General features: G+C 63.0%; 50 protein-coding genes and 5 pseudogenes (1 of these 55 cut by a window edge). 29 read left to right on the top strand and 26 right to left on the bottom strand.

What is annotated here, in order from left to right; all coding sequences use genetic code 11:
- Positions 1-265, bottom strand: the beginning of a protein-coding gene (locus ABIE58_RS14750; protein WP_354545472.1) for an SDR family NAD(P)-dependent oxidoreductase. It extends 656 nt beyond the left edge of the window; the window shows 265 of its 921 coding nt (coding positions 1-265); it begins with the start codon at positions 263-265; the stop codon falls past the left edge of the window.
- Complete coding sequence (locus ABIE58_RS14745) at positions 262-1,086, bottom strand: IclR family transcriptional regulator (protein WP_354545471.1); 825 nt, start codon at positions 1,084-1,086, stop codon at positions 262-264. The genes ABIE58_RS14750 and ABIE58_RS14745 overlap by 4 nt, the downstream gene beginning before the upstream one ends.
- A gap of 90 nt (positions 1,087-1,176) precedes the next feature.
- Here ABIE58_RS14745 and ABIE58_RS14740 point away from each other — a divergent pair, with 90 nt between their 5' ends.
- The 14 genes from ABIE58_RS14740 (at position 1,177) to ABIE58_RS14675 (ending at position 16,513) form a co-directional block, all read left to right on the top strand.
- Complete coding sequence (locus ABIE58_RS14740; RefSeq protein WP_354545470.1) at positions 1,177-2,343, top strand: acyl-CoA dehydrogenase family protein; 1,167 nt, start codon at positions 1,177-1,179, stop codon at positions 2,341-2,343.
- Positions 2,344-2,345: 2 nt separating this feature from the next.
- Complete coding sequence (locus tag ABIE58_RS14735) at positions 2,346-2,777, top strand: PaaI family thioesterase (protein WP_354545469.1); 432 nt, start codon at positions 2,346-2,348, stop codon at positions 2,775-2,777.
- A gap of 14 nt (positions 2,778-2,791) precedes the next feature.
- Positions 2,792-3,172 (top strand): Zn-ribbon domain-containing OB-fold protein, encoded by a 381-nt coding sequence (locus ABIE58_RS14730; RefSeq protein WP_354545468.1) that lies wholly within the window; start codon positions 2,792-2,794, stop codon positions 3,170-3,172.
- Positions 3,169-4,329: a thiolase family protein gene (locus ABIE58_RS14725; RefSeq protein WP_354545467.1), complete on the top strand. Its 1,161-nt coding sequence runs from the start codon at positions 3,169-3,171 to the stop codon at positions 4,327-4,329. Before ABIE58_RS14730 ends, ABIE58_RS14725 begins: the two co-directional genes overlap by 4 nt.
- A 23-nt stretch (positions 4,330-4,352) precedes the next feature.
- Positions 4,353-6,434 (top strand): acetate--CoA ligase family protein, encoded by a 2,082-nt coding sequence (locus ABIE58_RS14720; protein WP_354545466.1) that lies wholly within the window; start codon positions 4,353-4,355, stop codon positions 6,432-6,434.
- Positions 6,424-7,290, top strand: a complete 867-nt coding sequence (locus ABIE58_RS14715; protein ID WP_354545465.1) for a MaoC/PaaZ C-terminal domain-containing protein — start codon at positions 6,424-6,426, stop codon at positions 7,288-7,290. Before ABIE58_RS14720 ends, ABIE58_RS14715 begins: the two co-directional genes overlap by 11 nt.
- Entirely contained in the window at positions 7,287-8,048 is a 762-nt protein-coding gene (locus ABIE58_RS14710; protein ID WP_354545464.1) for an enoyl-CoA hydratase/isomerase family protein, read from the top strand. Before ABIE58_RS14715 ends, ABIE58_RS14710 begins: the two co-directional genes overlap by 4 nt.
- Positions 8,049-8,244: 196 nt before the next feature.
- Positions 8,245-9,372 (top strand): TAXI family TRAP transporter solute-binding subunit, encoded by a 1,128-nt coding sequence (locus ABIE58_RS14705; protein WP_354545463.1) that lies wholly within the window; start codon positions 8,245-8,247, stop codon positions 9,370-9,372.
- Positions 9,373-9,455: 83 nt separating this feature from the next.
- On the top strand, positions 9,456-11,429 hold the full coding sequence (locus tag ABIE58_RS14700; RefSeq protein WP_354545462.1) for a TRAP transporter permease: 1,974 nt from the start codon (positions 9,456-9,458) through the stop codon (positions 11,427-11,429).
- A 10-nt stretch (positions 11,430-11,439) separates the two neighbouring features.
- Positions 11,440-12,105, top strand: a complete 666-nt coding sequence (locus tag ABIE58_RS14695) for a 3-oxoacid CoA-transferase subunit A (RefSeq protein WP_354545461.1) — start codon at positions 11,440-11,442, stop codon at positions 12,103-12,105.
- Positions 12,102-12,761 (top strand): 3-oxoacid CoA-transferase subunit B, encoded by a 660-nt coding sequence (locus ABIE58_RS14690; RefSeq protein ID WP_354545460.1) that lies wholly within the window; start codon positions 12,102-12,104, stop codon positions 12,759-12,761. Before ABIE58_RS14695 ends, ABIE58_RS14690 begins: the two co-directional genes overlap by 4 nt.
- 16 nt (positions 12,762-12,777) lie before the next feature.
- Positions 12,778-13,800, top strand: coding sequence for an NAD(P)H-dependent flavin oxidoreductase (locus ABIE58_RS14685; protein WP_354545459.1), 1,023 nt, complete (start codon positions 12,778-12,780; stop codon positions 13,798-13,800).
- The gene (locus ABIE58_RS14680; RefSeq protein ID WP_354545458.1) at positions 13,797-15,524 is read left to right on the top strand and encodes an acyl-CoA dehydrogenase family protein; all 1,728 of its coding nucleotides are present in this window, start codon (positions 13,797-13,799) and stop codon (positions 15,522-15,524) included. Before ABIE58_RS14685 ends, ABIE58_RS14680 begins: the two co-directional genes overlap by 4 nt.
- Positions 15,521-16,513 (top strand): aldo/keto reductase, encoded by a 993-nt coding sequence (locus ABIE58_RS14675; protein WP_354545457.1) that lies wholly within the window; start codon positions 15,521-15,523, stop codon positions 16,511-16,513. The genes ABIE58_RS14680 and ABIE58_RS14675 overlap by 4 nt, the downstream gene beginning before the upstream one ends.
- A 49-nt stretch (positions 16,514-16,562) precedes the next feature.
- Here the strand turns inward: ABIE58_RS14675 and ABIE58_RS14670 are convergent, their stop codons facing one another.
- The 10 genes and pseudogenes from ABIE58_RS14670 to ABIE58_RS14625 all read right to left on the bottom strand — a co-directional run.
- Complete coding sequence (locus tag ABIE58_RS14670) at positions 16,563-18,086, bottom strand: class I adenylate-forming enzyme family protein (protein WP_354545456.1); 1,524 nt, start codon at positions 18,084-18,086, stop codon at positions 16,563-16,565.
- A 49-nt stretch (positions 18,087-18,135) separates the two neighbouring features.
- Positions 18,136-19,266: an acyl-CoA dehydrogenase family protein gene (locus ABIE58_RS14665; protein ID WP_354545455.1), complete on the bottom strand. Its 1,131-nt coding sequence runs from the start codon at positions 19,264-19,266 to the stop codon at positions 18,136-18,138.
- A gap of 2 nt (positions 19,267-19,268) precedes the next feature.
- Positions 19,269-20,465, bottom strand: a complete 1,197-nt coding sequence (locus tag ABIE58_RS14660) for an acyl-CoA dehydrogenase family protein (protein ID WP_354545454.1) — start codon at positions 20,463-20,465, stop codon at positions 19,269-19,271.
- A 16-nt stretch (positions 20,466-20,481) separates the two neighbouring features.
- Positions 20,482-21,657, bottom strand: coding sequence for an acetyl-CoA C-acyltransferase (locus tag ABIE58_RS14655; protein ID WP_354545453.1), 1,176 nt, complete (start codon positions 21,655-21,657; stop codon positions 20,482-20,484).
- Positions 21,658-21,667: 10 nt separating this feature from the next.
- On the bottom strand, positions 21,668-23,761 hold the full coding sequence (locus ABIE58_RS14650) for a 3-hydroxyacyl-CoA dehydrogenase NAD-binding domain-containing protein (protein WP_354545452.1): 2,094 nt from the start codon (positions 23,759-23,761) through the stop codon (positions 21,668-21,670).
- Between the two features lie 26 nt (positions 23,762-23,787).
- Entirely contained in the window at positions 23,788-24,657 is an 870-nt protein-coding gene (locus tag ABIE58_RS14645) for an IclR family transcriptional regulator (RefSeq protein ID WP_354545451.1), read from the bottom strand.
- A gap of 7 nt (positions 24,658-24,664) precedes the next feature.
- Positions 24,665-26,002 carry a TRAP transporter large permease gene (locus ABIE58_RS14640; protein WP_354545450.1) on the bottom strand — a complete coding sequence of 446 codons (1,338 nt, stop codon included), beginning with the start codon at positions 26,000-26,002 and terminating at the stop codon, positions 24,665-24,667.
- 3 nt (positions 26,003-26,005) lie between these two features.
- On the bottom strand, positions 26,006-26,515 hold the full coding sequence (locus ABIE58_RS14635) for a TRAP transporter small permease (RefSeq protein WP_354545449.1): 510 nt from the start codon (positions 26,513-26,515) through the stop codon (positions 26,006-26,008).
- Positions 26,516-26,601: 86 nt separating this feature from the next.
- Positions 26,602-27,651 (bottom strand): C4-dicarboxylate TRAP transporter substrate-binding protein, encoded by a 1,050-nt coding sequence (locus ABIE58_RS14630; RefSeq protein WP_354545448.1) that lies wholly within the window; start codon positions 27,649-27,651, stop codon positions 26,602-26,604.
- 217 nt (positions 27,652-27,868) lie between these two features.
- Positions 27,869-28,138: pseudogene (locus tag ABIE58_RS14625) on the bottom strand (diguanylate cyclase); the annotation flags it as partial.
- A 103-nt stretch (positions 28,139-28,241) separates the two neighbouring features.
- On the opposite strand from ABIE58_RS14625, the pseudogene ABIE58_RS14620 reads away from it, so the two are divergent.
- Positions 28,242-28,741: pseudogene (locus tag ABIE58_RS14620) on the top strand (transposase); the annotation flags it as partial.
- A gap of 14 nt (positions 28,742-28,755) precedes the next feature.
- Here the strand turns inward: ABIE58_RS14620 and ABIE58_RS14615 are convergent.
- Positions 28,756-30,030: an IS256 family transposase gene (locus ABIE58_RS14615; RefSeq protein ID WP_502950108.1), complete on the bottom strand. Its 1,275-nt coding sequence runs from the start codon at positions 30,028-30,030 to the stop codon at positions 28,756-28,758.
- Between the two features lie 271 nt (positions 30,031-30,301).
- Between ABIE58_RS14615 and alaE the strand changes: the two genes are divergently transcribed.
- Positions 30,302-30,709: an L-alanine exporter AlaE gene (alaE, locus tag ABIE58_RS14610; RefSeq protein ID WP_354545447.1), complete on the top strand. Its 408-nt coding sequence runs from the start codon at positions 30,302-30,304 to the stop codon at positions 30,707-30,709.
- A gap of 95 nt (positions 30,710-30,804) precedes the next feature.
- Positions 30,805-30,948 carry a hypothetical protein gene (locus tag ABIE58_RS14605; RefSeq protein WP_502950107.1) on the top strand — a complete coding sequence of 48 codons (144 nt, stop codon included), beginning with the start codon at positions 30,805-30,807 and terminating at the stop codon, positions 30,946-30,948.
- On the opposite strand, the gene ABIE58_RS14600 is transcribed toward ABIE58_RS14605, so the two are convergent.
- The 6 genes from ABIE58_RS14600 to ABIE58_RS14575 form a co-directional block, all read right to left on the bottom strand.
- Positions 30,949-31,101 carry a hypothetical protein gene (locus tag ABIE58_RS14600; RefSeq protein WP_354545446.1) on the bottom strand — a complete coding sequence of 51 codons (153 nt, stop codon included), beginning with the start codon at positions 31,099-31,101 and terminating at the stop codon, positions 30,949-30,951.
- A 17-nt stretch (positions 31,102-31,118) separates the two neighbouring features.
- Positions 31,119-32,301, bottom strand: a protein-coding gene (locus ABIE58_RS14595) for an IS3 family transposase (protein ID WP_502950106.1) whose coding sequence is annotated in 2 segments (ribosomal slippage) — positions 31,119-32,036 and positions 32,038-32,301 — 1,182 coding nt in all. Because the reading frame shifts where the segments join, the coding sequence is not laid out codon by codon here.
- Positions 32,302-32,477: 176 nt separating this feature from the next.
- Entirely contained in the window at positions 32,478-33,521 is a 1,044-nt protein-coding gene (locus ABIE58_RS14590) for a LacI family DNA-binding transcriptional regulator (protein WP_354545444.1), read from the bottom strand.
- A 19-nt stretch (positions 33,522-33,540) separates the two neighbouring features.
- Complete coding sequence (locus tag ABIE58_RS14585) at positions 33,541-35,040, bottom strand: tripartite tricarboxylate transporter permease (RefSeq protein WP_354545443.1); 1,500 nt, start codon at positions 35,038-35,040, stop codon at positions 33,541-33,543.
- A 16-nt stretch (positions 35,041-35,056) separates the two neighbouring features.
- Entirely contained in the window at positions 35,057-35,476 is a 420-nt protein-coding gene (locus ABIE58_RS14580) for a tripartite tricarboxylate transporter TctB family protein (RefSeq protein ID WP_354545442.1), read from the bottom strand.
- 73 nt (positions 35,477-35,549) lie between these two features.
- Positions 35,550-36,593: a twin-arginine translocation signal domain-containing protein gene (locus ABIE58_RS14575; protein ID WP_354545441.1), complete on the bottom strand. Its 1,044-nt coding sequence runs from the start codon at positions 36,591-36,593 to the stop codon at positions 35,550-35,552.
- Positions 36,594-36,832: 239 nt separating this feature from the next.
- On the opposite strand from ABIE58_RS14575, the gene araD reads away from it, so the two are divergent.
- The 6 genes and pseudogenes from araD to ABIE58_RS14545 all read left to right on the top strand — a co-directional run bounded on the left by araD (position 36,833) and on the right by ABIE58_RS14545 (position 43,196).
- Entirely contained in the window at positions 36,833-38,575 is a 1,743-nt protein-coding gene (gene araD / locus ABIE58_RS14570; RefSeq protein ID WP_354545440.1) for an L-arabinonate dehydratase, read from the top strand.
- Entirely contained in the window at positions 38,575-39,474 is a 900-nt protein-coding gene (locus ABIE58_RS14565; RefSeq protein ID WP_354545439.1) for a dihydrodipicolinate synthase family protein, read from the top strand. The genes araD and ABIE58_RS14565 overlap by 1 nt, the downstream gene beginning before the upstream one ends.
- Positions 39,475-39,486: 12 nt before the next feature.
- Positions 39,487-40,215 carry a ribonuclease activity regulator RraA gene (locus ABIE58_RS14560; RefSeq protein WP_354545438.1) on the top strand — a complete coding sequence of 243 codons (729 nt, stop codon included), beginning with the start codon at positions 39,487-39,489 and terminating at the stop codon, positions 40,213-40,215.
- A gap of 17 nt (positions 40,216-40,232) precedes the next feature.
- Entirely contained in the window at positions 40,233-41,765 is a 1,533-nt protein-coding gene (locus ABIE58_RS14555) for an aldehyde dehydrogenase (NADP(+)) (RefSeq protein WP_354545437.1), read from the top strand.
- A 17-nt stretch (positions 41,766-41,782) separates the two neighbouring features.
- Positions 41,783-41,926 (top strand): annotated as a pseudogene (locus tag ABIE58_RS14550) (ATP-binding protein); the annotation flags it as partial.
- A 300-nt stretch (positions 41,927-42,226) separates the two neighbouring features.
- Positions 42,227-43,196, top strand: a pseudogene (locus ABIE58_RS14545) (IS5 family transposase).
- A gap of 483 nt (positions 43,197-43,679) precedes the next feature.
- Here ABIE58_RS14545 and ABIE58_RS14540 read toward each other — a convergent pair.
- From ABIE58_RS14540 to ABIE58_RS14515, 6 genes are all read right to left on the bottom strand, one after another.
- Entirely contained in the window at positions 43,680-44,831 is a 1,152-nt protein-coding gene (locus ABIE58_RS14540) for an alpha-hydroxy acid oxidase (protein WP_354545436.1), read from the bottom strand.
- Entirely contained in the window at positions 44,819-45,562 is a 744-nt protein-coding gene (locus tag ABIE58_RS14535) for an SDR family oxidoreductase (RefSeq protein ID WP_354545435.1), read from the bottom strand. Before ABIE58_RS14535 ends, ABIE58_RS14540 begins: the two co-directional genes overlap by 13 nt.
- Positions 45,563-45,575: 13 nt before the next feature.
- Positions 45,576-46,340 carry an SDR family oxidoreductase gene (locus ABIE58_RS14530; protein ID WP_354545434.1) on the bottom strand — a complete coding sequence of 255 codons (765 nt, stop codon included), beginning with the start codon at positions 46,338-46,340 and terminating at the stop codon, positions 45,576-45,578.
- 2 nt (positions 46,341-46,342) lie between these two features.
- A complete protein-coding gene (locus tag ABIE58_RS14525; protein ID WP_354545433.1) occupies positions 46,343-47,641 on the bottom strand; it encodes a M24 family metallopeptidase in 1,299 nt (432 codons plus the stop codon).
- 88 nt (positions 47,642-47,729) lie between these two features.
- Positions 47,730-48,539, bottom strand: a complete 810-nt coding sequence (locus ABIE58_RS14520; protein WP_354545432.1) for an SDR family NAD(P)-dependent oxidoreductase — start codon at positions 48,537-48,539, stop codon at positions 47,730-47,732.
- A gap of 19 nt (positions 48,540-48,558) precedes the next feature.
- Complete coding sequence (locus ABIE58_RS14515) at positions 48,559-50,274, bottom strand: extracellular solute-binding protein (protein ID WP_354545431.1); 1,716 nt, start codon at positions 50,272-50,274, stop codon at positions 48,559-48,561.
- Between the two features lie 334 nt (positions 50,275-50,608).
- Between ABIE58_RS14515 and ABIE58_RS14510 the strand changes: the two genes are divergently transcribed.
- From ABIE58_RS14510 to ABIE58_RS14490, 5 genes are all read left to right on the top strand, one after another.
- On the top strand, positions 50,609-51,559 hold the full coding sequence (locus ABIE58_RS14510; protein ID WP_354545430.1) for a sugar ABC transporter substrate-binding protein: 951 nt from the start codon (positions 50,609-50,611) through the stop codon (positions 51,557-51,559).
- A gap of 190 nt (positions 51,560-51,749) precedes the next feature.
- Entirely contained in the window at positions 51,750-52,724 is a 975-nt protein-coding gene (locus tag ABIE58_RS14505) for an ABC transporter permease (RefSeq protein ID WP_354545429.1), read from the top strand.
- A gap of 14 nt (positions 52,725-52,738) precedes the next feature.
- Positions 52,739-53,740, top strand: coding sequence for an ABC transporter permease (locus tag ABIE58_RS14500; RefSeq protein ID WP_354545428.1), 1,002 nt, complete (start codon positions 52,739-52,741; stop codon positions 53,738-53,740).
- Positions 53,737-55,248 carry a sugar ABC transporter ATP-binding protein gene (locus tag ABIE58_RS14495; protein ID WP_354545427.1) on the top strand — a complete coding sequence of 504 codons (1,512 nt, stop codon included), beginning with the start codon at positions 53,737-53,739 and terminating at the stop codon, positions 55,246-55,248. The genes ABIE58_RS14500 and ABIE58_RS14495 overlap by 4 nt, the downstream gene beginning before the upstream one ends.
- A 46-nt stretch (positions 55,249-55,294) precedes the next feature.
- Positions 55,295-56,152 (top strand): fumarylacetoacetate hydrolase family protein, encoded by an 858-nt coding sequence (locus ABIE58_RS14490; RefSeq protein ID WP_354545426.1) that lies wholly within the window; start codon positions 55,295-55,297, stop codon positions 56,150-56,152.
- 57 nt (positions 56,153-56,209) lie between these two features.
- Here the strand turns inward: ABIE58_RS14490 and ABIE58_RS14485 are convergent.
- A pseudogene (locus ABIE58_RS14485) lies at positions 56,210-56,434 on the bottom strand (IS5/IS1182 family transposase); the annotation flags it as partial.
- An 86-nt stretch (positions 56,435-56,520) separates the two neighbouring features.
- On the opposite strand from ABIE58_RS14485, the gene ABIE58_RS14480 reads away from it, so the two are divergent.
- Positions 56,521-56,878 (top strand): helix-turn-helix domain-containing protein (locus ABIE58_RS14480; protein ID WP_354545425.1); only part of this gene is annotated, 358 nt, incomplete at its 3' end.

Here is a 56,878-nt window from a genome sequence, read left to right as displayed (position 1 = left end):
TGGCCCGTGCCACCATGGCTTTCGCACCATCGGGATCGGACACGTCGTTGCCGTCGGCCACCGCATGGCCGCCCGCCGCCTCTATTTCGGCTACCACCTCATGCGCGGCACTCTGTTCCGACGCGCCCTTGAGCGACGCACCCAGATCGTTGACCACGACCCGTGCGCCCGCGTGCCCAGCCTGAATGGCAAGCGCGCGACCGATGCCGGCACCGGCGCCGGTCACGAGTATGACCTTTCCGTCGAGTTGTTGAGATTGTGTCATGTGTCCTCCCTGGGATGAAGCGACGACACCGGATCAACCAAGGTGCCGTCGCCGTGATGACGCCCGAAAATATTGCTTTCGATACGTTCCGCCGCGCCCGCGAGCTCTGTCCCCACGCATCGCAGGGCCTCTTGCGTATGCTGGCCCGCAATGGTGATGCTGCTCATGCCGAGCCGGGGCGTGCCGCCAACATCGCGCACCAGCGTCGCAACGATCTCCAACCCCTTGAAGAGGTTGCCATGATCAAAAGCGACGCCGCTTTCACGCGCGGCCTGCACATCTTTCCAATACGCCTCGAAGCCCGGCGCGGATTGCCATCGCACGCTTTCATATCCACGCGCCGCTGCGTTCCGGTCAAGGCCCAAAGCAGCAGAGTAACACCGTCCCATGGCTCCCGCGAAGACCGGAAGACGGCTGTTGCGCGAGATCACCGCCTGCACAATGTAGCGCGGCGTGAACCGGTCGATGAGTACGATACGCTCCGTCTCTGTGATCTGCCATAGCGCTATCATCACTTGGTTGCTCTTGGCGATCTCGTTCAGCAACGGGCGAATCAGGTCGGCGGGGTTCGCGCCGAGGATCGGTGCGACCACTTCCATCATTCCCATGCCGATGCGGTAGGTCTTGTCGCCCGGATCAAAACTCAGCAGCCCGCCCTGCGCCAGCGTCTTCAGGATGTTGAATGCCGAAGATACGTTCAGCCCGGCCTCGCGCGCGATCTGCGTCGCACCCATAGGTGCGCCACGCGCCGCAAGCAGGCGCAGAATCGTCATGGCATTCTGCACGGCGGGAACTGGTTTATGCAGTGACGCATCTTCCATCAGATTTTCCTTGCGAAATTGTATTTAATATAAAGAATGGCGTTGAAGGCGCAAGCGGTATCCGCGGCGGGATACATGGGAGGGGTTAGAATGGCAAAGGATGTCGATGCTGACGTGTTCGAACAGTTGGTCGAAACCGTCGACCGATTCGTGCGCGACCGGCTCATCCCGACCGAACGGCAGGTCGAGGAGGACAATGTCGTACCCGACAAGATTGTTCAGGACATGCGCGACATGGGCCTGTTCGGCCTCTCGACCCCCCAGAAATACGGGGGCATCGGCCTTGATGCCGCACAAGAGGCGCGGTTGATCGAGACGCTCTGCTACGCCTCCCTTTCGTTTCGATCTCTGATCGGCACCAATGTCGGGATCGGCTCGCAGGGCATCGTCATGGATGGCACTGACGCGCAGAAAGAGGCGTGGCTGCCAGGCATCGCTTCGGGAGAGACCGTGGCATCCTTCGCGCTGACCGAGCCGGACAACGGATCGGACGCGGGTGGCATCCGCACGGCGGCCCGTCGCGACGGCTCGGATTTCGTCATCAACGGGACCAAGCGCTATATCACCAACGCGGTTTTCGCCGGTGTCTTCACGGTTTTCGCACGCACCGATCCCGAAAGCCGCGACGGCAGTGGCGTAAGCGCCTTCCTCGTGCCGGCCGACACGCCCGGCATCACGGTTGCCGCGCCCGACCGCAAAATGGGTCAGCGCGGAACCAAGACATCGGACGTGATCTTTGACGACGTGCGCGTGCCCGAAACCGCGATCATCGGCGGGCCCGACAACCTCAACAAGGGGTTCCGCACCGCGATGAAAGTGCTCGACCGGGGCCGCATTCATATAGGGGCCATGGCCGTAGGTCAGGGACAGCGGATGCTCGACATCGCCACCGATTACGCTCTTGAGCGCAAGCAGTTCGGAAAGCCGATCGGAGAGCATCAGCTCGTGCAGGGTCTTATCGCCGATTGCCAGGCCGATCTTCACGCGGCGCGCGCGCTTGTTCGCGCCACCGCCGAGACGTTCGACCGCGAGGGCAAAGCGGTTCTCGAGGCCTCGTGCACCAAGTATTTCTGCACCGAGATGGTGGGCCGCATCGCCGATCGCGCGCTACAGGTGCATGGCGGCGCGGGCTATATGAGCGAATACGACATCGAACGGTTTTACCGCGATGTGCGGCTCCTGCGGATCTACGAGGGCACCAGCCAGATCCAGCAGATCATCATCGCGCGCCGCACCCTCGCCGCCAGGTCCGCCTGACCATGTCCGACACCGCCCCGAGACGCCCCGAGGAGATGCCGGCGCAGTCCGAGTTCGCCACGCTCGCCGGGATCGAGCTGGTCGAAGCCTCGGCTGACCGCGTCGTCTGTTCGATGGAGGTGACGCAAAGGCTCACCAATCGAAACGGCGCGCTGCATGGCGGTGCGGTGATGACGCTTGCCGACAATGTCGCCGGCACGATCGCCTTTTTGAATATCCCGGTGGCGAAGTCCAACACCACGATCGAGGCCAAGACCAACTTTCTGCGCGCTGTGCGCGTGGGAGACACGGTTCGGGCCACGGGCGTGCCGCTACACCGTGGAAGCACCACGATGGTTTTGCAGATCACCATGACTCGCGGCGACGGGAAAACCGTTGCCGTGGCCACCCAGACTCACCTCATCCTCGACTGGAACGGACCCGGTTCGCATTGAAGAGAAGGCAACACATGACACAGGCAGACGTCGCATCACCAGGCCCGGAGGCCGCCTATAACGCGCATCTGGCCTCGGGGCGGTTCATGATACAGCGCGCGCCGAGTACCGGAGAATACGTGTTTTATCCCCGCGTCGTCACCCCGCAGGGTGCGACCGATCTTGAATGGGTCGAGGCACAAGGCACCGGAACGGTTTATGCCATAACGGTCAACCGGTCCCGCGAGGGATCGCGGAACGTGGCGCTCGTCGATCTCGACGAGGGGGTCCGCATGATGTCGACATTGCCGACCGTGGAAACCGCGGCCGTCGGCACGCGCGTCGTTGCCCGGATAGAATACCTCGACGATGGCCCCCGTGTCGTCTTTGACCCGATCGAGGGGGGCGCGGCATGAGCGGCACCCCATCTGACCTGCGCGGCAAGGCGGCGATCGTCGGCATGGCCACCGCCGGCACCGGCGAGGCACCGGGCTTTTCGGCGATGGAATTGCTGGGACAGGCGGCGATCGCCGCGGTGCGCGATGCCGGGCTCACGTTGCCCGAGATCGACGGGGTGTTTGCCGCAACCTCGTCGCACGCGTTCCCGACGATGAGCGTCGCGGAATATCTCGGGCTGAGGCCGCGCTTCTTCGACGGCACAAATGTCGGCGGATCCAGCTTCGAGATGCACCTGTTGCAGGCCACGATGGCGCTCGATGCCGGGCTCTGCGATGCGGCGCTGGTCTGTTACGGATCGAACCAGCGCACCGCCGGTGGCAAGCTTGTCTCGATGTCCGAGCCGCAATGGCACGAAACGCCTTACGGCCCGCGCCATCCAATCACCGCCTACGGCCTTGCCGCCAGCCGACACATGGCCAGCTTCGGCACGACGCGCGAAGACCTGGCTGATGTGGCGCTGGCGGCGCGGGGCTGGGCCAATCTCAACCCCGATGCCTTCGCCCGCGGCCCGCTGACCCGTGACGAGGTGCTGGGCGCGCGGATGATCTCGGACCCTCTGACCAAGGCCGATTGCTGTCTTGTCACCGATGGCGCGGCCGCAGTCGTTCTGACCCGCGCCGATCGCGCGCGTGATCTGCATAAAACCCCCGTCTACGTGATGGGCGTCGGAGCGGCCAATTCCCACCGCTCGATCGCCGAGATGCCGGATCTGACAACCACCGCCGCCGCCGAGAGCGGACCGCGGGCGCTGGAAATGGCCGGGATCAGCCGCGAGGCGCTCGATCTTGTGATGCTTTATGACGCTTTCACCATCAACACGATCCTGTTTCTCGAGGACCTCGGCTTTTGCCCCAAGGGAGAGGGCGGACGGTTTGTTCAGGACGGACGCATCGCGCCGGGCGGAGACCTTGCCGTGAACACCAATGGCGGGGGTCTGTCCTGCGTGCATCCGGGCATGTATGGGCTGTTCCTGATTGCCGAGGCGGTGACGCAGATCCGTGGCACCGCAGGCGAGCGGCAACTTCCCGACTGCACGCTCGCGCTGTGCCATGGCAATGGTGGAACGCTGTCGAGTCAATGCACGGCAATCCTCGGCGGGGCGGCGGCACTGTGACGTCACTCCCTGATATAGACGGAATGCTTGCGCCGAAAAGCGTCGCGGTGATCGGGGCGTCTGACGATCCGACACGGATCGGCGGACGTCCCATCGCGGCCATGCTGGGCGCGGGCTATGCTGGACATATCCTTCCGGTGAACCCAAATCGCGATACCGTGCAAGGGCTTGCCTGCTATGCCACGGTCGCGGATCTGCCAATCGCGCCCGACGCCGCGTTGATCGCGGTGCCCGCCAGCCTTGTGCCCCAGACCATCTCGGCCCTTGGCGAACGCGGATGCCGGGCGGCCACCCTTTTCTCGTCCGGCTTCGCCGAGACCGGGGCCGAGGGTGCTACGACGCAGCGCCATATCGTGGAACTCGCGCGATCCTGGGGAATTCGCCTGCTCGGGCCGAACACGCTTGGCGTCTACAATGTCGCGTTGGGCTATTACGGCACATTCTCGTCATCACTCGACACCGGCTATCCGCGCGTGGGCAATATCGGCATTGCCAGCCAGTCCGGCGCGTTCGGGGCGCATCTCGGGGCGCTTGCCCGTGACCGGGGGCTTGGTGTTTCGGTGCTGGTGACGACCGGAAACGAAGCCGACATAACCGTGGCCGACGCGATCCGCTGGATGGCAGAAAACGACGAAACGGATGTCATCTGCGCCTATATGGAGGCCATCAATGATGCGCCCGCCTTGCTGTCGGCCCTGGACGCAGCGCGCGCAGCAGGCAAGCCTGTGTTCGCGCTGAAGGCGGGGCGATCCGCAGTGGGTGCGCGCGCGGCGACGTCACACACAGCCTCGCTGACCGGTGATGCCGCGGTCGCGGATGCCGTGTTCGAAGATCGGGGCGCGGTGATGGTACGTGATCCCGAGACATTGATGGACTTTGCCTATGTCGCATCGAAAAAGGTGTTTCCGGATCGTCATTCACTGGGGGTCATCACGGTTTCCGGCGGCGCCGGGATCGTCATCTCGGACGAGGCCGAGCGGATCGGCCTGCCGATGCCCTCAATGCCCGCAGACGCGCAGGCGGCGTTGACCAAGCTGTTGCCCTTTGCCGCGCCTGGCAACCCGCTGGACTGCACCGCGCAGGCGCTGAACGATCCATCGTTGCTGGAGAGTTTCACGCGGGCTGCGCTTGAAGATGGCGGATACGGCGCGGTCCTGTGCTTTCTCACCTATGTCGCGGGCAGCCCTGCCATGTGCGACCGGATACTCGCGACGCTCGGACCGCTGCGCGCGGCATATCCTGACCGGGTCGTTGCCTTCTGTGCGCTTGGCGACGCGGAGGTCTTGCGCCGCTACGACGACGCCGGCATCGTCGTTTTCGACGATCCTTGCCGGGCGGCGCGGGCGCTCGACATGGTCTGCCGCATCGGCACGATCCTGGCGACGCCGACACGTCCGCAGTCCACGCCGATTTCCGTGACCCTGCCCGACACGACACCCGACGAGGCCGGCGCAAAGCACCTGCTTGGCCGCGCCGGTATCGCGACCGCCCCCGAGGAAACGGTCACGACCGTGGATGACGCGGTCGCCGCAGCCGAGAGGCTGGGATTCCCCGTTGTGATGAAAATCCTGTCACCCGACATTTTTCACAAATCCGACATCGGTGCCGTGAAACTCGACCTCGACGGACCGCAGGCAGTGCGCAAGGCGTATGCGGATATAGAGAAGGCCGTCGCGCAACACGCATCCGGGGCGCGGCTGTCCGGCATGCTTGTGGCACGGCAGCTTTCCGGCGGGACCGAATGCCTGATCGGGATAAGCCGGGACCCGACCTTTGGGCCCGTCGCCGTGTTCGGCCTTGGCGGCATATTTGTGGAAGTCCTGAAAGACGTAGCGATGAAGCCATGCCCCTTTGATGTCGATACCGCGCGCGAAATGATCCTGTCGATCCGTGGTGCCGCGATATTGCAGGGCGCGCGTGGCAGGCCGCCGGTCGATATCGACGCATTGGCGCGGATGCTCTCGACACTGTCACGATTTGCTGCGGGTGCGGGCGAACGCCTTGTTTCTATCGACCTGAATCCGGTCGTTGCGATGCCCGATCACGGCGGGGCATTCGCACTCGACGCCGTGATGGAACTCGAGGACGTCCAACATGACGATTGACCACGATCACCTGATGACTTTCGACATCCCCGAAGTGACCCAGTCCTACGGCCCGAAAGACTGGGGCCTTTACGCGCTGTCCGTCGGCATGGGGCAGGATCCGACCTCGATGGACGAACTTGCCTATGTCGCCGCGCTTGAGGATCAAAAGCGCGTCATGCCCGCAATCGTCAACGTGCTCGGCCATCCCGGATTCTGGCTTGCGGATCCGCGCACCGGCGTAGATGCGCTTCGGCTCGTTCATGGCGAACAGGGCATGACACTGCATTCCGACCTGCCAGAAGAGGCGACGGTGATCGGCAAGACCCGTGTCACCGGGCTGGTGGACAAGGGCGAAGGTCGCGGTGCCTTGCTCTACCATGAAAAGACCCTGCACGATGCTCAGACCGGCATCCATCTCGCGACCTGCCGAGGCACCACGTTCTTGCGCGGCGATGGTGGGTTCGGCGGCCCGACCGGGCCAACCAAGGCGGTGCACACACTGCCAGATCGCGCGCCGGATCATGTCATCAATACTCCGACGCGCCCGGAACAGGCGTTGTTCTACCGATGGAACGCCGATCCCAACCCCCTGCATCTCGATCCGCGGATCGCGGCGCGGGCCGGATTTGACCGGCCAATTCTGCACGGCCTGTGCACGTTCGGCATCGCAGCAAGCGCGCTTCTCGCCCGGCTTTGCGATTATGACGCAACACGCTTCGGCAGCATGGATGCACGCTTTACCGCGCATGTGTTTCCCGGAGAGACCCTGAGAACGGAGATATGGAATGACGGCTCGTTCCGCACCATAGCCATCGAACGCGACAAGGTCGTGGTCGATAATGGGATTTTCCAATACCGGACGGAGGAAACATGAGCCTTGACATCGCCACCCGCGAGGGCGGGATACGGGTCCTGACACTGAGCGAACCCGAGCGGCGCAATCCGCTTGGCCATCCCTTGCGGATAGACCTTTCGCGGGCGCTGGCGGATGCGGAACACGACGATTCGGTGCGTGGTGTCGTGCTGACAGGTGCCGGTGGGCATTTCTGCGGTGGCGGTGACATACGCGATCAAGGCGAGCGAAGTGCCGCCGCACATCGCGAACGTTTCGCAGTGATCCGCGACATGGTGCTGCGCATGACCGGTTTCTCGAAGCCACTGGTCGCCGCAATCGAGGGCTGGGCCGCAGGGGGCGGCATGGCGCTTGCGCTGGCCTGCCCGACGATCGTCGCCTCGCGAGAGGCACGTCTGGTTGCAAGCTTCACGAAGATTGGACTGATCCCCGATATGGGCCTGCTCGCGACACTGCCCGCGCGCGTGGGGCCTGGGCGCGCCCGGCGGATCATCTTGTCGAATCCTCGCATCGACGCGGTGGAGGCCGAACGCATCGGCATGGTCGATATCGTATGCGACGCGGGTGCCGCCTGCGACCGGGCCGTGGACCTGGCCCGTGAGGAGGCTGCAGAGGCCCCCTTGCCGCGGCACTTCGTGACCGACTGGTTCGCGCGCGACATCGCTGCGGCGCTCGACTACGAGCGCAGCATACAGCCAATGCTTCTCAACAGCGCCGACGCCGCAGAGGGCCGCGCGGCCTTTTTCGAGAAGCGCGCGCCGCGCTTCGCCGGTCGATAGGAAACGCCGGAAATGAAGGTTATCTTGTTATGAACACGCTGTTTTTAACATCGAACATTTGCCACTCATCCTGCGAGCCCATATCGTCGGATGCACGTTTGACGTGGCTTTTGTCGCAGCATTCGCGCGCGGATCATGAGGAGAGATCCTGCGCGCGGGCGTATCTATCCTGTAGAAACGATGGAGGAGACCAATCATGAAACTTCTAAAGTACGCCCGGCTGGGAACAGCCACCCTGCTGGCCACGGTCGGCATGGCGTCGGCGCAGGAGCTGCCCTCGACGATGGTCTGGACATCCTACGATGTCGGATCGGCGGGCTATGCCGAGGCGTCGGCCATCGCGGACGCGTTCGGCAAGGAATTCGGCACGCGCGTGCGAATTCAACCCTCGGGCAGCGGTATCGGGCGCCTTCAGCCATTGCTCCAGGGCCGCGCCGACTATGCATTTCTTGCAACAGAGGCGTTCTTCCTTGGGGAAGGGGCGTATGACTTCGCGGTGCCCGAGTGGGGGCCGCACCAGCTTCGCGCTGTGGCCGGTCGGCCTGCCAGCATCACGCTCATCGCCGCGGGCGATGCGGGCATTGAAACCGTCGAGGATGCCGCGGGCAAACGCATCGCCTTTGTCGCGGGCAACCCTTCGGTCAATGTGAAATGCGAGGCTATCCTTGCCTTTGGCGGCCTGACCCTCGACGATGTCGAGGTCATCACCTTCCCGACCTACGGCGCGGCCATGTCGTCGATGACCCGGAACGAGTCCGATGCGACCTGCACCACACCGACGACCAGCCAGCTCTACGAACTGGCCGAAAGCCCGCGCGGCATCCATTACGTGCCGCTCGAACCCGACAACCAGGAGGGCTGGGACCGGCTGCTGGAGGTTCTGCCGATCATGGGCCCGACGGACGAGGATGTGGCTGCGGGCCTGAAAGAGGGCGAGACAGCCAAGATGGCCGCCTACCGGTATCCTGTCATTACGACCACGGCCGACAAATCCGCGGATGAGGTCTATACCTTCATCAAGGCGCTCGATGAAACATATGACATTTACAAGGACGGGACCGCGGCCATGAAGCGCTGGTCCCTCGAAATGTCCGGAACGCCAGCGATTGACGTCCCGTTCCACGAAGGGGCCGTGCGGTATCTCAGGGAAATCGGGGTCTGGACCGAAGAGCATCAGGCGTGGAACGAAAAGCGGCAGGCGCGTATGGACGCCCTGGTCGACGCCTGGGGTGATTTCAAGGCCGAGAATGGCGGCCTCTCCGAGGCGGAGTTCTCGGATGCGTGGATGGAACGCCGTCAGGACGTGATCTCGTCGCTCAACTGAGCCGGGCTGCGTCAGTCGCACATCGTCGCCCCCGGCGCAGTGTCGCCGGGGGCAAAGCTCCCCATAAATATCCAGGTGACGCCATGAGTGTCGAAAACGATCGCGGCGACGATCACACCGACATATCTTCTGCCAGCTCTTCCGGGGCTGCGGCAACAGATTTCCCCATGCCGGTCGGGCACCGCGCCATTCAGGTGCTGGTGATGTGTCTCGGCGCGCTCGGGATCGTCATGGCCATTAACCAGCAGTTTCTACTGGATATTGCCGGCTTCCAGCCGCTCGGCAACGCATATCTTTATTATCTCATCGGCATATTCCTGGCAGTCGCTTTCCTGACGCTGCCGTTGAGCCCAGCGCTGGCCGGACGGCTGCTCTGGGTGAACCTGTGTCTTGCGGGCCTCGCGCTCGCAAGTGCGGGATATCTCGGATTCCACGGTCTGGAAATCATCCAGAAGGGCTGGGAATACGACGCGCCGCCGATGGCGGATCTCATGGCGACGATCCTGCTGGTGCTCGTGCTCGAGGGGGTGCGCCGCGCCGGTGGGCCGATCCTGGTTGTCACCGCGTTGATCTTCGGCAGCTATCCGCTGTTTGCCGACTACATGCCCGGCTTTCTCTGGGGCACGCAGTTTTCGCTCGTCGAGACAGTGCGGGCGCATGTGCTGGGGGTGGAAAGCATCATCGGCATTCCGATGCAGGTGGTGGCGGAACTGGTTATCGGCTTCGTGATTTTCGGCTCGGTTCTGGTGATCACGAAGGGGAGCAACTTCTTCATGGAACTTGCCTCGGCCCTCTTGGGCCATCGGCGCGGTGGACCGGCAAAGGTCGCGGTGCTGGGCTCGGGCATCCTGGGGTCGCTGTCTGGCAGCGTGATCTCGAACATCCTGACCTCGGGGCCATTCTCGATCCCGACGATGCGGCGCGTCGGCTATCCGGCGAAATATGCCGCCGCCGTGGAAAGCTGCGCGTCGACGGGGGCCACGCTGATGCCGCCGGTGATGGGCACGGTCGCCTTCGTCATGGCGTCGTTCATCGGCGTGCAATACTCGGCCATCGTGATCGCCGCGCTGATACCGGCCCTGTTGTTCTATGCCGCGCTGCTGTTCCAGGTGGACATGTATGCCGCGCGTCGGGGTCTCGATGGGCTGCCGCGCAGCGAAATACCCGCGATCCTGCCCGTTCTACGGCGCGGCTGGCCCTATCTTCTGTCGCTCGCGGTGCTAATATACGTGCTCATGGGGATGCGCATGGAATCGCGCGCGCCTTACTATGCCTCGGCGGTGATGCTGGTCACCACCGCGTTCAATCCCGATACAAGGCTGAGCCTGTCGCGGGCACGGGTACTGCTGCTGGACGCCTCTAGCAACATCGCCAATCTTGTCGCGATCCTTGCGGGGATAGGGCTGGTCGTGGGCGGGCTATCCTATACCGGCGTCGCGGGTGCCTTCTCGCGCGAGCTGCTGCTCTACGCGGGCGGCAATACTGCCCTGATGCTGATCGCAGGTGCGGTGACCAGCTTTGTTCTGGGCATGGGGATGACGGTGACGGCGTGCTACATCTTTCTGTCGATCCTGCTTGCACCGGCGCTGGTGCAGGCCGGGCTACATCCAATCGCAAGCCATCTCTTCATCCTCTACTGGGGTATGCTGAGCTACATCACCCCGCCGGTCGCGCTGGCCGCGATCACCGCGGCGAACGTGGCGAAATCGAATCCGCTGGAAACCTCGATAACCGCGATGCGTCTTGGCCTGCCGCTTTTCGTTCTGCCGTTCATATTCGTCTACGACCCCGCCCTTATCATGGAAGGTCACTGGACCGATATCGTCGAGCGTGTCACAATTACCCTGATAGCGATTTGGGCTGTGACCTCGGCCTTTGAGAGCTGGATTTATGGAGTAGGGCAAATCGGGCTGACAAGCCGGGCGCTGTTCGGTGCAGGCGGGGTTCTCATCGTCTTTCCAGAACCCGTAACCGGCGTGATTGGTGCCGTCGTGCTCATCGCTGTGTTCGGCGTCAATTTGATTCTGCAACGCCGCACAAGATCGGCAAAGCCATGAGGAGAGGGCCTTGGACAAGCGCGTGAACGATCTGGCGACCGCGGTCGCATCGATCAGGGACGGGGCGTCGGTGATGATCGGCGGCTTTGGGTCCTCGGGCATCCCGTTCGGCCTGATTGACGCGCTGCTCGCGCATGGCGCGTCGCGGCTGACGATCATCTCGAACAACGCCGGTGCCGGAGAGACCGGGATCGCCAAACTACTGAAGGCAGGCCGCGTGGCCAAGGTGATCTGCTCCTATCCGCGCTCGCCCGGCTCGATCTGGTTCGAGAAACGTTTCGAGGCGGGCGAGATCGATCTGGAGGTCGTGCCACAGGGCACGCTGGCGGAACGCATTCGCGCGGCTGGTGCCGGCATCGGCGGTTTCCTGACGCCGACAGCCTACGGCACGCAACTGGCCGACGGCAAGGAAACGCGCGTGATCGATGGCCGGGGCTACGTGATGGAGGCCCCGCTTGCCGCCGATTTCGCGCTTCTGCGCGCCGATCGGGGCGATAAATGGGGCAATCTCGCCTACCATGCCACCGCGAGAAACTTCAATCCGGTCATGGCGATGGCTGCCGACCACGCCATTGCCGAAGTGCGTGCGATCTCCGACGAACCGCTCGATCCCGAGCGCGTGGTCACGCCGGGGATCTTCGTTGACAAAGTCGTGCAATATGAGGTGCGCCCGTGACCAATCCTGTCTCGCAAGACCTTCGACGGCTCACGGATGCCGAAGTTGCCGCGCGCATCGCGCAGGACATCCCGGATGGCAGCTACGTCAATCTCGGGATCGGCAAGCCGACACATGTCGCAAGCCATGTCCCCGAGGGACGCGAAGTGATCTATCACTCGGAGAACGGCATCATCGGCGTCGGCCCCACCCCGCCCGAGGGCGAAGAAGATGTCGAGCTGATCGACGCCAGCAAGCGCTACGTCACCGCGGCACCCGGCGCGGCCTATTTCGATCATCCCGACAGCTTCGCGATGATGCGGGGCGGTCATATCGATATTGCCGTGCTCGGGGCCTATCAGGTCGCCAGCAACGGCGATCTCGCGAACTGGGCGACACTTGACGAGACGTTTCCCCCGGCCGTGGGCGGTGCGATGGATCTTGTCGCGGGCGTGAAGACGATCTTTGTGATGATGCGCCACACTGATCGCGACGGACGCCCGAAGCTGCTGGAGCGCTGCACCTATCCGTTGACCGGGCTTGGCGTCGTCTCGCGCGTGTTCACCGATCTTGCCGTGCTCGACATAACCGATGCCGGCTTTCGGCTGGTCGATCTGGCACCGGGCAATACCTTCGCCGCCGTGCAGGCGGTAACCGGTGCCCGAATCCAGACCTGAAACCAAAGGAAACGCCATGCCCGGACATGCCCCTGAAGCCGCAAACGGCACGGACAGGCCCGATCCCGTAGCCGCGCTGAAGGCAGGCCTTGCCCTGCCGGTCATCGGGGCACCGATGTTTCTCGCCTCCGGTGTCGATCTGGTGGTCGCGCAATGCTGCGCGGGGATCATCGGCACTTTCCCGTCGCTCAATGCCCGACCCGCCGCAGAGCTTGATACCTGGCTGACCGAGATCGAACGCCGCCTCGCCGCCTTCGAGACGGAGACCGGTCGCAAAGCGGCTCCTTATGGTGTGAACCTGATCGTCAACGACTACAACGACCGGCTGAACACGGACCTCGCGACCTGTGTGAGACACAAGGTGCCGCTGGTCATCACGTCGCTATCGGCACCCGACATGGTGGTCGAGGCGGTGCACGGCTATGGCGGCGTGGTCTTTCACGATGTCATCAAGGCGCGCCACGCCCGCCGGGCCGCCAAGGCCGGCGTCGACGGGCTCATTCTGGTCAGCGCCGGAGCAGGAGGACACGCCGGCACGCTCAGCCCGTTCGCGCTTGTCGAGGAGGTGCGCGCAGACTGGGACGGTCCGCTGGTGCTGGCGGGCGGCATCGCCAACGGTCGCGCGGTTCTCGCCGCCGAGGTTCTGGGCTGCGATTTTGCCTATGCCGGCACCGTGTTCATCCCAAGCGTGGAAGCGATCGCCCCCGATGCCCACAAGCAGATGATCGTGCGCGCCGGGGCCGATGGAATCGTCTACACGCCGCTCTTCTCGGGCACCCATGCCAACTATCTGATCGAAAGCGTCGAGCGTGCGGGGATGGATCCCGAAGAGGCCCGTCGCGCCGAACCGCGCCGCATGACCGCAAAGACGGACCCGGACCGCCCAAAAGCCTGGAAAGATGTCTTCAGTGCCGGTCAGGCGGTTGCGCAGTCACGGGCGATCGAGCCTGCGGAACAGATTGTTGCGCGACTTGCCGGGGAATACGATCGCGCCCGCGCGCGGCTTGGGGACGGACCGCGCAGGAAGGAAACGGCATGACGGACACCATCGCAAACAACATACCCGATAGTCGGGGCACCAATGCCTATCGCGCCGATCCTGTCCTTGCCGATCTGATGGAAATCTATCTGCCGCAGGACAGCCTTTCGCGTATCCTGCCCGAACTCGACAGCATGGGCGCGCTTGTCGGGGATCGGCTGGAAGATCTGGCGCTTGCCGCCGATCACAACCCGCCGGTCTTCCAGCCGCGCGACCGGACCGGGGCCCGCGCGGAAAAGATCGTGAAGCACCCGGCCTACCAACAACTGGAAAGCATTGCCTTCGGTCGTTTCGGCCTTGCCGCGATGTCGCACCGGCCGGGCGTGTTCGATGCGCCTGACAAAACGCACCCGGTCGCTAAATACGGGCTCACCTACCTGTTCGTGCAGGCCGAATTCGGCCTCTGCTGCCCTGTGTCGATGACCGACAGCCTGACACGCACGCTGATGAAATTCGGCGATCCGGCACTGGTGAACCGGTTCTTCGACCGGCTCACATCGCAGGACATGGACACGCTCTTTCAGGGCGCGATGTTCATGACCGAGCAGGCCGCCGGATCGGATGTGGGCGAGATCGAGACCGTGGCCCGCCAGGAGGATGGCGAGTGGCGTCTTACCGGTGACAAGTGGTTCTGTTCGAACCCGGACGCGGCGCTCGCAATGGTGCTCGCACGGCCCGACGGCGACGGCGCGGCCCGGTCCGGCACGAAGGGGCTGTCGCTTTTTCTGCTGCCGCGGCACCTGCCGGATGGCAGCCTCAACAGCTACCGGATCCTGCGGCTCAAGGACAAGATGGGGACGCGGTCCATGGCCTCTGGCGAAATCGCTCTCGAAGGGGCGACCGCCTATCTTGTCGGCGAGGCCGGTGCCGGCTTCAAGCAGATGACCGACATGATCAACATGTCGCGTCTGGCCAATGGCGTGCGCAGCGCGGGCCTGATGCGCCGCGCCGTGGCCGAGGCGCTGTTCATCGCGCGGCACCGACAGGCGTTTGGCGGGCGGCTGATCGACAAGCCGCTGATGCGACGCCAACTGGCCAAGATGCTGGTGCCGGCAGAGCAGGGGCGGAGCATGGTGTTGCACACCGCCCGCGTCCTGCACGCGGCTGATGCCGGTGATGCGGAAGCGTACAAGGTGCTGCGCATCCTCACCCCCCTGGTCAAGTTTCGCACCTGCCGCGATGCCCGCAAGGTGGCGGGGGACGCGATGGAGGTCCGTGGTGGCTGCGGCTATATTGAGGAGTTCTCGGATGCCCGCGTGCTGCGCGATGCGCATCTCGGCTCGATCTGGGAAGGCACGTCGAACATCATCGCGCTCGATGTCCTCCGGGCGGCGCGGCGTGCCGGGGCGCTGGACGCGCTGGCCGATTATCTTCGGGCACGGCTTGTCGAATGTGAGGCCGGGCTGGCCGACGAGATTGCGTCCTTTATGGAACGTGCCGTCGCGCTGACGCGGACTGTTGCCGAAACGGCGGCGGAGGTCGATGCGCGCCGCGCGGCCTCAGCACTCTATTGCGCGACCTCGGCCGTGGTCATGGCATGGGAGGCTGCGCAGCTTCCGCAACAGGCTGGTGCGGATCGCGCGATGCTCGCCCGCATGGTCCTGCGTCACCGTCTCACGGCGCAGGATCCGCTCGCCCCCACCGAGGCGGAACCCGACAGTCTGTCTGGGCTGCTCGATCGTGCCGGACGGGACGCAAATAATGCAGCGGAGGTCCAGCGATGAAGACCCGCAGATTGGGCGCGCAGGGTCCGCGGGTTTCCGCGATCGGCCTTGGCGCGATGAACATCTCGGGCTTTTACGGCCCTGCGACCGAGAAAGAGGCCTTCGAGCTGTTGGATCGCGCGCGCGCTCTGGGCGTCGATCATATAGATACGTCGGACGTTTATGGAAACGGGCATTCGGAACAGGTGATCGGGCGGTATCTCGCGGATCGCGGCCCGGTCTTTCGCATTGCGACAAAAGCAGGCATCAGGACCGACCGCGACACCGGCGCGCGCGTCTACGACAACAGCGCCGAATACCTCTCGGCAGCGCTGGATGACAGCCTGTTACGGCTTGGCCTTGACCGGGTGGATCTGTTCTACGTTCACCGACGCGAAGCCGAGCGCCCGATCGAAGAAGTGACCGAGGCGCTTGCGGCACTTCAGAAAACCGGCAAGATCGGTGCTTTCGGATTTTCCGAAATCGCTCCGGCTTCGCTGCAACGTGCGGCGCGCGTCCATCCGGTTGCCGCGGTGCAGTCGGAATATTCGCTGGCGACACGCGCACCCGAGCTGGGGCTCGTGGAGGCCTGCGCGCATCACGGTGCGGCGCTTGTCGCGTTCTCCCCGGTCGGGCGCGGGCTTTTGACAGACGTGCCGCCCGATGCGGGACGCGTGGCCGCTTCGGCCTTCCTGCGGGTGAATCCGCGTTTTTCCGCGACGAACCTGCCGGAAAATGTCGCCGCCACCGACCGCTTTCGCAAAATAGCGGCGGATCTGGGGGTGCCGACAGCGACGCTTGCAGTGGCGTGGCTGCTGCATCAAGACGCCACGGTCATACCAATCCCCGGCACCCGCAACGCCGATCACCTCGAAGAGGCGGCGCAAGGCGTGATGCTGGATCTCGCGCCGGACACGCTGGCCGCCATTGACGCAGCGCTGCCGCGCGGTTGGGCGCATGGTGATCGCTACAGCGTCGCACAGTGGCAGGGACCGGAGCGATACTGCTGATCGGCCCGCGCGCCACCCCGGTCCGGCGCGCGAAGCCCCCGATACGGCGTCAAGCGTTCGAACCTGTCGCGATGAGGTGGGAAAAATGATCGAGAAGCGCCTGCTTCAGGATCTTTCCGGTCGGTGCGGTCGGCAGGGCTTCGACGATGAACACCCGTGACGGGCGCTTGTAGCCCGCAAGGCGCGCGCCCGCAAACGCGGCTAGGTCGGCCTCGGTCACCGCGCCCGGCTCGCTGATCTCGCAGAAGGCCAGCACCTCCTCGTCGCCCTCTGCCGGGCGGCCGATCACCGCCGACTGAACGACCGCCGGATGATCGTTGAGCGCCATCTCGACCTCGGGCGGGTAGACGTTGAAGCCACCGCGAATGATCAGCTCCTTGGTGCGGCCGACGATGTGCAGGCGCCCTGCATCGTCGATCCTGCCCAGATCCCCGGTGCGCATGAATCCGTCGGGCGTGAGCACGCGGGCGGTGGCCTCAGCGTTGCCGAAATAGCCCTTCATGATATGCGGGCCACCGGTCAGGACTTCTCCCACGCCCGGCTCTGCGCCGACAGACTCGTCGATGCGGACCGCGACACCCGGCAGCGGCAGCCCGACAGAGGTATCGGGATCGCCGAGGGCGTTGCGCGTGCCGCTGACCCCGGCTGTGGTTTCGGTCATGCCATAGCCGTTTTGCAACGGCAGGCCGTAAAACGCCTCGGCCTTGCGTTTCCATGCCGGGTCGAGCGGTGCCGCGCCCGACGAGACATAGCGCAAGCGCGGCGCGTCCGCACTTTCGTATCCATGCCGCGCGGCGTGATCCATCAGCAGGGCATGCATCCGGGGCACCGCCGGCACCACGCTCGCGCCTTGCCGCAGCGCATCGAACATCGCGGCGGCGGAAAAGCGCACTGCGAGCGCCACCGTGCTGCCGGCGCACATCGCGGCCAGCATCATCGAAGCGAGGCCGAAAACATGCGTCAGCGGCAGCGCGCCGTACAACAGGTCATCCGGTGTCAGCGCGCGCAGGTCGCGCGAGGCCTTGGCCGCGAAGATCAGGTTGCCATGCGTCAGCATGACGCCCTTGGGCGCACCGGTTGTCCCTGTTGTGTAGAGGATCACCGCCACCTGATCCGCGCCCGGCTCCGGCACCTCGGCCGCACCCGGCACGCAGGACGCAAGCCGCAGCGCGCCGTACCCCGTGGCGCAAGACCGAGCGCCGGCGGCGTCCGCATGGGCCGTGGCCTCGGCCGAGACATGGCTTGTGTAGATTGCGACTTTCGGCCCCGCATGGGCCGTGACGCGGGTAATTTCGGCTTCTGTCAGTCGCGCGTTCACCGGCACGGCCCACGCGTCAAGCCGACTGCACGCCATCACCAATACCGCGACGGCGACGCAGTTTTCCGCCACGATCAGCACGCGGTCGCCGGGCCCGACGCCTTGCGCCCTCAGCACCTCCGCGGCCTCGTCCACATGGTCGGCAAGTTCGCGCCAGATGACGGCGCGCCCGTCCGTGTCGACCATCGCGACGGCCTCGGGGCGGGACGCGACATGCACATCCATCATCTGGTGAATTCGGAGCAATCGGGTCATGTCGGTCTCTCATCCAAACGGCTTTTGGTGTCGTGCGCCCGCTATAATGTCATTCACCGCTCAGACGAATGAAGCGTTCCAGATGGTGGTCGGCATCACCAAAGCGATGATCCACCATGGCCAGCCGCTTGGCGAAATGCCCGAGGGCGTAGTCCTGCGACAGCCCGATCGCGCCATGCATCTGAAAGGCCTCCTCGACCACGAGTTTGCCAGCGCGGCCGATCAGGTTTTTCGTAGCACTTACATGACGCTCGCGGTTGGCACGGTCCGACTCCAGATGCCCGGCAAGGTTGATGACTGCCGAGCGGGCCTGCTCGATCTCGATCAGCATGTCGGCCATGCGGTGCTGGAGGGCCTGGAACTTTCCAAGCGGCTGGCCGAACTGGCGCCGCTCCTTCAGGTAGGCGACCGTCAGCGCGCGGCAGGTCTCCATCAGGCCCAGTGCTTCGGCGCAGAGCGCGCAGATGGCGCGGGCATTGGCCTGTTCAAGGCCCTGATACGCGCCGCCTTCGGGTCCGATCAGGGCCTCGCCGCCCACGTGAACGCCGTCAAGGGCCAGTTCCGCGGCGCGGCCCCCGCCCTGAAGCGGGTAGTCGCGCAGGCTCAGGCCCTCGGTGTCATGGGGCACAAGAAAAATCGAGATGCCGTCGCTGTCGGATGGCCCGTGATCGGTGCGCGCGGTGACGAGAATCGCCTCGGCGGCGGACGCAAAACCAACCACCGCCTTGCGCCCGTCGATACGCCAACCGTCGCCATCGCGCACCGCGCGGGTCTCGACATGGCCGAGGGTGTAGCGCGCGGCGGGCTCTGCATGGGCAACTGCGAACACCTTGCCGCCCGCGGCCTCCTCTGCGCGGGCGCGCTGCGCCGCGTCGCCCAGATCGGCCAGCAAGCCCGCCGCCTGCACCCCGCTTTCGATCAGCGGGGTCACGGCACCGGCGCGACCGATCTCCTCGAAGACCACGGCCAGATCGAAGCCCGCGCCGCCAAAGCCGCCGGCATCCTCGGGCAAGGTCGCACCGATCGCGCCCATATCCGCCAGCGCCGTCCACAGATCGGCGTCATAGCCAAGCGCGCTCTCGGTTGCGGCCGCGATGCGGTCGGGGGTGACGGTATCGGCCAGCAGACGGCGCAGGCTGTCCTGCACCATCCGCCGTTCGTCGGTCAGATCGAAATTCATGGTCAGAGCTCCAGGATCGACTTGGTGATGATCTGGCGCTGGATCTCGTTGGACCCGCCATAGATCGACAGCTTGCGGTTGTTGAAATAGGCCTGCGTGGCGGGCATCGCGTAATCCGGGCCGACCGGCTCCACGTTGCTGCCCTCGTCGAGCGCCTCCGAGACGAAGGGCATGGCGTAGGGCCCGACCGCCTGCCGGGTAAGCGCGTTGATCTCCTGCCGGATCACCGTGCCCTTGATCTTGAGCATCGAGGATTCCGCGCCCGGTGCCTGCCCGGCGGCGGCGGCCGAGACGGTGCGCAGGTTGGTGGTGGCCATCGCCATCAGGTCGATCTCCACCTGGGCCATTTTCGCGGCAAAGAGCGGATTGTCGATCAGCGCCCGGTCGCCATCACGTTCCAGCCGCGCAATGCGGCGCAGGTTCTCCATTCCGGCGCGGGCGAAACCGACGCCAGCGATGTTCGTGCGCTCATGCGTCAGAAGGTATTTGGCGATGGTCCAGCCCTGGTTCTCCTCGCCCACGAGGTTTTCGGCCGGCACCTCGACATTGTCGAACCAGACCTCGTTGACCTCGGCCTCGCCGTCGATCAGCACGATGGGGCGCACGGTGACGCCGGGCGTGTCCATGTCAATGAGCAGGAACGAGATGCCTTCCTGCCGCTTGCCTTCGGTCGAGGTGCGCACGAGGCAAAATATCTTGTCGGCATACTGCCCCAGCGTGGTCCAGGTTTTCTGGCCGTTGACGATGTAGCTGTCGCCGCGCCGCTCGGCGCTGGTGCGCAGCGAGGCAAGGTCCGAGCCTGCGCCCGGCTCGGAATACCCCTGACACCACCAGTCGGTGCCATCAAGGATGCGCGGCAGGTAATGATCCTGCTGCGCCTTGGTGCCGAAACTCATCAGGACGGGGCCAAGCATGTTGACACCGAAGGGGACGATGCGCGGGGCGTGGGCGCGGGTGGTCTCTTCCTCGAAGATGTGACGCTCGATGGCGTCCCAGCCGGGACCGCCGAACTCGCGCGGCCAGGTGACGCCCAGCCAACCGCGCGCGTTGAGGATTGCGTGCCATTCCTCGTAATCCTGCTTGGTCAGGCGCTTGCCTCGGGCGACCTTGTCGGACAGGCGCCTGGGCAGCTTCTCGTCGAGAAAGCCGCGGACCTCGTCGCGGAACTTTTCCTGTTCCTGCGTATAGCTCAGATTCATGATGTGATCCCTTTGTTCAGAAAATCTCGAACAGGCCGGCCGCCCCCTGCCCGCCGCCGATGCACATCGTCACGACGCCGAGCTTGGCGCCCCGGCGGTGGCCCTCGATCAGCAGGTGGCCGGTCATGCGCGCGCCGGTCATACCGAAGGGATGCCCCACCGCGATCGACCCGCCATCCACGTTCATGCGGGCGTTGTCGATGCCCAGCCGGTCGCGGCAGTAAAGCGCCTGGCTTGCGAAGGCCTCGTTGAGTTCCCACAAATCAATGTCATCGACGCGCAGCCCGTGCCGCTCCAGCAGGCGCGGCACCGCGAAGACCGGTCCGATCCCCATCTCGTCAGGCGCGCAGCCGGCAACCGCGAAGCCACGAAACCGGCCCAGCGGGCGCGCGCCCGCCCGCGCCGCCGCGTCCGCGTCCATCATCACCAGCGCTGCGGCACCATCGCTCAGTTGCGAGGCATTGCCGGCGGTGACGTGTTTGCCCTCGCCGCGCACAGGCGGGAGTTTTTCCAGCGCCTCCAAGGTGGTCGAGGGGCGGTTGCATTCGTCCTGCGTGATGCGGCGCGTCTGGTGCGTGACCTCGCCCGTTGCCTTGTCCTTGACCGCCTGCGTGACCTCCATAGGCACGATCTCGTCGTCAAAGCGGCCCGCGTGTTGCGCCGCGGCGGTGCGCTGTTGCGATTGCAGGCCCAGCGCATCCTGTTCGGCGCGCCCGATTCCATAGCGCGCGGCCACGATATCGGCGGTGTCGATCATCGGCAGGTAGAGGTCGGGCCTATGCTCCATGATCCAGGGGTTGGGCGCCTCGTCGGGCGGCGGCTGCACGCCCGAGATCGACTCGACCCCGCCGACCAGCACGGCATGCGCGCCCTCATGCGCGATCATGTGCCCGCCCATGGCGATGGCCTGCAACCCGCTGGCGCAGAAGCGGTTGACGGTGGTGCCCGCGATGCTTTCGGTCAGGCCCGCGCGGATCACCGTCTGGCGGGCGATGTTGCGCCCGGTGACACCCTGCGGATAGCCGCAGCCCCAGATCGAATCCTCGATCAGGGCGGGGTCGATGCCGGCGCGCTCGACCGCGTGTCGGGTGACATGGGCGGTCAGCTCGACGCCATGGGTGATGTTGAAAGCGCCCCGCGCGGCCTTGCCGATGGCAGTGCGCGCGACGGAGACGATGACTGGATCCGGCATGATGTTTCCCTCACTCGTTCAGGCTGGCGAAATCGCGGTTTTCGGTGACGAGGCGGCGCAGCAGCGGCGCGGGCTGCCAGAAGAACGCGTCCTCCTCGGACCAGCTTTCGATGTCGCGCAAAAGGCCGGCGAGACCCTCGGCATCGGCCCAGTGCATCGGGCCGCCGCGCCAGCGCGGAAAGCCGTAGCCGTAGAGGAATGTCACGTCGATATCGAGCGGGCGGCGCGCGATGCCGTCCTCGAGCACGCAGGCGGCCTCGTTTATCAGCGCGGCCATGTAGCGGCGCTGAATCTCGGCATCGTCAAAGCTGCGCGGGGTCACGCCCTGCTCGGTGCGGGCGGTCTCGACAAGGTCGAGCACCTCGGGGTCCTCTTCACCCTTTCGGCCATTCTCGTAGATGTAATAGCCGCGCCCGCTTTTTTGCCCGTGGCGGCCGAGGTGATGGAGCGCATCGGCCCATGTCGGCACGATATCGCGCGGATCGCGGGTGGCGGCCTTGCGCTGCCGCGTGGCGTAGCCGATATCGAGCCCGGCCATGTCGGCCATCTCGTAGGGCCCCATCGGCCAGCCGAAGGCGCGCACGGCACGGTCCACCTGATAGGGGCTGGCACCCGCGAACACCATGCGGTCGGCGGCCGCGCGATAGGCTGACAGGATCCGGTTGCCGATGAAGCCGTCGCAGACCCCGGCGCGCACCGCGACCTTACCCAGCTTGCGCGCGAGCGCAAAGCCGGTCGCGGTGACCTCGGGGGCGGTGGTGTCGGGCACCACCACCTCCAGCAGCTTCATGACATGCGCCGGGCTGAAGAAATGCAGCCCGATCACGTCAGCGGGGCGCGATGTCGTGGCGGCCAGCGCGGACACGTCGAGATAGGAGGTGTTGGTGGCGATCACTGCGCCGGGCCTCAAAACACGATCGAGTTCCGCAAAGACATGCCGTTTCACCTCCATGTCCTCGAACACAGCTTCGATGGCCAGATCGACGCCGGCAAGCGCGTCGTATTCCGTGGCTGTGCGCAGCGCGTCCGACAGCACCCGGTCACGAAGCCCGGCATCCAGCTTGCCGCGTTTCACCGCACCTTCAAGATTGCGCGCGATGGTGGCGGCGGCCTTGTCGGCGGCGGCCATGTCGCGCTCGATCAGAGTTACCCGCAGCCCGCTGAGAAGCGCCGCGGTGGCAATGCCCGATCCCATGGTTCCGCCGCCGATCACCCCCAGATGCGCCACCTCGCGCGGTGGTACGCCGTCAAGTTCCGGCAGCTTGGCGACCTTGCGCTCACTGAAAAAGGCATGGATCAGCCCGGCGCGCTGCGGGGTCTGCATCATCTCATCAAAAATGCGCCGCTCTTCGGTCAGGCCTTCGGCGATCGGCAAGTGGCTGGCGGCCTCTACTGCGTCGATGGCGGCCAGTCGCGCGACCTCGAAAGGCGCTTTCGCGCGCCAGGTCGCGCGGGCCTGCGCAACGGCATCCGCATCGGGTGCGGGACAGGGAAGCGCGTCCACCGGACGCGGCTCGGCCCCCTGGTCTACAAGGTCCCGCGCATAGGCGACGCCGGCGGCGCGGGGGTCTTCGCCCTCGGGGCCCAGACGGTCTGCGAGGCCCAGTTCCACCGCGCGCTCTGCGGTCACGCTGCCGCCCGCCGGGATCATGTCGAGGGCGGCCGCGATTCCGGTCAGGCGCGGCACGCGCTGCGTGCCGCCCGCGCCGGGGATGATGCCCAGTGTGACCTCTGGCAGGCCGAGGCGCGCGCCCGGTATCGCCAGCCGGTAGTGGCAGCCAAGCGCCAGTTCCAGCCCGCCGCCGAGGGCCGCGCCCTGGATGGCGCAGATCACGGGCCGCCGCAGGGCGGCGACCCGGTCTATAACCGCGCCCAGCTTCGGCGCGCGGGGTGGCCTGCCGAATTCCGAGATGTCGGCGCCGCCGATAAACAGCCGTCCCGCCCCGAGGATCAGGGCCGCCTGCGCATCCGGCTCGGCCTCGAAGCGGTCGAGTGCGGCCATCAGCCCGGAGCGCACGGTCTGGCCGAGCGCGTTCACCGGCGGGTTGTTGATGGTGATGACGGCGATATCCCCGTCGCGCTCATATGTTACCGGATCGCTCACGTGTGCCTCTCTTTCTCGTTCTTCGGTCAGTCTTGGGGATCGGGGGCAGCCCCCTGGCCCATGATGCGTTCCAGTTCCTGCACCGCGACGGCCAGTCCGGGCCCGACCTCCGAACGCATGCGCGCCACACTCAGATCCTGCGGCAGCGCCCCGCAGGTGAAGATCACCGGTTCGGACAGGTCTGCGGGCTGAAAGGGGCGTGCGACGGCGTGAATCGACGGGGCGAAATATTCGGCCGGATCGGTCAGCACATAGCCGGCGGTCCGCAACTGGCCCCGCGCCTCGTCGCGGATCGCCACGGCGCGTTCAAGACTAAGGGCCCCTTCGTCGGACAGGCCTGCCACGATCTCGGAAAACAGCCGCGCCTCCGTGGCTGCCAGCATCGCGTGCCCTGAGGACGAGCCGCTGAACGGTATTCGGTGGCCCACCTCGAGCCAGAGTGACGACACGCCTTGCGGCCGCCAGGACCGGACGATCAGCATCTTGCGCGCATCCCGGACAAGCATCAGCGCCAGCGTCCCGGTGTCGTCCGCCAACCGCTGCATGATCGGGCCGGCAATGTCCACAAAGCGGATCGAAGCCTGTGCCACGTTGCCCAAGGCCAGCAGCGCCGGCCCCGGACGGTATAGATCGTGGCGACGCATATGAGCCAGGTAGCCAAGGCTTTGCAGTGTGAAGGTCAGCCGCGAGACGGTGGATTTGGGCAGGCCCGTACGCTTGGCGATCTCGCCATTGCCGAGGCCGTCATCGGTGGCCCGGAAGGCGCGCAGCACCGCCAGCCCGCGCGCCAGCGTCTCGGCAAAGCGACGGTCCTTTTGCGGCGGCCGGGGCGTTGGACAAGCGTCGCCGAGAGGCGAATCGACTTGCGGTATGCTGGAGCTCTCGTGCCGGATCATGCGGGCCTCACATAGATGTTGGGATCAGCAAGGACAGGATGGGAAACGCCATGATAAGCGCAAGCACCACGATGTCTGCGCAAAGAAATCGCATGATCCCGGCAAAGATGCGATCAACCGGCACATCGCGACCCACGACGCCCGAGATGACAAACACGTTCAGGCCTACCGGCGGCGTGATCAGCCCGATTTCCAGCAGCTTGATGACCACCACACCAAACCAGATCAGATCCCAGCCCTGGCTTTCCACCAGCGGCACCATCAACGGCAGGGTCAGCACCATGATCCCGATCGGATCGAGGAACATTCCCAGCAGCAGGTAGATCGCCGCGATCGCGAGCAATAGCATCAGCACCGAAAACTGTGCATCAATGACCAGTCCCACGACATCGCTTGCCACCCCGGTCAGCGCGACAAAGGCGACGAATATCTTGGCGCTGGCGGCGATGAAGAAAATCGCGGTGGTTTGCACCACGGTCTCGCGCAGGCTTTCCCACAGACCGTTGAGCGTCAGCCTGCGTTGCGCAAATCCGATCAGCATGGCCGCGCTGACGCAGACCGCCGCGGCTTCGGTCGCCGTGAAGATGCCGCCGTAAATACCACCTACGATGATCACGAACAGCGCCGCCGCCGGCCATGCCTCGCGCGCGGCGCGCCATTTCTCGGCCCGGCTGATGGTGCCGGCAAAGGCCGGGGCCACGTCCGGGTTGCGCCTTACCCAGATGTAAATCACCGCGAGGAACCCCAGAAGCGTCAGCAGCCCCGGCAGGATCCCCGCCAGAAACAGCGCCGAGATCGAGGTTTCGGTGAAAATGCCGTAGATGATGAACAGCACCGATGGCGGAATGAGCGAGCCGAGCGTGCCGCCCGCAGCAACCGACGCGGTGGCCAGTCGCTTGTCATATCCCAGCCGCAGCATCTCGGGGCTGCAGATGCGCCCCATGGTCGAGGCACAGGCGATGGACGAGCCGCTGATCGCCGAAAATCCGCCGCAGCCCACGACCGAGGCCATCGCGACCCCGCCCGGCACCCGCACCAGCCACACACGCGCGGCATTGTAGATCTTGGTGGTGATCTCGGCCCGGTAGGCAATGTTCCCCAGGGCGACGAATAACGGGATCATCGACAGATCGTAGGAATGGATCAGATCGAAGGAATTGGAAAACACCAGGCTTATGGTCGGGTTCCAGGCGCGCTCGGGCAGAAACTCGCCGGTGCGCAGGGCAAATATGGCAAACGTTCCCAGACTGGCTACCCCAGCCAGCGCGAACGCAATGGGCACGCGCAAGGCCAGCAATCCGAGGACCGAAGCAAAGGCCGCGAGGCCGATGGTTGTGCCGTCCATCGCTCAGCCCGCCTTGTCGTAACCGGTGGGAGCGATCTGCGCGCCTCGCGCCAGTGCGCGCAGATCGCCGATCACCAACAGCGCCAACCTGAGCCAGCAGAAAGACATGCCGAGCAAAAACAGCGCCCGGCCCGGCCATTTCGGGATGTTGAGATCGCCGAAATAGTAGGAGCCGGACTCAAGCGTGCCGGTAAACTCGCGCCAGCCGGCCCAGATCATCGGTGCGAGCGCCAGCAGGCCGACTACAGAGCCGAAGATCACCAGCGCGTCGCGCGCACGCGGCGGCAACAGGTTGGCGAACACCTCGACCGCGATATGCGCGCGCCGCGCGGTGGTTGCGGCCAGCGGCAGGACGATCGCCGCAACCATCAACTCCCGCACCAGCACGATGGCATCCGGCACGCCGCTGTTGATAAAGGCACGCATCAAGACCGTCACGGTAATCAGCAGCCCCAGCATCAGCACCGCGGCCACAGACAGGTCCACCAGCAAGGATTCGATACGGCGCAGCATGTTTTACCTCGGGATCGGATCGGATTGCATCAGCCCGCATTGGGGCATGCCCTTGTGTCATGCGGGCAAGGTCACGCCCATCGGGCTCATTTGTCGCTGGCCTCCCATGGATAGCCTTTCGTGTCACGAATTTCGGCGTATTTTTTCAGATAGGCTTTGTAGGTCTCAAGGATCTGCGCGCCGTCAAGGCCCATCTCGCTGACCTGTTCGGTCCATTCGTCGATATAAGCCGTGCCGGCCGTCACCAGCTTCGCCCGCTCTTCGTCGGGCAATTCGATGATCTCCACGCCCGCCGCGCGCATGGTCTCGATCGCGGCCGCGTTGTCCTTCGTGATCAGACGGCCAAGCTCGTCTGACATGCGCCGCCCGGCCTCCTGCAGGATCTCCTGCTTTTTCGGGTCAAGCCGGTCATAGGCGGGCTTGTTCATGAACACGCCAAGTGCGCCAGTCTGCCCCCAATCGAGCAGCGTGTAGCTGTCGATCACCTCGTGTTGCTTCAGCGCGACAGTGGCGTAGGAGTAAGTCTGCGAACAATCGATCAGCCCGGTATCAAGGCCCTGATAGGCATCATAAATCGACATCGGCACGAGGTTCGCACCGAAATCCGCGAAGGTGTCGCCATAGGCGCCCACGCCACGCACCTTCAACCCTTTGATATCCTCGACTGACCTGATGGCCGCGTCCTTGCAGGCGATATGCACCGCCGAGGTTGTGAAGGTGCCCAGGTAGACCAGGTCCTTTGCCGCCATCGCCTGCCGGATGCCCTCATGCGTGCGCATGATCTCGTCAGTGGCCTTCATGCCGACCCAGGCATCCGCGTTTTCCACCGGCATATCGGCGATCCGGTATGGTGCCATTTCATGGGGAAAGTAGACGGCGATGATCGTGCCCATATCCGCGACACCGTTGGCGATGCCCGACAGGGCAGCACTCGCCTTGAAAAGCGCGCCGCCCCATTGAATGTCGAGGTTCATCTCGCCATCCGACAATTCATCCACCTGTTGGGCGAAATAGCTGAGCGACTCGCCGCGCGCACCTCGGTTGGGACCAGCCTCGGCAACAAAGAAGCTTTGCGCCTCGGCCGTTGCGGCACCAAATATGACCAAGCCCGCAAGCGCGGTTTTCAGAAACATCATGACGTCCTCCCATTTCCATCATGCGGAATTATATTCTGCTTAGTGAAACTCAAAATCTGCCTTGGGTCAAGCCCGGATCACGAGGATGTATTTGTTCCACCCCGGATGATCACATCTCCCCCTGGCAATCGGCACGGTTTGCGTATCCGCGACCACCTCTGGGGTCACGGCCCCCTACCACTCGGCGAAACGTGATTTCCGCATCGTCTGTTCTCCTCTTCGCCTTGACCGTTACGAGAACAAACTCTCCTTTTGAATTGTCAGGTTTTTGGGGGCAGGTCAGATCGACAAAACGCGGAAGATCGGCCTCCAGCGGCGTGACGTCGCGGCCAAGCTCGTTGCCGAAGGCGCGATAGGATTTTTCCTGCCGCAGCCAGTTTTGCGCACGCGCACCGACCAGTTTCATGCCGTGCGGTTCACCCGCCTTTTCCAGAAGGTCGAACAGGTAGTTCTGCATCTCAATCGGGTGATGCAGTTCGCAGCCCAATCCGGTCTTGTCGCGAAGGTGGTGGAAATTTGAAGGTGACGCAATCTCCGGGTGAACGAAACCCACCCAACCGGCGGCTGGCACCGCCAGAGGAGATCACGCCATGACCCGGATTACAGATACCAGCGCGCTTTCGCACCTTGCTTGCGATGACGGTTTTGACCCGATCAAGGATCGGCTGCGCGCCAACATCCGCGGCACCATCGAGGCGGTTTTCAACGAGGAACTGGACAGCTTTCTTGGCCGTCTGCGCTATGGCCGAGGGGCCGGAGCGGTGAAGGGCTATCGTCACGGTCACCGGGATCGCCAGATCACGGGGACATTCGGCACCGAGACGATCAGCGTGCCGCGCGCCCGGGTGGAAGACGAGGCTGGCCGCGTCCGCGAATGGCGCTCAAAAGCGTTGCCGCGCTATCAGCGGCTGACCAAGACGGCCGAAGCGCTTTTCGCGCTGTTCAAGAGGGCGGTGAGCAAGGATGTGGTCAGCCGCGCCTGGCGCAAGGTCAAGACGGATTGGGACGCGCAGGTCGCGCCCGCAGCCTCGCCGATGAGGATATCATCCGCCTGATCCTCGACGGCACCGTGATGGAGCTATGTTTGAATTTGGGTGACGCGCATCATGAGGCGGCGCGGTTTTCGGTGTCTTTGGTTACTTCGACAGCGTCGTTGAATTTGAGTCCTTCGATGACTTTTGGCAACTGATTTCTGCCCTTGAGGCGCAGCCACTTTTTCGATGCTGCCTGAATGAGGGTGAAGACCATCAGTTTGGCGGTCTTTTGTGACAGCGCCCCTTTGGTGCGGACCGTTCGGTGCCGAACAGTTGCGAACACGCTTTCAATCGGATTCGATGTGCGCAGGTGACCCCAATGCTCAGCTGGGAAATCGAAGAATGCCAGCAGCGCCCCTTTGTCCTTGGTCAGGCAGGTAACAGCTTTTGAGTATTTGACGCCATACTTTTCGCAGAAAAGGGCCAACGCAGCATCGGCTCGAGCGCGCGTTCCGGCGTGCTGAATGTCGTTCAGATCTGACTTGATCGCCGGGGCCATCTGCTTGGCAAAACAGTTCTGGACGTTCTTTACCTTATGCACCCAACACCGCTGGTGCTTTGTGCTGGGAAACGCCTTGTCCAGGGCATTCCAGAACCCCATGGCCCCGTCACCAACCGCAATTTCAAGTGGAACGGATAGCCCGCGGCCTTTGATGTCGGCCAGCAACTCATGCCAGCTTTGCGCGCTCTCCCGCAGGCCGACCTGAAAGCCGATCAGCTCTTTTTTGCCCTCCGGGGTCGCGCCGATGATCACAAGCATACATTTGGCGTTTTCCTCCATCCGCGCCTGAAGATAGACGCCATCCGCCCAGATGTAGACGTAGTGGCGGGCGGATAGATCCCGCCGTGCCCAAGCATCATATTGAACCTGCCATCCAGCCGTCAGTCGCAATATGACGCTTGGCGACAGGTTCGGCGCGTCGGGGCCCATAACGGCCGACAGCGCCTCTTGGAAATCACCTGTCGAAATGCCCTTCAGATACAGCACTGGCAGCAGCGCATCCAAGCTGACCGAGCGGCGTGCCCACTTGGGCAGTATGCTCGACGTAAAACGGATTTTCTTTGATGGGTCGAGCGCGTTCATCCGATCGCGCACGTTGGGCCGCTGAACATCCAGTGCACCAATGCCGGTCTGGATCTTCCGTTCAGGGCCAAATCCGTGCCGCACAATCCGCTGGCGGCCATCCTCCAGCTGCTCATCCGCAAAACTGGCGACAAAGGCATCAGCCTCGGCCTTCAACGCCTCCGCCAGCATTCGCCGCGCACCTTCCCGTGCAAGCTCTGTCAAAGGGTCCGCTACCGATTCCGATTGGCGAAAGGGGAGGATCGTTGTATCGTCTATCATGGCGTATCGCTCCTTGTGAGGTCCTGGCTGGCTTTGACACCCGCCACGATACGCCGCACTTCAAATCACGCCATCACCCAACTTCCCGCATAGCTCAACTCGACGGCCAGAACCGCCTGCCCGAGATCATCCAAGGGGTTGAGTTCCGCGACGGGAGCCGCCAACTTCAAACCGCCGCCCGATAAAGCATCACCAACTTTTGCCCATATCTCTGCCTTTTATCGCATCTTTCCATCTCGACATAGGTCGCGATCTCAAATACCGCCGTATCATGAGGAGCTATTTCGTTGATACCGCCGCAACTGTCACTTTCTTTACGGTTGTCGCCGCTCTGAGCGAGTTCTTGATTGCGGGCATGGATCCCAGACAGGTTCTGATTGCCAGACTAATTATGATACCGATTATGATGGTTACGGCGCGGCCCTATGGCCTATGGCGGGACTGGTTTTTTTCAAAGACTCGGCCAAAACGGTGGATAGCTACCGTCGCCTGTGACATCATTGCTTTCATAATATTCCAAGTGCCCGTCTATGTGGCGACGCTTGCCTTGGCGGGCGCGACAGCTTCAGAAATTGTAGCGGCAGTGAGTGCCTCTATCGTGTTTATGATCCTGCTAAGCAGACCATTTGGCATATACCTTGATGCCGTGCGAAATTGGGCCAGGACCTCTGTCAGGTAGGGCTCTTTGCCGCCTTGCGCCGGTGCAGCGTGCTACTTTCCTGACCGGCACGGTGCTGGTGTCGTAGTGGCGTGGGTCGGATTGGAGGATCTGCCATGACTTCTATCAACCTTCCCGCCATCCGGGCGTGCCGCTCGGCTTGGAACAAGGGCCGCCTCGTGGGGCAAAAGCGCCCCCTGCTGCCAAAGCATGTCTGGGCGATCCGGGTGGAGATATGGGCAAAAGTTGGTGATACTTGATCAGGCGGCGGTTTCAAGTTGGCGGCTCCCGTCGCGGAACTCAACCCCTTGGATGATCTCGGGCAGGCGGTTCTGGCCGTCGAGTTTGCGCCATTCCTTCTGCGCCGACAGAAATGGTTCGGTTGATATGAACAGGTTCCGGACGTTTTCCAAGTGGATTTCCGCCTCTGTTACGCCGCTACCGCCTCGGGTATTGGCTGATTGAAGTCGGCCTGATCGGGGGTATTCCCGTCAAGCGATGAATGCGGGCGACGGCTGTTGTAGAAGCCCAGATATCGGCCAATCCCGGCGCGGGCTTCCGAGACGCTGGTATAGGCCCGCAGATAGACTTTCTCGTATTTGATGGTTCGCCAGAGGCGCTCGACGAAGACGTTGTCGCGCCATGCGCCTTTGCCATCCATGCTGATCTTGATCTCGCGAGCGGCCATCACTTTGATGAACTCGGTCGAGGTGAACTGGCCTCCCTGATCCGTGTTGAAGATCTCGGGCGAGCCATGACGTGCCAGCGCCTCCTCCACCGCTTCGATGCAGACGTCGGCCTCCAGCGTGATCGATACCCGCCATGCGAGGACGCGGCGTGTGAACCAGTCCAGCACGGCGGCCGGATAGATGAACCCGCGCGCCATCGGGAGTGGGGAGGATAAGAAAACAGTGTGGGGCACTGTTTTCCCGACGAACGTGATGTCCATCGCCCAGACCTGATTGGGCCGGGTGATCGGCAGCTTGCGCAGCAGATACGGGTAGATCTTGTGCCCTGGCGCTGGCTTCGAGGTATTCGGCTTGCGATAAAGCGCCTCTATCCCCATGCGTTTCATCAGCGTTGCGACATGCAAACGACCCACCTTGAAGCTTTCCTGGACCAGCAGCCCCTGCAGCATCCGGCTGCCCGCAAACGGGAAGTCCATGTGCAGCGTGTCGATCCGGTGCATCAGCTTCAGATCGGCATCCGACGCCGGACGGGGCTTGTAGTAGACGCTGCCCCGGCTGATCCCCAACACGCGGGCCTGTCGGCTGACGCTCAGCTTGGCGGTGGGATTGATCATCTTTTTGCGCTCGCCAACAGACCCGCCTCGGCCCAAGCGCGCCGGACAAAAAATCATTCTCCAGCGTCAGATCTCCGATCTTCGCATGCAGGGTCTTCACGTCGATCACCGGTTCCGGCTTTGACTTCGTAGCTTCGCCTAACACCCCCGTCGCACCCTCAAGCAACTGGTCACGCCATTGCTTGATCTCGTTCGGATGAACGTCGAAACCCTGAGCGAACTCGATCAAGGTCTTCTCGCCCTTGATCGCGGCTACCGCCACTTTCGCCTTGAATGCCGGGCTATGATTCCGGCGCGGTCGTCTTGCCATGGTCTTCTCCTCACTTGCAGCATCATGCCGCTGTTGCGCGGAAAATCCACCTATCCCGGCTGTTCAGATTCCCGGAACCACCTCTTGCCAGCGCGGATATCATTTTTTCGAAGCGTGGTCGATCTTGCAGCATGCCATTCTGCGTTGTCCCGCTGGGGCCTCAGGCAGGTGCAAGATCAGGCGGATTGCCGGCGCACGATCTTGAAGCCGACATCCACGGCATGGCTTTGCATGTCCCTTTGCCCAAACCGCAAGAGCAATTCTTGCGCAGCCCTTTTGCCCATCTCTGCCCGGTCCACCTGAACAGAGGTTAACGGCGGCACAAGGTCTTTGGCAAAATCCTGGTCCCCGAAGCCGATGACTGCCAGATCTTGGGGAACAGTCAAACCACGAACCTGTGCTTCCAGTTGAACGCCCTGCGCCAGCAGGTCAGAGCTACAAAAAACAAGGTCTGGCTTGCTGCTTGGCTGATCCAACAAGTCCCGCAAACCGGCGCGCCCCCCGGCAATGCTTGCCTGTTCTTGCAACGTGATCACCGGCACATTCACCTTGAGCCTGCTTTCAACAGCCGCCGCAAAAACTGTGTGACGGCGCAGCGCACGCTCGTCGCTGGCGGTCACGCAGGCTGGCGCTTTATATCCTGCATCGATGCAGAACTCTGCCACGGCGCGCCCCGCATCCTGATGAGAGAACCCAACACAGATGTCTATCGGACTGGGCGTGAGATCCCAGATTTCCAGCACTGGCACACCGGCTGCCAACAGCATGCGGCGCGCCTGGGACGTGTGGTTGATACCGGTCAGCAAGATCGCATCGGGGCGGCGCGACAAATGGCGCGCGATCATGGCTTCTTCATCTTGCGGGGCAAAGCCGCATTCGGACAAAAGCACCTCATAGCCGCTATCACGCATCGCGCTTGCGAATTCCTTGATGACGGACGTGTAGATGATATTCGTCATCGACGGCACGATGGCCGACACCAGCATGCTTTTCTGAGACGCCAGCGACCCCGCCAGCGCATTTGGCACAAAGCCGGTCGCCTCTATCGCACGGTGGATACGGGCAAGCGTTTCAGCGGACACTTTCGACGGGTCTGACAGCGCACGCGACACCGTGACCTGAGTGACCCCCGCGATGCGGCCAACCTCTGCCATGGTCACACCACGTGACGCGCGTTGGGGACGGCCGCTGTTTGGTCGTTGTTGGGCGGATTTGTTCATGCCCCCACTGTCCGCCAAATCACCTTGAAACTGCAAGTGGGTCTTTGCGTTTGCGCGACATCATCACCGATACCGCGACAGACCCCGCGATCAGGACCCACAAGACCGCAGCAATCCAGCTTTTCGTGAAAAAGATCGAGACATCTCCAAAGGACTCAAGGCTTTTGACAAAGTAAAGCTCTGCCGAAGGGCCAAGGATGAAGCCGATGATGAAGGGGGCTATTTCAAGTCTCAACTTGGTCGCCAGCCAGCCAAATATCCCGAAGATCAGCAGTGTCCAGACATCAAACATGATCCCGTAGTTGATGGTGTAGGCCCCGATGACACACATCATCAGGATGACCGGGTATAGCAGGTGTTTAGGGATCGTCACCGCAAGGGCGAACCAGCGGATTGCAAAGAACATGACAATGAACATGGCCACATTCGCAAGCAGCATAGCAATAATCATCGCGTTCCATGTGTCACCATTCTGCGCAATGAAAAGCGGCCCGACCTGAATGCCCTGCAGCGCGAACGCCCCGATCAGAAGCGCGGTCGTGGAATCGCCGGGTATACCCAGCGACAAAAGCGGCACCAGCGCGCCCCCGGTCAGCCCGTTATTGCCGGCCTCGGACGCGATGACACCGGTCGGATTCCCCTTGCCAAAGCTGTCGGGGTCCCCCGAGGTGGTCTTGGCGGCGGTATAGGACAGAATGGATGCGGCAGAGCCGCCGACACCCGGCAAAATACCTACAAAGGTGCCAATCGACCCGGAGCGCAACAAATTCACACCTTGTCCTTTGAAGATCGACCAATCGAACCGGCTTTTGGACTTTTTCAGATCTTCCATCGACTGGCCGCGCGGCACGCCGATTGCAGCTTCTTCAAGAACAGCGGCCAGCCCGAACAGACCAATCAGCACCGGTAACAACGAAAAACCGCTATAGAACAGGCTTTGAAAATCTTCTGGCACCAGCCGGATTTGACCGTTGCCGCCCTTATCGACGCTGTAAACGCCGATCAGGCTGATGAATATCCCCAGAAACCCTGAAAAAATGCCCAGCAGCATATCGCGCGACAAGGCCCCCATCACGGTCAAGGCGAACAGGATGACAAGGAATTTTTCGACATAGGAAAACTGAATCGCGAAAGCGGCAAGGAATGGTGTCAGAAAATAAAGCGCGGTCAGCGACACCAGCCCGCCCACCAAAGAGGAGACAATCCCGATCCGTAACGCCTTTTCCCCCTCACCGCGCCGCGCCATGGGATAGCCGTCTAGCGTTGTGGTGATGGAGGATGGCGTGCCCGGAATACCCAGCAGGACCGCAGGCACCAACCCGCCGGAAATGCCCCCCACATAAAGCCCCAGCAATAGCGCAAGACTGTTTTCCAGCCCCAGCGGGAAGGTCAACGGCAGGCAGACAGCCACGGCCATTGTCGCCGTCAGGCCGGGAATGGCGCCGAATATTATGCCAAGAATGGTGCCCGCGACGACAAGCGTGACAAACAAGGGGGTGATCAGAGCAAGAATTTCCATTTCGGGCACCAGCTATCTAGGGAAGTGTCAGGAAAAAAACCTGCCCGAACAGCCACCAAACAAATGTCGGGGCGGCGATCGAGACGGCCATCAGGATAAGCAACGATGATCTGCGGCGCTCATGCATGAACAGCAGACCCGAAAGCGCAAGGAAAGGGATGGAACAGCTTAGAAATCCGATCCCGGTGTTTGGCCAGATATCTCCGACCGGCACCATGGCCGAAAAATACACCACGGTCAGCGCAAGGGCGCCCAAAAACCGGACCTTGTCCAAGTCGAGCAGGATGCGCCCCCAATATGGGCCCGCACCGACAAGGGATTGCCAGCGCGTCACTGCGATTGTCAGACCCAGCAAGGCAAGTATCCCCCCGACCACAGTCGGGAAGATCAGATGCGACGTCTGAAAATCTATCGTAACCTGAGTAAAGCCGTCCATGCCATCCTCCCCAAGGGCATTTGTGACAAGAACACAGCCGACAAATCCTGTGTCGGCTGTGTTGATTGAACGATTAACCTTTCAGTTGCTCGATCATCTTGGCAACAGTAGCGCGCTTGTTCATCAGGTGGTCGGCTGCTGCACCCTGCTCCAGATAGTTCGGAATGAAGAACCGGCTGGTCTGGGTTTGCTGGATGTTGCCCGCAGCATAGATCGCGGCCAAAGCGGCGTCGATCTCGTTGGCAAGGCCCTGATCCATTTCCTTGTTGTAAAGCAGGAAGAATTCCTTGTCGAATTCCCAATCCTGCGCGCCGTCCAACGTCACGCTTGTTTTCGGGCTTGCAAATTGCATCAGCGCGTCGCGATTGGTGGTGCCATAGCCGGCCTCTGGCGCCTGAGCCAATGTTTCATCGCGTGCGGTAATCCACACGAATTCCATTGCGGTGCGGTCATCAGCGGGCAGTTGGGTGAACTGCTCGTTGGCTTGCACCGATCCGTTGATGACATCGGACAGACCATCCCACATGGATTGGTTCTTGTCAGCCTGCGACCCGGTGTTGACGGCGACGAGATTCGCCTCAGACCCCGGATTCATCACACGCGCTGCGTTTTTCATCGCCGTGAAACCGATCTCGGATACACCACCGGGCTGGATGGCCACGCGCACACGCTCGCCAGCGGCGGCGGCATCAAAGATCGCTTTCATCGAGTTGAGCGCCGACCCTTTTTTCGACAGGAACGCGTTGCCCGGATTGATGGCAACTGTCGATCCGATGTTGAAATTCGCGAACGGGTCGTCAATGCCGGGCACACCATAAAGGTGCGACAGGTAAATCTGGTCATGGTGCAGCATGATCGTGGTGCCACGGCTGTCGCGGTTCGTGGCAATCAGGGCCTCGTTGGTGCCGACAGGATCCACGCGAATATTGATGCCAAGCTGCTCAGCCAAGGCATCGGCGACGATGGATGAGTTCTGATAGGTATCCCCCCCGGTAGAGGTGGAGCCGATCACCATGCGAACATTGCGCGGCAATTGCGCGCGCGCGATGGCTGGCATGGCAAGTGCAGCGGCCCCGGCGGCAGTGGTTGCAAGAAAATTCCTACGAGACAGTGTCATGATATTCCTCCCAGAAGGGCCGCGACTGCGACCGGTCATTTACGCTTTGCGTCGATCCCTTGACCCCAAACGCGCGATTCGAGTTGCGATATGTTTACGCATACATGCTCTGATCACAAATGCCTAACGCCTGTCAACAAAAATTCTATAATGCCCAATTTTTGGATATAAGTCAGAGATTTTGATTGACGTCACGATATGTATGCGCAAACATATGCGAACAAGGATGGAGAAATCGAATGACCGATAAAGCCACAAAATCCCCTGCGGAGCTTCGCAGCGCACGCTGGTTTGCCCCGGACGATCTGCGCAGCTTTGGGCACCGGTCGCGCATGATGCAGTTGGGCTATGCGGAAGAGGACTTTCGCAACAAGCCGATCATCGGCATTCTCAACACCTGGTCTGAGATCAATTCATGCCACGGCCACTTCCCCGAGCGCGCGAAGGAAGTGAAACGCGGCGTTTTGCAGGCGGGCGGCTTTCCGATAGAAATGCCGGTCTTGTCCGTTGATGAGCAATTCACCAAACCGTCGTCGATGCTCTATCGCAACATGCTTGCGATGGAGACCGAAGAGGTCATTCGCTCTCATCCGTTTGACGGTGTGATCCTGATGGGCGGCTGCGACAAGACCACGCCCGCCTTGATCATGGGCGCGCTCAGCGCGGGGGTGCCTTTCGTATACCTTCCTGCTGGCCCAATGCTGCGTGGCAATTACGCAGGCAAGATACTTGGGTCCGGCTCTGATGCCTGGAAATATTGGGACGAGCGCCGCGCCGGAAATATCTCTGACGAGGAATGGCTTGGCGTGCAGGGCGGCATTGCCCGCAGCCATGGCGTGTGCATGACAATGGGCACCGCTTCAACCATGACGGCGATTGCGGACAGTCTTGGGCTTACCCTGCCCGGAGCGTCTTCCATCCCGGCGGTCGACGCCAATCACAGCCGCATGGCAAGCGCCTGCGGGCGCCGGATTGTCGATATGGTCTGGCAAGATCTGACGCCAGACCTGATCGTGACAGAGGCTTCGGTGCGCAACGCTGCGATCGTGGCCATGGCAACCGGCTGTTCCACCAACGCGGTCGTGCATCTTGTGGCGATGGCGCGCCGGGCGGGCGTTGATCTGACGCTGGACGACCTTGACGCATTGGGACGCACCACACCGTTGTTGGCCAATATCCGCCCCTCTGGCCAAGCCTATCTGATGGAAGATTTCTATTATGCCGGCGGCCTGCTGGCGATGATGAAACAGATTTCCGACCGGCTGGACCTGTCTTGCATGACCGTCAATGGCAAGACTGTGGGCGACAATATCGTCACGGCAGACGTCTATAATGACGACGTTATCCGCCCCCTGTCGAACCCCGTTTACAAGGAAGGTTCGCTCGCGGTGTTACGCGGCAATCTCTGCCCGTCGGGTGCCATCATCAAGCCTGCGGCATGCGATCCGAAATACCACGTTCACGAGGGTCCCGCGCTGGTGTTTGACAGCTATCCCGAAATGAAAGCAGCGGTCGACGATGACACCCTGGATGTAACGCCAGATCATGTGCTGGTTTTGCGCAATGCCGGGCCGCAGGGCGGGCCGGGCTTTCCCGAATGGGGCATGTTGCCCATGCCGAAAGCGCTGTTGAGGCAGGGGCACCGCGACATGTTGCGCATCTCTGACGCGCGCATGTCGGGCACATCCTATGGGGCATGCGTGCTGCATGTGGCCCCTGAAAGCTTTGTCGGTGGCCCGCTTGCGTTGTTGAAAACCGGCGATATCGTGCGTATGGACTTGCCCAACCGTCGGCTTGACATGCTTGTCGACGAGGCCGAGCTGGAGGCGCGTCGCGCCGCCTGGGTCGCGCCGGAGCCGCGTTTTCAGCGCGGCTGGGGCTGGATGTTTTCGAAACATGTCGGACAGGCTGATACCGGCTGTGATTTTGATTACCTGACGCGTGCGCATGGCCCCGCCGCGGGCGAACCGGAGATTTTCTGATGAGCCATGATCTTGACGCCGCTCTTGCCGGGATTTCCGGCATTCTGGTCACGCCATATGACGACACAGGCGCTATCGCACCCGCGAAACTTGCCCCCATTCTGGACCGCGCGCTTGCCGCGGGCGTGCATATGCCGGTTGTCAATGGCAACACCGGAGAGTTCTATGCCCTCACCACCAACGAAGCCTGCACCATGGTGCAGGAGGTTGCCGCCATGGTGGCTGGACGTGCGCCGCTTTTGGCCGGGGTTGGCCGCGCCTTGCCGGATGCCTGCACACTGGCGCGGGCATCGGCCGAGGCTGGCGCGTCTGCGTTAATGATCCATCAACCGCCTGACCCGTTTGTCAGCCCGCGCGGCACGGTGGATTACGTGCGCAACGTGATCGACGCAAGCGGCGGCCTGCCTGCCATGCTGTATCTGCGCAATGATGCAATCGGCACCAACGCGATTTCGGACCTCTGCGCGCTGCCCGGTGTAAAGGGTGTGAAATGGGCCACGCCGAACCCGATGCGGCTCGCCGATGCTATTGCTGCGTGTGATCCGGCCATCACATGGGTCGCCGGGCTGGCAGAGGTCTGGGCCCCTGCTCTTTATGCCGTTGGTGCGCGCGGTTTCACATCTGGGCTTATCAATATCTGGCCGCAGCGCTCTGTCGCCATTCACGCGGCACTTGCTGCAGGTGATTACAGCACGGCCAACCAGCTTATCGCCGGAATGCGCGCCTTTGAGGATATTCGCGCCGAAGAGCTTAACGGCACCAATGTGACCGGCGTGAAGGCCGCGCTTCTGGCGCAGGGCCATGAGTGCGGCCCGGCGCGCCCGCCCTCTGCTTGGCCGCTGACGCAAAGCCAACAACAGCGTCTGACGACATTCCTGCTTGATAACCAACTTATCTGAAAGGCCCACATGATGACCGACTACATCCTCTCAGACACCACGCGCGCAAAATACAAGGCGATCTCGACCGCCTCAATTGCCACCGCGCTTTACAAGCGTGGATTGCGCAGCCAGTTCATCCAAGGCGTCACCCGTTGCGGCAACGACGACAAGGCCAATATGGTCGGGCAAGCCTTCACCTTGCGCTATATCGTGGCGCGCGAGGATCGCAACCCGATCACGGTGTTTCGCAATGCCGATCATCCCCAACGTGTGGCCGTGGAAACCTGTCCCGAAGGCTGGGTCCTGGTCATGGACGGGCGCAAGGATGCGCGCGCGGCCTCTGCCGGGTCGATCCTGGTGACACGGCTTGCGGTACGTGGCTGCGCCGGTGTCGTGTCAGATGCCGGGTTTCGTGACGTGCAAGGCATCGGCAAGCTGGACATGCCGGCCTATTGCGCCTGTTCCTCTGCGCCGACCAACCTGACATTACACGAGGCGCTGGACCTCAACGTGCCAATTTCCTGCGGCGATGCCCCGGTCTTTCCCGGCGACGTTCTGGTCGGCGATGCGGATGGTGTCATGGTCATTCCCGCCCACCTTGCCGAAGAAATTGCCGACGAATGCACAGGCATGGAAAGCTACGAAGATTTCGTGATGGAAGAGGTGCTGAACGGTGCGGGTATCATCGGGCTTTACCCCGGCACCCAAGACGAAAACCTGAAAAAATATGAAAGCTGGCGTGCCAAGACAGGCCGCTGAGCAGAAAAGGACTGAACATGCCCGACACACTCACATTCACGCCGCATGGCAAACATCTTATCGCTGGCGAATGGGTCTCTGGCGACAGCACATTCCGCAATGAACCGGCCAGCGGCCCCGCGCATGATTTCGCGGTCGGCACGCCTGCGCATGTCGACCGCGCCTGCCAAGCGGCAGAAGATGCGTTTTGGTCCTATGGCTATTCCAGCCGCGCAGACCGTGCCACGTTCCTGAACACCATCGCGGACGAAATTGAGGCCCGCGCCGAGGCCATCACCGAAATCGGCAGTCGCGAATCCGGCCTGCCCGAGGCGCGGCTTCAGGGTGAGCGCGGGCGCACGGTCGGCCAGCTGCGGCTGTTTGCGGAACATATCCTGAAGGGTGATTATCTGGATCGTCGCCACGATGCCGCCTTGCCGGATCGCGCGCCCCTTCCGCGGCCTGATCTGAAAATGGTGCAACGGCCCATCGGCCCGGTCGCCGTGTTTGGCGCGTCGAACTTTCCACTGGCCTTCTCGACCGCCGGGGGGGATACGGCGGCAGCGCTGGCCGCTGGCTGCCCGGTGGTGGTCAAAGGCCATTCGGCCCATCCCGGAACAGGCGAGATCGTTTCAGAGGCAATCCACGCCGCGATCGCGAAATGCGGCATTCACCCCGGCGTCTTCTCCAACATTCAGGGCGGCACCCGCGCCGTGGGTCAGGCCTTGGTTCAGCATCCGCTGATAAATGCCGTCGGCTTTACCGGATCGCTTTGGGGTGGAAGGGCGCTGTTTGACCTTTGCGCCGCGCGCCCGAACCCGATCCCGTTCTTTGGTGAGCTTGGATCCGTCAACCCTATGTTCCTGATGGCAGCGGCCATCGCGGCGCGCGGTGCGGCGCTTGGCACCGGTTGGGCTGGGTCGCTGACGATGGGGGCGGGCCAGTTCTGCACCAATCCCGGCATTGCGGTCGTGATCAACGGGCCGGATGCGGATGCTTTCGTGGATGCAGCAAAGGCGGCATTGGCCGAAATCGGCCCGCAAACCATGCTGACCGATGGCATGGCCAAAGCGTATCGCCAGGGGCGCGACCGCGTGGCAGGCACCGCTGGCGTGCAGGAAATACTTACCTCGACTTGCGATCTGCGCAATGCAACGCCTTATCTCTATGAAACGACGGGCGAAAACTGGCTGGCCAACCACGCGCTTGGAGAAGAAGTTTTCGGGCCGTTAGGCTTGGTGGTGCGCGTCAAAGATCAAGATGAAATGGCGCAAATCGCGCGATCTTTGGCCGGTCAGCTTACCTGCACGATTCATATGGACGCGGGCGACACTGACGCCGCAGGCGTGTTGGTCCCGATTCTGGAACGCAAGGCAGGGCGGTTGCTGGTCAACGGATTCCCGACAGGTGTCGAAGTCTGCGACAGTATGGTCCACGGTGGCCCTTACCCTGCCTCTACCAATTATGGCGCGACATCGGTCGGCACCTTGTCGATCCGGCGGTTTCTGCGACCCGTCTGTTATCAGAATATGCCTGACGAAATCCTCCCCGTCGACATGCGAGCACCTTGATTTTTGGCCGCTTTTGCGGCCAACCCAAAATGACCACCACGCTTCTCGATCGTCTCACCCGTCGCTGGCACATCCTCGAGGCCGGAAATAACCGCTTCAAGGCCAGCTCAGAAACAGCGGAAAAGAAATGGAGGGAGGAGGAAATATTGACGACACCATAATGCAGAGAACATAACAACTGGCTGGGTCAAATCTCGGTGACAATGCCGGGTCATTTCTCACTGGCAATCAACAGTGTGATCTCCTTTGGGGGTGCTTTGCCGCTATGCTCCTTTGCTGGGGCCGACGCTCAAGATATGCGTGGCGAATTAAGGTCGCCCGAAGCCTCAGCTATGGTGGATGGATCGCCCCGGTTTCACCGGAGACCTTTTGCTTCATTTCACGCGACCATATCGAGCGGCTCTGTTGCACAAAGCCTTTGGGGGATTCACGTTGTGAATCCAGCGTGATAGCTAGATGGCATGAGCAGACCGACACCCCCGACCTATAAGATCAAGAACTGGCGGGCCTACAACGCAGCGCTGAAGCGCCGAGGCTCGCTCACGATCTGGTTTGATCCCGAGATGACATGGGAGCCCTTGCCGACCGGCAAGCGTGGCAGGCAGCCCACCTAGAGCGACGCTGCGATCCATATCTGCCTGACGGTGAAGGTGCTGTTCGGCATGGCACTCCGGCAGACGACAGGCTTTGTCGAAAGCCTTCTGCAGGTGAGTGGGCTGGGCTGGTCGGTGCCGGATTTCAGCACCCTTTCACGCCGCCAGAAGACCCTCGCCGTAAACATCCCGTATCGGGGTTCGGAGGGTCCGCTGCACCTTCTGATCGACAGCACCGGGATCAAGGTCGAGGGTGAAGGGGAATGGAATGCCCGCAAGCATGGTGGCCCCAAACGCGTTCGCCATTGTGCTCGAACCAATGGCGCATCAATGGCTCACCTGGCGCAAGGTTCACCTCGGGATCGACGAAAAAACACTGGAAATCCGGGCGGTGGAGTTCACCAGCAGCGATATCGGCGATGCGCCCATGCTGCCGGAGTTGCTCGGCCAGATCCCGCCCGATCAAGAGATCGGCAACGTCACCGCAGACGGGGCCAACGATACGCGCAAGTGTCACGACGCCATCGCCGACCGGGGCGCCGCGGCCGTCATCCCGCCACGCAAGAATGCCGGACCATTGAAGCCTGACACCGCAGGCGCGATCGCGCGAAACGAAGCGCTTAGGGCATCGAAATACCTCGGCCGGGCGCTCTGGCGGAAATGGAGCGGCTACCACCGCCGAAGTCGCGCCGAAACCAAGATGCACTGCATGAAGCTGTTGAGCCAACGCCTCATGGCGCGAGAACCCGACCGCCAGGTCGCCGAGCTTCAGATCCGTGTCGCCGTCATGAACGGCTTCACCGCGCTCGGCAGACCCGTGACCGAGCCCGTGGGATAAGGGTGTCCGGGGAAAGGGGGAGCTCGGCCATCAGCCGATTTGTGCAACAGAGCCACCCTAAGCCACCAACTCTTCGAAAAAGGCCTGATACGGTGCCCGTTTGCCTCGCCCGCGAGGGCGGCCCTGAGCGGCGGGATCAGCATGACCCCGCGTTCGGATAGCCCGCGCCCATCTCGCGCCGTGGCGGGCGAAAGCCGCAGCCGCAAGGCCGCTGCGCGACCGCTCAAACCATCCTCGATAGACCGCTGAAACCGCGCCCGAAGCGCATTCGGCAAAGGTGCTGACATGATCCATCCTCCCAAACAGGATGAATCAGAAATCAACCATCGTGGGAATCCCCCGATTCACGGTTTCGCCGAAACGCTTTAGTTTGCGGTAGTCCTCTCTGACAAGCCCGATACGCCTCACCGCGTTTACGCCAGGAAATGCAGAAAACGGTATAGCCCTCTGCCACCAGCCGACGGATCAGCGCATGAACAGGCTCTACAAGGCCAGTCTGAGCGCCGATGATCCGACATCTTTGAAGGACGGCACGCCGAGTTGGCCCAAGGCGCGGACCAATTCGAGATGCAGGATCTCAAACGCGCGCGCAGCCCCGGCCTCGCCACCGGCACCGACGCCATAGGCAAATGCCCGGCCTGCAAGAACGAAATCCGCACCGCGCGCCTTGGCCCGCAAGACATCCGCGCCGCGACGAATGCCGCTGTCTAGAATGATCGTCATGCGCCCGGCCACATCTTCCACGATTGCGGGGAGCGCTTCGATCGTGGGGGGGCCAAAGGCCACCTGCCGCCCCCCGTGATTGGAGACCACGATACCGTCACAGCCCAGATCGGCGCATTTGACCGCGTCCTCGGGGTGCAGGATACCCTTGACCAACAGTTTGCCTTTCCAACGCGCGCGCAGGCGTTCCAGCCCGTCCCATGTGAAGGCGGGTGTGATCAGCGTCTTTTGCACATCCGCGTAGGAGGTGGCGCTTTGCAACAGATCCGCGTAATTGGCCACGTTCGGCGTGCCGTGGCGCAAACTGGTGAGGGCCCAACGTGGATTGGCCATGCATTGCAGCAGCACTTCGGGCGTGAACCGAAACGGCACGGCCAACTGGTTGCGGATATCGCGGTCGCGCTTGCCCGCTGCGGGCACATCGGCGGTGACCATCAGCGTGGTATAGCCCGCCGCCTCGGCGCGCGCGATCAGGCCTTCGGTCACCTCCGCATCGCTTGAGACATAAAGCTGAAACCAGCCGTTGCCGTCGGCGGCCTCTGCCAGCGCCTCGAGCGGGGTGGAGGCGGCAGAGCTTGCCACATAGGGGATGTTGCGCCGCTTGCAGAGCCGCGCCAGCGTCAGGTCCGCCCCCGGCCAAAAGGCGTTGAGCATCCCGATGGGGGCCATACCGAACGGCGCGTCATAGGATTGGCCAAAGAGCGTCGCCTGCGTGTCGATCTCGGACACATCCACCATATAGCGCGGTGTCAGTTCCACTTCCCCGAACGCTTCGACATTGCGGCGCAGGTTACGCTCGTTCTCCGCCCCGCCATCGACCAGATCAAAGGCAAAGCGCGGGATTCGCGCCTTGGCGCGCAGGCGTAGATCGTCGATCGAGGCGGCACGGTCCAACCCCATCAGATCGACCACCCGCCATCTATGGCAAAGGCCTGCCCGGTGGTAAACGCCGACATGTCCCCGGCCAGATAACACACTATTTCCGCGATTTCCTCGGGCTGGCCCAAGCGCCCCATCGGCTGGCGCTCCTTGAAGGCGGCAAGGGCCTTGTCGAAATCGCCGGTCGCTTCCAGCCGGTCGTTGAGCGAGGGGCTTTGCACCGTGCCGGGGCAGATCGCGTTGCAGCGGATGCCCTGCTTGACGAAATCCGCTGCGATGGATTTGGTCATGCCGATGATGGCGGCCTTGGACGCGCCATAGGCAAAGCGGCGCGGCGCGCCCTTTTCACTAGAGACGATAGAGGCGATATTGATGATCGAGCCGCCCCCGGCCTCTAGCATCCCCGGAAGAACCGCGTTGGTGATGCGGAAGATGGACTTGGCGTTCAGATCAAAGGCGCGGTCCCAGACCGTCTCGTCGCAATCGAGGATGGTGCCGTCATGCACCCATCCGGCGCAGTTCAGAAGGATGTGCACGGGAGCAACGGACGCGACCAGCGCATTGACCGCGTCTCCATCCATCACGTCAAGCCGCTGGCCGGTCATGTTGGGCGTGGCCTCTGCCAGCGCCGCGACGCCCGCGCCGTCGATATCGGTGGCGATGACCTGCGCGCCGCGCGCGGCCAGCGCCTCGGCACTGGCGCGCCCGATGCCGTTTGCCGCCGCGGTGACGAGGGCGGTTTTGCCTGCAAGTGTCTGTTCCATTTGTTTTCCTTTCTCAGCGCGCGAGCCAGCCGCCATCGACGGTGACCACGCTGCCGTGGCAATAGCTGGCGGCGTCCGACGCCAGAAACACGGCGGCACCTGCAATCTCGGATGGCTCGGCGAAGCGTCCCGCCGGGATGCGTTCCAAGAGCGCCTGCGCGCGGTCGGGATCGTCGCGCAGCGCCTGCGTGTTATCGGTCGCGGTGTAGCCGGGCGCGATGCTGTTGACGTTGACGCCGTGCGGTGCCCATTCGTTGCAAAGCGCCTTGGTCAGGCCGAGCACCGCGTGTTTGCTGGCGGCATAGGCGGGCACGCGCAGCCCGCCTTGGGCCCCGAGCACCGAGGACACGATGATGATCCGCCCCGAGCCCTGCGCGACCATGCGTCGGCCCGCCGCCTGCGACAGAAGCCAGACCGAATCAAGGTTGACCGACAGCACGCGCCGCCAATCGTCGAGCGCCAGCTCGGTGCTGTCCTCGCGATGGATGATCCCGGCATTGTTGACGAGGATATCCAGCCCGCCAAGCGCGTCCTCGGCAAAGCGCACGACCTCCTCGGCCCCGGCGCGGTCCATGCCGGTGAAATCGACCTTGACCGCCGCGCCCTTGACGCCAAGCGCCTCGATCCGGGCGAGGGTCTCTTCGGGCGCATGGCTGCGATAGGTCAGCGCCACATCCGCCCCGGCGGCGGCAAGGCCGAGGGCGATGCCCTCGCCGATGCCGGTCGCGCCGCCGGTGACAAGGGCCTTGCGGCCGGTCAAATCGAACGGATTGCCCATGATCAATACCGGTTCGCGATGGGCAGGTCTTCGGCGGGGAAAAGCGAGATGACCTCGCAGCCTTTTTCGGTCACCACCACCTCCTCCTCGATCCGCGCGGCGGAATAGCCGTCGGTCGCGGGGCAGTAGGTCTCCAGCGCGAATACCATGCCAGTCTTGATCTCCATCGGGTGATCGAGCGACACGGCGCGCGAGATGATGGGCCGTTCATGCAGCGCGAGGCCAAGGCCGTGGCCGAATTGCAGGCCGAACGCCGCCTCCTCTGACGGAAAGCCGAATTCCTCGGCCTTGGGCCAGACCTCGGCCACCTTGTCGGTGCTCACGCCGGGCCGGATCATGGCAATCGAGGCGTCGATCCACTCGCGCGCCTTGATATAGGCGTCATTCTGCGACGGCGTCGCGCGACCGATATTGAAGGTCCGGTAATAGCAGGTGCGATAGCCCTGATAGCTCTGCAATATGTCGAAAAACGCCTGATCGCCGGGCCGAAACAGCCGGTCGGTGAAGTTGTGCGGGTGCGGGTTGCAACGCTCGCCGGAAATGGCGTTGATCGCCTCCACGTCGTCGCTGCCCATCTCGTAGAGCATCTTGTTGCTGAGCGCGACGATGTCGTTCTCGCGCACCCCCGGTTTCAGTTCCTCGTAGATCATGTGATAGACGCCATCGACCATCGCGGCGGCCTGCGTGAGAAGCTGGATCTCGTCCCAGTTCTTGATCTCGCGCGCCGCCAGCATGATCTGCTGGCCGTCGATCACGTTGATCCCTTCCTCCTGAAGCGCGTGGAACATCGCGGTTTCGGCATAATCCACGCCCACCGGCATGTCGGCCATGCCCGCGTCGCGGATGAGACCGGCGATTTCCTTGGCATATTTGCGCATCAGGCCAAATTCCGGCGGGATGGTGCCGCGCATGCCCACGACACCGGCACGGCAATGATCGGGCACCAGCCAATCCGAATGCAGCTTGTGGTGCATCGCGGCAGAGCCGAAATCCCAGACATAGGGCGCATCGTCGCCCGTGAGCAGACAGAAGCGGCACATCTTGTCGCGCTCCCATTCGCCGATCTTGGTGGCACTGACATAGCGGATGTTGTTCACGTCAAAGAGCAGGAGCGTGCCCGCGCCCGAGGCCTGCAACGCCTGCCGGGTCCGGGCGAGGCGATAGCGGCGCAGGCGGTCATGGTCGATCCGGCGCTCGAAATCCACGGAGGTGTGGCCCCAGGCGGGCAGGCGCTCGCGCCATTCCCAGTTGGGTTCAAGATCCTGCGGGGTGAGCAAATTGGGCATCAGGGCGCGTGTCATGGGATACTCCATTGCGTGGGCGGGGTGCCCACTGTTGTTGGTGTTGCGGCAAGGCGGTGGCCGGGCGGGGCATCCCCGCCCGAGGGCGTCACTGGATGCACCAGCCGCCGTCGATATGGATCATCTGGCCGGTCATGTAGTCGCTGTCATCGCTGGCAAGAAAGGACGCGGTGCCGGTGATGTCGTCGGGATAGCTGACCCGCTTGATCTGGAGCGCGTCGCGCACGATGTCGTCATAGGCTTGGCCCTCGCGCTCCTTGAAGCCGATATCGACAAGGTCTTTGTCGAGCTGCTCCCATAGCGGTGTGACCACCACGCCCGGCGCATAGCCGTTGACGGTGATATTGTGCTCGGCAAGCCCGATGGCCCCGCAATGCGTCAGCGCCAGACAGCCATATTTCGAGGTGCAATAGACCGTCACATCGACCAGCGGCTTGCGCGAGGCGATGCTGCCCACGTTGATCAGCTTGTAGGGATGGCCCTCCATCGGACCCTGGGCGATCATCTGGCGGGCGACCTCCTGCATCCCCAGCCACATCGCCTTGGTGTTGACGTTCATGATCAGGTCCCAGTTGTCCTCGTCGATATCCATGAAGAACCGGGGCTTGTTGAGACCCGCGTTGAACAGGCCCACATTGATCGACCCGAACGCCTCGACCGTGGCGGCGACGGCGCGGGCATTATCCTCGCGGCTGGTCACATCCATGCGCAGGGCGACGGCCTGCCCGTTTCCTGCCGCGTTGATGCGGTCGGCGACCTTTTGCGCCTCATCCTGATCGAGATCGCCAAGGCAGACATTGGCCCCTTGCGCGGCAAAGCTCTCGGCATTGGCGGCCCCCATGCCGCGCGCGGCACCGGTGATCAGGATATTCTTGCCCTTCAGGCGGTTGGGGTCCATGTCTCTCTCCTCCTTGATGTCATGATGGTCGGGCTTGCTCGATCAGCGCCTCGGCGCGGCTCTGGGCCTCGCGCAGGGCGGCGCGGGGGCTTTGCAGACCGCGCAGCATGTCGTGGAATTCCTCGCCGCAGATCTGGATGATCCCGGTGATTTCCGGCACCGGCGGGCGCGGCCAGAATTGCAGCTCATCGCGCCAGGACATGGCGTCCACCGCCTCGAAGATCGGCGAGGCGCGGCGCACCTCGGCATCGGCCCCGACCGAGTAGCGCGGATTGGTGCGGCTGCCGTTCTGCACATAGAGCTTCTGCGCCTGCGCGCTGGTGAAAACACACAGCGCCTCGACCGCCGCCTCGACCCGCTCGGGCGCAAGATTGGCCGGAATGCCCATCGCATAGCCGCCCACCGGGGCCACATTCGCCGCCCCCGGCCCGTGCGGATGCGGTAGATAGCCGGTTTGCCCATGCGCGGGCGACGAGGGGTCAAGCTCGAAATACGGTGCCAGCAGCGTATAGCCATAGGCCATCGCGATCCGGCCCGCCGCATAGGGGCGCACCCGCTCATACCACGACATCGACAAGATATCGGGGGGCGAATATTGCAGCAGTTCCATCAGGAATTCTGCCGCCATCAGCCCGCGCTCGGTGTCGATGGTCACGCGGTAATCGCGCGCGGCCAGCCCGTCAGTGTCAAAGCCGCCCGCCATTTTGGGCAGATCGAGCACCGGCTGGCCGAAATCCGCCATCGCCATCAGCACGGTATGGCCCAGCGCGGTGCCCCGCGCGGCGTTCCAGCCGATGCCGTAGCGGCCCCTTTGCGGGTCGTGCATCCGGCGCGCGGCGGTGAGCAGCTGATTGGTGGTCGCGGGCGGCTCCAGCCCGGCCTCGGCAAAAAGATCACGGCGATAGAACAGCAATTCGGGCGTGGTCTGCGCGGGCACGGCGTAGGGCCGCCCGCCCCAATGTGCGGCCTTCCAGCCTGCGGTGTGGAAATCCGCCGGGTCGAGGCGGGCCACGTCCATGGCCTCGTCAAGCGGCATCAGCACGCCCTTCTCGACAAACTCGCCGATCCACGGCAGATCGAGCGCGATAATGTCATAGCGGCTTGTCATGCGTTCGGCGTTGCGCAGCGCCTCGTCGCGCAGCCGGTCGATGGAAAAGGCGCGCTGATGGATCGGCACGCCAACCGCCTGCTCAAACTGGCGCTTGAGGTTTTCCATCACCATGAAGGTGGGATCGCCATGCACCAGAACGCGCATCCCCCCCGCCAGTCTCAGCGGTTCCGGCAAGACCTGAAGCGGCGGGATCGGGCGCGCGCTCATGTAAGAGCCGCCAAAATAGTAGTCGCGCGCCTCGTCGAGGCGGTCAGTCGTGTTGAAATGCGTCTCGGCCAGCCGACGCACCCGCCCCGACATCTGGCTCCATTGTTCGAGCAACCTGTCGCTGGGATGCACGGAAAAGCTCTTGCCCGATTTCGTGCGCGGGCGCTGGTCAATCAGACCGGCCTCGATCATCTCTCGCAGCCGCCGGTTGGCGGTGGCATAGGGCACGTTGCTGGCGGCGATGAGCGATGTGGGCGTCATCACCTTCGCCTCCAGATGCCCCTTGATCGCATGCAGCGCCATGCGAAACACCGGCGCCGGATCATGCAACTCACTGGCGGTTTCAAGCTCGGCGCCGCATTCCTCCAGAAAGGACAGAACGCGCAGCATATCGCCCGCAGCCAACTGTGCGTGCATGTGTTTATCTGCGCTTGCACCCATTGCATTCATCGCGGTCGTGGGCTCCTTTGCCGACCAGCGGGACGATCCCCCTGCCGAATTCTTCAATCTGGATGGATCTGGTTTCGCCATCGCATCGCTCCTTGTCAGGGTGTCCGGGTTGATGCGGGCAGAATATCGCCGTTATATCCATTTTGGATAATTAAATATCCTCTATGGATATATTTGCTGCATGACCCGCTGGCCATCGGGGCGCAACCTAGCGCCAGTTGTCCGGTGCGCCGGACGATGATTCCCCGTTTCGGAGGAGGGGGGATCACGAGAGACATGAACAATCCGGGAGGAGACCCAGATGAAGCTTCGTAGAGTTCTTGCCGCGTCGGTCGCCAGCGCAGCGCTCGCCGGTGCCGTGCAGGCGGATGACTACCGCATCGGCATCACGCAAAACAACGTTGGCGTTGACAGCTATCAGACCACCTATGAACAGGCGTTCATCGCCGCCGCAGAGGCCGATGATGGCGTCGAGGCGGTGGTTCTCGATGCAGGTGGCGACGTGGCCCGCCAGATCGCCCAGATCGAGGACCTGATCCAGCAGGGGGTGGATGCCATCATCATCTGGCCCACCAATGGCGAGGCGGTGATCCCGGCGGTGCGCAAGGCCCAGAAGGCCGGCATCCCGGTGATCGTGACCAATTCCAACATCGCCGAACAGGGCGCGCGCTTCATCGCGTCCTTCTCGGGGCCCGACAATATCCAGCAAGGCGCAAGCGCCGCCGAGATCATGTGCGACAAGTTCAAGGACATGGGCATCGCGGACGAGGCGCAGGTGGTGCATATCACCGGCCAGCCGGGCTATACCACCGCGATTGAGCGGGCCAAGGGGTTCGAGGATCGCCTGCCCGAGATCTGCCCAAATGTGACCGTGCTCGACACCCAGCCGGGCGACTGGAACCGCGAAAAGGCGCAAAAGGTCATGGAGGCGTTCCTGACCAAATATGACGACATCGATGGCGTTTACGCAGGCGATGACAATATGGGCGTGGGCGCGTTGAATGCCGCCCGTGCTGCGGGGCGTGACGGTATCATCTTCGTCGGGGCCACCAATTTCGCGGTGGGATACGAGGCGATGGCGCGCGGCGATTACTGGGGCTCGATCTACCAGTCGCCGGTCGATGACGCCGAGGCGGCGTTGCAGACCGCGATCGACGTGCTCGACGGCAAGGACGTGCCCGCCCTCAACTATTTCGACACGCCCAAGATCACCCAGGACAACATGGGCGAGTTCACCAAGCCGGTGTTCTGAAACCCGGCCTGCGATCTGGCCGGGCGCGGTATCCACGCCGCGCCCGCGCGATTCCGCAAGACATGCTACCATCACGAGACGGGCACGCGCGCGCCGTTGGGCCCGCCCACGCGCGGATCGCACAACAGATCGCACTGGCACGTGATGCATCGTTCAGGGGGCCGGATGATCGGGTCTGACGGAGGAGATTATGGCGACACCCACGAAAAAGGAGATTGGCGGCTTCCTGGCCCGACAGGGCATCCTAGTGGCCTTTGCCTTGTTCATGATCGGCTTTACGCTGGCCAACGGGCAGTTTCTCAATCCCGATAACATCATGAGCGTGATCCGCTCCTCGGCCATTCTGGGGGTCATGGCGCTTGGCGTGACCTTCGTGGTGGTCAGCGGCAATCTTGATCTCTCGGTCGGTTCGATGATGTCGTTTTCCACCATCGTCGTGCTCGACCTGCACGACAAGATCGGCCCGGCGCTGGCCATCCCCTTGATGTTCGCGATGACGCTCGCGCTTGGGGCCTTCATCGGGTTCCTGGTGGGGTATCTCAAGCTCAACTCGCTCATTGTCACGCTGGGGATGCTGTCGGCCATTCATGGCCTGACGCTGACCTGGTCGGGCGGCAAGAACATGGATATCGCCGACAAGGCGGGCACATGGTTCAGCGTCTTTGGCCAGGGCGAGGTGCTGGGCGTTCCGGTGCCGATCCTGATCTTTGCGCTGCTTGCCGCAGGTCTTGGCACAATGCTGGCCAAGACGCCCTTCGGGCGCAAAATCTATGCCGTGGGCGGCAACAGCACGGCGGCGACGTTTTCGGGTATCCCGCGCGCGCGGGTGGTCTTTAGCTGTTACCTTGTCTCGGCATTCTGCGTGGCCACGGCGGGGTTGTTGCAGGCCAGCCGCTCTATGGGCTCGCAAAACACCGTGGGGCAAGGGCTGGAGCTTGAGGTGCTCGCAGCCGTGATCCTGGGTGGTGCGTCGCTGATGGGCGGGTCCGGCACGATCTTCAAAACGGTGATCGGCGTGCTGATCCTCGGCTTCATCCAGAACGGGCTGCTGCTCGTCGGGCTGCCGTTCTACGTCCAGTATGTCGTGACCTGGGTCATCATCATCCTCGCCGTCTGGCTGGATATCGCGGCCAAGCGCGGCCGCCTCTGGTCCCCCATCGCGTGAGAAGGAGAACAGCAATGACACCGGGCAAGCTAAGCACTCATCTGAAAAACGGCGCGATCTGGGGCTTCATCGTGCTGGAGCTGATCTTCTTCACCGTTGCGGGGCAGTTCCTGTCGCTGAGCGAAAACGCCTTCATGGACGCGGGCAACATGCTGCTTCTGTTCAAGCAATCCGCGCCTATCGGCATCATCGCGATGGGCATGACCATCGTCATGGTCAACGGCAATATCGACCTCAGCGTAGGTGCCACCTATGCGCTCAGCGCCGTCGTTCTGCTCGATGCGATGACATGGCCCATGTTCGGCGGGCTTGGCGATTGGGTCATTCCGGTGGCCTGCCTGCTGGCGCTGCTCACCGGGACCGTGCTGGGCGCGATCAACGGGCTCATCGTGTGGAAAACCGGGGTCGATGCCTTCATCGTCACGCTGGGTGCGATGCTGGGCTATCGCGGGCTGGTGTTCATGTATAATGGCGAGCAGCCCACCAGCCACCTCAACTGGACGCTGGTGGATTTCGCCGAAGCGCAGGTTCTGGGGCTGCACACGGCGACGTGGTTTCTGCTGCTGGTCACTGCCGCGATCTGGTTCCTGATGAACCGCACCGTGCATGGCCGCAACGCCTATGCCATCGGCGACAACCGCGAGGCGGCGGTGAATGCGGGCATCCGGGTGGGGCCACATATGATGATCAATTTCATGATCATCGGCGCTCTCGCCGCGCTGTCGGCGGTGGTATTCTATGCCGAGAGCGGCTCGGTCAACCCCAATGACGGTGAGCTCTACGAGCTTTGGGTGATCACCGCCGTCGTGCTGGGCGGCACCAAGCTGAGCGGCGGGGCAGGCTCGATCATCTCCACCTTCGGCGGCGTGCTGGCGATCCAGCTTCTGCGCAAGGGGCTGGCGCATATCGGGGCCGATACCTCAACCGTCAATCTGGTGATCGGCCTCATCCTGATCGCGGTGCTGCTGCTGGATCGGCAGTTGAACATCAAGGGCAAGGAGGCGTTGAAGATATGACCACGCAAACCCCCGTTCTGCGGCTCGAAAACATCGTCAAGACATTTCCCGGCGTGCGCGCGCTCGACGGTGTCTCGCTGACGATCCTGCCGGGCGAAGTGCACGCCCTGATGGGCGAAAACGGTGCCGGGAAATCCACCTTGATGAAGGTGTTGGGCGGCATCCATCAGCCCGATGAGGGTCGCATCATCGTCAATGAGCAACCGGTGGTGATGGCAGGCCCGCTCGACGCCAAGGCAAAGGGCATCGTTTTTATCCATCAGGAACTCAGCCTTGCCGAGGAACTGAGCGTGGCGGAAAACATCTATCTTGGCGAGTTGCCTAAAAAGCGCTTCGGTCTGGTGGACTGGGCAAAGCTTTACGCCCGGACCAATACGATCCTCGAAAAACTCAAGGTCGGGTTCGACGCCAAGGCCCGCGTCGGCGACCTCTCGATCGCCAATCAGCAGATGGTCGAGATTGCCCGCGCGCTCACCGTCGATGCCAAGGCGGTGATCTTTGACGAGCCCACGGCCTCGCTCACCGATGCTGAAAAGAGCGTGCTCTTCGAGGTGATCGCCGATTTGCAGGCGCAGGGCGTGGGCATCGCCTATATCTCGCACCGGATGGAGGAGATATTCAGGATCACCGACCGCATCAGCGTGCTGCGCGACGGCCAGTACCAGGGCACGGTCAATACCGCCGAGACCGACGAGGAGGGCGTCACGCAGATGATGATCGGGCGCAAGCTCGATCTCAGCCGCGCCGAGCATGGCCACGATCTGGGCGAGGTGGCGCTCGAGGTGCGCGGGCTGTCCTGTGGCAAGCTTTTCCAGGATGTCAGTTTTGAGCTACGCAGCGGCGAGGTGCTGGGCTTCTACGGCCTTGTCGGCGCAGGCCGCACCGAGATTGCCGAAACGCTTTTCGGCCTGCGCGACCCCACCGCCGGGACGATCCATCTCAACGGCGAGGAGGTGCGCATCGCCTCCCCCTCTGACGCCATCGCGCGCGGCATTTCGCTGGTGCCCGAGGACCGCAAGACGCAAGGTCTGGTGCTTGGCATGAATTGCCGCGACAACATGACCCTGCCGCAGATCGACGACCTCAAGGCCGGGCCGTTTATCGCCGAAGGCTCGGAAATCGCGATTTTCGATCAGTATCGCGACAAGCTCGACATTCGCACAGCGGGCTGGAAACAGGCGGCGGGCAACCTCTCGGGCGGTAACCAGCAAAAGATCGTGATCGGCAAGTGGCTCTCGATGCATCCCAGCGTGCTGATCGTGGACGAGCCGACGCGCGGCATCGACGTGGGCAGCAAATCCGAGATCCACAACCTGATCCGCGCGCTGGCGGCGCAGGGCTATGCGGTGATCGTCATCAGCTCGGAAATGCCCGAGGTGCTGCATGTCTCGGATCGCATCGTGGCGATGTATTCGGGCCGGATCATGCGGACGTTTACCTCTGACGAGGTCACCGAGGACAACCTGATCCAGGCGATTTCCGGCCTAACCCCGGGTCAAGCGGCGTGACAGGCACCGCTCAAAACCACCCATTCCGCAAAGGTAAGGACCTCCCATGAAACTTCTCCGTTACGGCCCATCCGGTGCCGAAAAACCCGGCCTGCTCGATACATCCGGGCGCGTGCGTGACCTCTCGGGCATCGTGCCCGACATCGCCGGGCCAACGCTGCGGCCCGACGGGCTGCGCGCCTTGCAGGCACTCGATGTTGACGCGCTGCCCTTGGTGGATGGCCTCCCGCAGCAGGATCTGCGGCTTGGGCCTTGCGTGGGCGGTATTGGCAAATTCGTCTGCATCGGTCTCAACTATGCCGATCACGCCGCCGAGGCCGGCATGCCGATCCCGGCAGAGCCGATCATCTTCAACAAATGGACCTCTGCCATTGTCGGGCCGAACGATCCGATCCAGATCCCCCGCGGCTCGGTCAAGACCGATTGGGAGGTGGAGCTTGGCGTCGTCATCGGCGAGCCGGGGGCCTATATCGACGAGGCGGATGCCATGGCCCATGTCGCCGGGCTCTGCGTGATCAACGATGTGTCGGAACGCGAATTCCAGATCGAGCGCGCAGGCACATGGGACAAGGGCAAGGGCTGCGACACCTTCGGTCCGACCGGGCCGTGGCTGGTGACGCTTGACGAGATCGCCGATATCGACGCGCTCGATATGTGGCTCGATGTGGATGACGAACGGATGCAGACCGGATCCACCGCCACGCTCATTTTCAAGATCCCGCATCTTGTGTCCTATTGCAGCCGGTTCATGAGCCTGCAGCCGGGCGATGTCATCTCGACCGGCACGCCGCCGGGCGTCGGCATGGGCCAAACCCCGCCGCGTTATCTGAGGGGCGGCGAGGTGGTGACGCTCGGCATCGCGGGGTTGGGAGAACAGAGGTCGCGGGTTTTGCCGGCGGTGTGATTGGGTTCTGTTGCACAAATCATCTGATAGCCGAGGTTCCCCTTTCCCCGGACGGGCTCATCCCACGGCTTCGGTGACGGGTATGCCGAGTGCGGTGAAGCCGTTGAGAACGACAACACGGACCTGGAACTCGGCAACCTGACGATCGAAGTCCCGCGCCATGAGGCGCTGACCCAGCAGTTTCATGCAATGCATCCTGGTTTCGACGCGGCTTCGGCGGTGATACCCGTTCCATCGTCGACAGATCGTCCGGCCGAAGCGTTTTGATGCGCGCAGGGCCTCATACCAACGGCCTTTACTGGTGACTCCCGGGGGATTCCCTTGAGGCCTTTGCCGTGATTCACTGTCAGCAAATGATGGAGGTTTCGATGGCAGTGGCGATCACACGGACGGACATGTCGGCGCACGATCTTCGGGCGGCGGCGGCGAAGACGGCGGATGCGAAAGCGGCGCGGCGGATGCTGACGCTCGCGCTGGTGGTGGAAGGGGTGGACCGCAGGACCGCCGCCGAGACCTGCGGGATGGAGCGGCAGACGCTTCGTGACCGGGTTCACCGCTACAACGCCGAAGGGCTGGAGGGGCTGTCGGACCGCCGCTCGGCCGGGCCGGTGCCGCTGTTGAGCGTTGAGCAGAGGGCCGAGCTGGCGCAGATGGTGCGCGCGGGCCCCGACCCGTCGGTGGACGGGGTGGTGCGGCTTGCGCCGCGTCGACTTGCAGCGCAAGATC

Source organism: Roseovarius sp. MBR-78, assembly GCF_040547535.1.
Classification (GTDB): Bacteria; Pseudomonadota; Alphaproteobacteria; order Rhodobacterales; family Rhodobacteraceae; genus Roseovarius.
The sequence above is the reverse complement of the archived record's forward strand: the minus strand, read 5'-3'. Positions and strand labels throughout refer to the sequence as shown.

Excerpts from the sequence above, each read along its gene's own strand:
- ABIE58_RS14500 (WP_354545428.1), top strand. The coding sequence starts at position 52,739 with ATGACACCGGGCAAGCTAAGCACTCATCTGAAAAACGGCGCGATCTGG.
- ABIE58_RS14615 (WP_502950108.1), bottom strand. The coding sequence starts at position 30,030 with ATGATAGACGATACAACGATCCTCCCCTTTCGCCAATCGGAATCGGTA.
- ABIE58_RS14565 (WP_354545439.1), top strand. The coding sequence starts at position 38,575 with ATGAGCCATGATCTTGACGCCGCTCTTGCCGGGATTTCCGGCATTCTG.
- ABIE58_RS14655 (WP_354545453.1), bottom strand. The coding sequence starts at position 21,657 with ATGCCGGATCCAGTCATCGTCTCCGTCGCGCGCACTGCCATCGGCAAG.
- ABIE58_RS14675 (WP_354545457.1), top strand. The coding sequence starts at position 15,521 with ATGAAGACCCGCAGATTGGGCGCGCAGGGTCCGCGGGTTTCCGCGATC.
- ABIE58_RS14505 (WP_354545429.1), top strand. The coding sequence starts at position 51,750 with ATGGCGACACCCACGAAAAAGGAGATTGGCGGCTTCCTGGCCCGACAG.
- ABIE58_RS14715 (WP_354545465.1), top strand. The coding sequence starts at position 6,424 with ATGACGATTGACCACGATCACCTGATGACTTTCGACATCCCCGAAGTG.
- ABIE58_RS14745 (WP_354545471.1), bottom strand. The coding sequence starts at position 1,086 with ATGGAAGATGCGTCACTGCATAAACCAGTTCCCGCCGTGCAGAATGCC.
- ABIE58_RS14530 (WP_354545434.1), bottom strand. The coding sequence starts at position 46,340 with ATGGGCAATCCGTTCGATTTGACCGGCCGCAAGGCCCTTGTCACCGGC.
- ABIE58_RS14520 (WP_354545432.1), bottom strand. The coding sequence starts at position 48,539 with ATGGACCCCAACCGCCTGAAGGGCAAGAATATCCTGATCACCGGTGCC.
- ABIE58_RS14640 (WP_354545450.1), bottom strand. The coding sequence starts at position 26,002 with ATGGACGGCACAACCATCGGCCTCGCGGCCTTTGCTTCGGTCCTCGGA.
- ABIE58_RS14735 (WP_354545469.1), top strand. The coding sequence starts at position 2,346 with ATGTCCGACACCGCCCCGAGACGCCCCGAGGAGATGCCGGCGCAGTCC.
- ABIE58_RS14580 (WP_354545442.1), bottom strand. The coding sequence starts at position 35,476 with ATGGACGGCTTTACTCAGGTTACGATAGATTTTCAGACGTCGCATCTG.
- ABIE58_RS14665 (WP_354545455.1), bottom strand. The coding sequence starts at position 19,266 with ATGAATTTCGATCTGACCGACGAACGGCGGATGGTGCAGGACAGCCTG.
- ABIE58_RS14685 (WP_354545459.1), top strand. The coding sequence starts at position 12,778 with ATGCCCGGACATGCCCCTGAAGCCGCAAACGGCACGGACAGGCCCGAT.
- ABIE58_RS14660 (WP_354545454.1), bottom strand. The coding sequence starts at position 20,465 with ATGAATCTGAGCTATACGCAGGAACAGGAAAAGTTCCGCGACGAGGTC.
- ABIE58_RS14705 (WP_354545463.1), top strand. The coding sequence starts at position 8,245 with ATGAAACTTCTAAAGTACGCCCGGCTGGGAACAGCCACCCTGCTGGCC.
- ABIE58_RS14740 (WP_354545470.1), top strand. The coding sequence starts at position 1,177 with ATGGCAAAGGATGTCGATGCTGACGTGTTCGAACAGTTGGTCGAAACC.
- ABIE58_RS14730 (WP_354545468.1), top strand. The coding sequence starts at position 2,792 with ATGACACAGGCAGACGTCGCATCACCAGGCCCGGAGGCCGCCTATAAC.
- ABIE58_RS14585 (WP_354545443.1), bottom strand. The coding sequence starts at position 35,040 with ATGGAAATTCTTGCTCTGATCACCCCCTTGTTTGTCACGCTTGTCGTC.
- ABIE58_RS14635 (WP_354545449.1), bottom strand. The coding sequence starts at position 26,515 with ATGCTGCGCCGTATCGAATCCTTGCTGGTGGACCTGTCTGTGGCCGCG.
- ABIE58_RS14725 (WP_354545467.1), top strand. The coding sequence starts at position 3,169 with ATGAGCGGCACCCCATCTGACCTGCGCGGCAAGGCGGCGATCGTCGGC.
- ABIE58_RS14590 (WP_354545444.1), bottom strand. The coding sequence starts at position 33,521 with ATGAACAAATCCGCCCAACAACGACCAAACAGCGGCCGTCCCCAACGC.
- ABIE58_RS14710 (WP_354545464.1), top strand. The coding sequence starts at position 7,287 with ATGAGCCTTGACATCGCCACCCGCGAGGGCGGGATACGGGTCCTGACA.
- ABIE58_RS14720 (WP_354545466.1), top strand. The coding sequence starts at position 4,353 with ATGCTTGCGCCGAAAAGCGTCGCGGTGATCGGGGCGTCTGACGATCCG.
- ABIE58_RS14535 (WP_354545435.1), bottom strand. The coding sequence starts at position 45,562 with ATGGAACAGACACTTGCAGGCAAAACCGCCCTCGTCACCGCGGCGGCA.
- ABIE58_RS14700 (WP_354545462.1), top strand. The coding sequence starts at position 9,456 with ATGAGTGTCGAAAACGATCGCGGCGACGATCACACCGACATATCTTCT.
- alaE (WP_354545447.1), top strand. The coding sequence starts at position 30,302 with ATGAGGAGCTATTTCGTTGATACCGCCGCAACTGTCACTTTCTTTACG.
- ABIE58_RS14575 (WP_354545441.1), bottom strand. The coding sequence starts at position 36,593 with ATGACACTGTCTCGTAGGAATTTTCTTGCAACCACTGCCGCCGGGGCC.
- ABIE58_RS14515 (WP_354545431.1), bottom strand. The coding sequence starts at position 50,274 with ATGCACGCACAGTTGGCTGCGGGCGATATGCTGCGCGTTCTGTCCTTT.
- ABIE58_RS14670 (WP_354545456.1), bottom strand. The coding sequence starts at position 18,086 with ATGACCCGATTGCTCCGAATTCACCAGATGATGGATGTGCATGTCGCG.
- ABIE58_RS14490 (WP_354545426.1), top strand. The coding sequence starts at position 55,295 with ATGAAACTTCTCCGTTACGGCCCATCCGGTGCCGAAAAACCCGGCCTG.
- ABIE58_RS14495 (WP_354545427.1), top strand. The coding sequence starts at position 53,737 with ATGACCACGCAAACCCCCGTTCTGCGGCTCGAAAACATCGTCAAGACA.
- ABIE58_RS14680 (WP_354545458.1), top strand. The coding sequence starts at position 13,797 with ATGACGGACACCATCGCAAACAACATACCCGATAGTCGGGGCACCAAT.
- ABIE58_RS14510 (WP_354545430.1), top strand. The coding sequence starts at position 50,609 with ATGAAGCTTCGTAGAGTTCTTGCCGCGTCGGTCGCCAGCGCAGCGCTC.
- ABIE58_RS14525 (WP_354545433.1), bottom strand. The coding sequence starts at position 47,641 with ATGACACGCGCCCTGATGCCCAATTTGCTCACCCCGCAGGATCTTGAA.
- ABIE58_RS14630 (WP_354545448.1), bottom strand. The coding sequence starts at position 27,651 with ATGATGTTTCTGAAAACCGCGCTTGCGGGCTTGGTCATATTTGGTGCC.
- ABIE58_RS14560 (WP_354545438.1), top strand. The coding sequence starts at position 39,487 with ATGACCGACTACATCCTCTCAGACACCACGCGCGCAAAATACAAGGCG.
- ABIE58_RS14645 (WP_354545451.1), bottom strand. The coding sequence starts at position 24,657 with ATGATCCGGCACGAGAGCTCCAGCATACCGCAAGTCGATTCGCCTCTC.
- ABIE58_RS14555 (WP_354545437.1), top strand. The coding sequence starts at position 40,233 with ATGCCCGACACACTCACATTCACGCCGCATGGCAAACATCTTATCGCT.
- ABIE58_RS14605 (WP_502950107.1), top strand. The coding sequence starts at position 30,805 with ATGACTTCTATCAACCTTCCCGCCATCCGGGCGTGCCGCTCGGCTTGG.
- araD (WP_354545440.1), top strand. The coding sequence starts at position 36,833 with ATGACCGATAAAGCCACAAAATCCCCTGCGGAGCTTCGCAGCGCACGC.